This window comes from Mesorhizobium sp. KACC 23794 (assembly GCF_052180275.1).
Lineage (GTDB): Bacteria > Pseudomonadota > Alphaproteobacteria > Rhizobiales > Rhizobiaceae > Kumtagia.
Genome location: NZ_CP197465.1, coordinates 4,128,294 through 4,185,964, shown reverse-complemented (window position 1 = coordinate 4,185,964; position 57,671 = coordinate 4,128,294). Strand labels below are relative to the sequence as shown.

The 57,671-nt window shown below is 62.3% G+C and carries 43 protein-coding genes and 1 pseudogene (2 of these 44 cut by a window edge); 26 read left to right on the top strand and 18 right to left on the bottom strand.

The genetic code is table 11. From position 1 onward, the window contains the following. From ACSBOB_RS20595 to ACSBOB_RS20575, 5 genes are all read right to left on the bottom strand, one after another. Window positions 1-1,265, bottom strand: the 5' portion of a protein-coding gene (locus ACSBOB_RS20595) for an aerobic carbon-monoxide dehydrogenase large subunit (protein WP_442577946.1). The gene continues 1,156 nt to the left of window position 1, outside the view; the window shows 1,265 of its 2,421 coding nt (coding positions 1-1,265); its start codon is at window positions 1,263-1,265; its stop codon lies off the left edge, out of view. Next, window positions 1,262-1,774, bottom strand: coding sequence for a (2Fe-2S)-binding protein (locus ACSBOB_RS20590; protein WP_442577945.1), 513 nt, complete (start codon window positions 1,772-1,774; stop codon window positions 1,262-1,264). Before ACSBOB_RS20590 ends, ACSBOB_RS20595 begins: the two co-directional genes overlap by 4 nt. 14 nt (window positions 1,775-1,788) lie before the next feature. Then, entirely contained in the window at window positions 1,789-2,664 is an 876-nt protein-coding gene (locus ACSBOB_RS20585) for an FAD binding domain-containing protein (RefSeq protein ID WP_442577944.1), read from the bottom strand. Between the two features lie 181 nt (window positions 2,665-2,845). Then, on the bottom strand, window positions 2,846-4,081 hold the full coding sequence (locus tag ACSBOB_RS20580; protein ID WP_442583781.1) for an MHYT domain-containing protein: 1,236 nt from the start codon (window positions 4,079-4,081) through the stop codon (window positions 2,846-2,848). A gap of 276 nt (window positions 4,082-4,357) precedes the next feature. Beyond that, window positions 4,358-13,234 (bottom strand): hypothetical protein, encoded by an 8,877-nt coding sequence (locus tag ACSBOB_RS20575; protein ID WP_442577943.1) that lies wholly within the window; start codon window positions 13,232-13,234, stop codon window positions 4,358-4,360. A 782-nt stretch (window positions 13,235-14,016) separates the two neighbouring features. On the opposite strand from ACSBOB_RS20575, the gene ACSBOB_RS20570 reads away from it, so the two are divergent. Continuing rightward, window positions 14,017-14,763, top strand: a complete 747-nt coding sequence (locus ACSBOB_RS20570; protein WP_442577942.1) for a class I SAM-dependent methyltransferase — start codon at window positions 14,017-14,019, stop codon at window positions 14,761-14,763. A 35-nt stretch (window positions 14,764-14,798) separates the two neighbouring features. Here ACSBOB_RS20570 and rfbD read toward each other — a convergent pair whose 3' ends face one another. The 3 genes from rfbD to rfbC are packed head-to-tail and all read right to left on the bottom strand — an operon-like array spanning window position 14,799 to window position 17,307. After that, entirely contained in the window at window positions 14,799-15,683 is an 885-nt protein-coding gene (rfbD, locus tag ACSBOB_RS20565; protein ID WP_442583780.1) for a dTDP-4-dehydrorhamnose reductase, read from the bottom strand. After that, entirely contained in the window at window positions 15,680-16,756 is a 1,077-nt protein-coding gene (gene rfbB, locus ACSBOB_RS20560; RefSeq protein WP_442577941.1) for a dTDP-glucose 4,6-dehydratase, read from the bottom strand. Before rfbB ends, rfbD begins: the two co-directional genes overlap by 4 nt. After that, window positions 16,756-17,307 carry a dTDP-4-dehydrorhamnose 3,5-epimerase gene (gene rfbC / locus ACSBOB_RS20555; RefSeq protein WP_442577940.1) on the bottom strand — a complete coding sequence of 184 codons (552 nt, stop codon included), beginning with the start codon at window positions 17,305-17,307 and terminating at the stop codon, window positions 16,756-16,758. Before rfbC ends, rfbB begins: the two co-directional genes overlap by 1 nt. A gap of 190 nt (window positions 17,308-17,497) precedes the next feature. Between rfbC and rfbA the strand changes: the two genes are divergently transcribed. The 3 genes from rfbA to ACSBOB_RS20540 all read left to right on the top strand — a co-directional run bounded on the left by rfbA (window position 17,498) and on the right by ACSBOB_RS20540 (window position 22,925). Next, window positions 17,498-18,367 (top strand): glucose-1-phosphate thymidylyltransferase RfbA, encoded by an 870-nt coding sequence (gene rfbA, locus ACSBOB_RS20550; RefSeq protein WP_442577939.1) that lies wholly within the window; start codon window positions 17,498-17,500, stop codon window positions 18,365-18,367. A 57-nt stretch (window positions 18,368-18,424) separates the two neighbouring features. Then, a complete protein-coding gene (locus ACSBOB_RS20545) occupies window positions 18,425-21,811 on the top strand; it encodes a glycosyltransferase family 2 protein (protein WP_442577938.1) in 3,387 nt (1,128 codons plus the stop codon). Window positions 21,812-21,941: 130 nt separating this feature from the next. Next, window positions 21,942-22,925 carry a glycosyltransferase family 4 protein gene (locus ACSBOB_RS20540; protein ID WP_442577937.1) on the top strand — a complete coding sequence of 328 codons (984 nt, stop codon included), beginning with the start codon at window positions 21,942-21,944 and terminating at the stop codon, window positions 22,923-22,925. Window positions 22,926-23,251: 326 nt separating this feature from the next. Here the strand turns inward: ACSBOB_RS20540 and ACSBOB_RS20535 are convergent, their stop codons facing one another. The 6 genes and pseudogenes from ACSBOB_RS20535 to ACSBOB_RS20510 all read right to left on the bottom strand — a co-directional run bounded on the left by ACSBOB_RS20535 (window position 23,252) and on the right by ACSBOB_RS20510 (window position 31,507). Then, window positions 23,252-24,943: a capsular polysaccharide export protein, LipB/KpsS family gene (locus ACSBOB_RS20535; RefSeq protein WP_442577936.1), complete on the bottom strand. Its 1,692-nt coding sequence runs from the start codon at window positions 24,941-24,943 to the stop codon at window positions 23,252-23,254. A 424-nt stretch (window positions 24,944-25,367) separates the two neighbouring features. Beyond that, the gene (locus ACSBOB_RS20530; protein ID WP_442577935.1) at window positions 25,368-26,048 is read right to left on the bottom strand and encodes a hypothetical protein; all 681 of its coding nucleotides are present in this window, start codon (window positions 26,046-26,048) and stop codon (window positions 25,368-25,370) included. Continuing rightward, window positions 26,045-26,383: a hypothetical protein gene (locus tag ACSBOB_RS20525; RefSeq protein ID WP_442577934.1), complete on the bottom strand. Its 339-nt coding sequence runs from the start codon at window positions 26,381-26,383 to the stop codon at window positions 26,045-26,047. The genes ACSBOB_RS20530 and ACSBOB_RS20525 overlap by 4 nt, the downstream gene beginning before the upstream one ends. 268 nt (window positions 26,384-26,651) lie before the next feature. Beyond that, window positions 26,652-28,580, bottom strand: a complete 1,929-nt coding sequence (locus tag ACSBOB_RS20520) for a glycosyltransferase (protein ID WP_442577933.1) — start codon at window positions 28,578-28,580, stop codon at window positions 26,652-26,654. A gap of 537 nt (window positions 28,581-29,117) precedes the next feature. Beyond that, window positions 29,118-29,282, bottom strand: a pseudogene (locus ACSBOB_RS20515) (ISAzo13 family transposase); the annotation flags it as partial. A gap of 86 nt (window positions 29,283-29,368) precedes the next feature. Beyond that, window positions 29,369-31,507 carry a calcium-binding protein gene (locus ACSBOB_RS20510; RefSeq protein ID WP_442577932.1) on the bottom strand — a complete coding sequence of 713 codons (2,139 nt, stop codon included), beginning with the start codon at window positions 31,505-31,507 and terminating at the stop codon, window positions 29,369-29,371. Window positions 31,508-32,329: 822 nt separating this feature from the next. Between ACSBOB_RS20510 and ACSBOB_RS20505 the strand changes: the two genes are divergently transcribed. Continuing rightward, a complete protein-coding gene (locus tag ACSBOB_RS20505) occupies window positions 32,330-33,157 on the top strand; it encodes a phytanoyl-CoA dioxygenase family protein (protein WP_442577931.1) in 828 nt (275 codons plus the stop codon). Window positions 33,158-33,294: 137 nt separating this feature from the next. On the opposite strand, the gene ACSBOB_RS20500 is transcribed toward ACSBOB_RS20505, so the two are convergent. Continuing rightward, on the bottom strand, window positions 33,295-34,161 hold the full coding sequence (locus tag ACSBOB_RS20500; RefSeq protein ID WP_442577930.1) for a phytanoyl-CoA dioxygenase family protein: 867 nt from the start codon (window positions 34,159-34,161) through the stop codon (window positions 33,295-33,297). A 95-nt stretch (window positions 34,162-34,256) separates the two neighbouring features. Between ACSBOB_RS20500 and ACSBOB_RS20495 the strand changes: the two genes are divergently transcribed. Genes ACSBOB_RS20495 through ACSBOB_RS20460 form a run of 8 tightly spaced genes read left to right on the top strand, consistent with a single transcriptional unit; the run spans window position 34,257 to window position 43,519 of the window. Further along, the gene (locus ACSBOB_RS20495; RefSeq protein ID WP_442577929.1) at window positions 34,257-35,519 is read left to right on the top strand and encodes a polysaccharide pyruvyl transferase family protein; all 1,263 of its coding nucleotides are present in this window, start codon (window positions 34,257-34,259) and stop codon (window positions 35,517-35,519) included. A 21-nt stretch (window positions 35,520-35,540) separates the two neighbouring features. Then, a complete protein-coding gene (locus ACSBOB_RS20490) occupies window positions 35,541-35,828 on the top strand; it encodes an acyl carrier protein (RefSeq protein WP_442577928.1) in 288 nt (95 codons plus the stop codon). Between the two features lie 8 nt (window positions 35,829-35,836). Further along, window positions 35,837-36,742, top strand: coding sequence for a glycosyltransferase family 2 protein (locus ACSBOB_RS20485; protein ID WP_442577927.1), 906 nt, complete (start codon window positions 35,837-35,839; stop codon window positions 36,740-36,742). Beyond that, a complete protein-coding gene (locus ACSBOB_RS20480) occupies window positions 36,739-38,457 on the top strand; it encodes a fatty acyl-AMP ligase (protein WP_442577926.1) in 1,719 nt (572 codons plus the stop codon). Before ACSBOB_RS20485 ends, ACSBOB_RS20480 begins: the two co-directional genes overlap by 4 nt. Then, complete coding sequence (locus ACSBOB_RS20475) at window positions 38,454-39,752, top strand: polysaccharide pyruvyl transferase family protein (RefSeq protein ID WP_442577925.1); 1,299 nt, start codon at window positions 38,454-38,456, stop codon at window positions 39,750-39,752. Before ACSBOB_RS20480 ends, ACSBOB_RS20475 begins: the two co-directional genes overlap by 4 nt. Then, complete coding sequence (locus ACSBOB_RS20470; protein WP_442577924.1) at window positions 39,749-40,927, top strand: cytochrome P450; 1,179 nt, start codon at window positions 39,749-39,751, stop codon at window positions 40,925-40,927. The genes ACSBOB_RS20475 and ACSBOB_RS20470 overlap by 4 nt, the downstream gene beginning before the upstream one ends. Further along, window positions 40,924-41,826: a glycosyltransferase family 2 protein gene (locus ACSBOB_RS20465; RefSeq protein ID WP_442577923.1), complete on the top strand. Its 903-nt coding sequence runs from the start codon at window positions 40,924-40,926 to the stop codon at window positions 41,824-41,826. Before ACSBOB_RS20470 ends, ACSBOB_RS20465 begins: the two co-directional genes overlap by 4 nt. Window positions 41,827-41,836: 10 nt before the next feature. Beyond that, window positions 41,837-43,519, top strand: a complete 1,683-nt coding sequence (locus ACSBOB_RS20460; protein ID WP_442577922.1) for a tetratricopeptide repeat protein — start codon at window positions 41,837-41,839, stop codon at window positions 43,517-43,519. A gap of 75 nt (window positions 43,520-43,594) precedes the next feature. On the opposite strand, the gene ACSBOB_RS20455 is transcribed toward ACSBOB_RS20460, so the two are convergent. Beyond that, the gene (locus ACSBOB_RS20455; RefSeq protein WP_442577921.1) at window positions 43,595-44,320 is read right to left on the bottom strand and encodes a class I SAM-dependent methyltransferase; all 726 of its coding nucleotides are present in this window, start codon (window positions 44,318-44,320) and stop codon (window positions 43,595-43,597) included. A 164-nt stretch (window positions 44,321-44,484) separates the two neighbouring features. Between ACSBOB_RS20455 and ACSBOB_RS20450 the strand changes: the two genes are divergently transcribed. Both ACSBOB_RS20450 and ACSBOB_RS20445 read left to right on the top strand, forming a co-directional pair. Beyond that, on the top strand, window positions 44,485-45,153 hold the full coding sequence (locus ACSBOB_RS20450; RefSeq protein ID WP_442577920.1) for a class I SAM-dependent methyltransferase: 669 nt from the start codon (window positions 44,485-44,487) through the stop codon (window positions 45,151-45,153). Then, window positions 45,150-46,763 carry a polysaccharide pyruvyl transferase family protein gene (locus tag ACSBOB_RS20445; RefSeq protein ID WP_442577919.1) on the top strand — a complete coding sequence of 538 codons (1,614 nt, stop codon included), beginning with the start codon at window positions 45,150-45,152 and terminating at the stop codon, window positions 46,761-46,763. Before ACSBOB_RS20450 ends, ACSBOB_RS20445 begins: the two co-directional genes overlap by 4 nt. A 92-nt stretch (window positions 46,764-46,855) precedes the next feature. Here ACSBOB_RS20445 and ACSBOB_RS20440 read toward each other — a convergent pair whose 3' ends face one another. Together ACSBOB_RS20440 and ACSBOB_RS20435 are read right to left on the bottom strand one after the other, a co-directional pair. Continuing rightward, entirely contained in the window at window positions 46,856-49,909 is a 3,054-nt protein-coding gene (locus tag ACSBOB_RS20440) for a glycosyltransferase (protein WP_442577918.1), read from the bottom strand. Beyond that, the gene (locus ACSBOB_RS20435; protein ID WP_442577917.1) at window positions 49,906-50,064 is read right to left on the bottom strand and encodes a hypothetical protein; all 159 of its coding nucleotides are present in this window, start codon (window positions 50,062-50,064) and stop codon (window positions 49,906-49,908) included. The genes ACSBOB_RS20440 and ACSBOB_RS20435 overlap by 4 nt, the downstream gene beginning before the upstream one ends. A 736-nt stretch (window positions 50,065-50,800) precedes the next feature. Between ACSBOB_RS20435 and ACSBOB_RS20430 the strand changes: the two genes are divergently transcribed. The 11 genes from ACSBOB_RS20430 to ACSBOB_RS20380 form a co-directional block, all read left to right on the top strand. After that, window positions 50,801-52,186, top strand: coding sequence for a tyrosine-type recombinase/integrase (locus tag ACSBOB_RS20430; protein WP_442577916.1), 1,386 nt, complete (start codon window positions 50,801-50,803; stop codon window positions 52,184-52,186). Continuing rightward, on the top strand, window positions 52,186-52,701 hold the full coding sequence (locus tag ACSBOB_RS20425; protein ID WP_442577915.1) for a hypothetical protein: 516 nt from the start codon (window positions 52,186-52,188) through the stop codon (window positions 52,699-52,701). Before ACSBOB_RS20430 ends, ACSBOB_RS20425 begins: the two co-directional genes overlap by 1 nt. An 81-nt stretch (window positions 52,702-52,782) precedes the next feature. Further along, the gene (locus ACSBOB_RS20420) at window positions 52,783-53,004 is read left to right on the top strand and encodes a helix-turn-helix transcriptional regulator (protein WP_442577914.1); all 222 of its coding nucleotides are present in this window, start codon (window positions 52,783-52,785) and stop codon (window positions 53,002-53,004) included. Continuing rightward, the gene (locus ACSBOB_RS20415; protein WP_442577913.1) at window positions 53,004-53,246 is read left to right on the top strand and encodes a hypothetical protein; all 243 of its coding nucleotides are present in this window, start codon (window positions 53,004-53,006) and stop codon (window positions 53,244-53,246) included. Before ACSBOB_RS20420 ends, ACSBOB_RS20415 begins: the two co-directional genes overlap by 1 nt. Before the next feature lie 180 nt (window positions 53,247-53,426). Then, the gene (locus ACSBOB_RS20410) at window positions 53,427-53,702 is read left to right on the top strand and encodes a hypothetical protein (RefSeq protein WP_442577912.1); all 276 of its coding nucleotides are present in this window, start codon (window positions 53,427-53,429) and stop codon (window positions 53,700-53,702) included. A 1-nt stretch (window position 53,703) separates the two neighbouring features. Further along, window positions 53,704-54,873, top strand: coding sequence for an AAA family ATPase (locus tag ACSBOB_RS20405; RefSeq protein ID WP_442577911.1), 1,170 nt, complete (start codon window positions 53,704-53,706; stop codon window positions 54,871-54,873). A 312-nt stretch (window positions 54,874-55,185) separates the two neighbouring features. Further along, window positions 55,186-55,692, top strand: coding sequence for a hypothetical protein (locus tag ACSBOB_RS20400; RefSeq protein ID WP_442577910.1), 507 nt, complete (start codon window positions 55,186-55,188; stop codon window positions 55,690-55,692). Continuing rightward, window positions 55,689-56,093 carry a hypothetical protein gene (locus ACSBOB_RS20395; protein WP_442577909.1) on the top strand — a complete coding sequence of 135 codons (405 nt, stop codon included), beginning with the start codon at window positions 55,689-55,691 and terminating at the stop codon, window positions 56,091-56,093. Before ACSBOB_RS20400 ends, ACSBOB_RS20395 begins: the two co-directional genes overlap by 4 nt. Next, window positions 56,071-56,676, top strand: a complete 606-nt coding sequence (locus ACSBOB_RS20390) for a hypothetical protein (protein ID WP_442577908.1) — start codon at window positions 56,071-56,073, stop codon at window positions 56,674-56,676. Before ACSBOB_RS20395 ends, ACSBOB_RS20390 begins: the two co-directional genes overlap by 23 nt. After that, window positions 56,666-57,133: a hypothetical protein gene (locus ACSBOB_RS20385; RefSeq protein ID WP_442577907.1), complete on the top strand. Its 468-nt coding sequence runs from the start codon at window positions 56,666-56,668 to the stop codon at window positions 57,131-57,133. The genes ACSBOB_RS20390 and ACSBOB_RS20385 overlap by 11 nt, the downstream gene beginning before the upstream one ends. Then, on the top strand, window positions 57,130-57,671 hold the 5' portion of the coding sequence (locus ACSBOB_RS20380) for a hypothetical protein (protein WP_442577906.1). It continues 178 nt past the right edge of the window; the window shows 542 of its 720 coding nt (coding positions 1-542); it begins with the start codon at window positions 57,130-57,132; the stop codon falls past the right edge of the window. Before ACSBOB_RS20385 ends, ACSBOB_RS20380 begins: the two co-directional genes overlap by 4 nt.

Below are 57,671 nucleotides of genomic sequence, written 5' to 3'. Positions count from 1 at the left end.
GGCTTGATGAAATTCCTAAGCCGCAGTTCGGCCGGGTCCATGCCGAGCTTCTGCGCCAGGATGTCCATGGCGCGCTCGATGCAGTAGGCGGCTTCCGTTACCCGGAACGAACAGCGGTAGGCGACGCCGCCCGGCGCCTTGTTGGTGTAGATACCGTCGACGGCGAGGTGCGCGACCGGGAAGTCGTAGGAACCCGTCACGATGTTGAAGAAGCCGGCCGGCCATTTCGACGGGTCGGCGCAGGCGTCGAAAGCGCCATGGTCGGCTAGCACATGCACGCGCAGGCCGGTGACCTTGCCCTCCTTCGTCGCGGCAATTTCCGTCGTCATGTGGTAGTCGCGGGCGAAGGAAGTGGCGGTGAGGTTCTCGATGCGGTCCTCGACCCACTTGACCGGCTTGCCGGTGACGATGGAAGCCACCGCCGCGCAGATGTAACCGGGATAGGCGCCGACCTTGTTGCCGAAGCCGCCGCCGATGTCCGGCGCGATGACGTGGATCTTGTGCTCGGGGATCTTCGCGATAAGCGCCACCACGGTGCGGATGACGTGCGGGGCCTGGAAGGTGCCGTAGATGGTGAGTTCGCCCTTCACCTTGTCGAAGGAGCAGAGGCACTGGCAGGTTTCAAGTGGCGACGGGTGGGTGCGGTGATAGGAGATCATCTCCTTGATCGTCACCTCCGCCTTGCGGAAGGCGGCATCCGTCAGGTCCTTGTCGCCGACCGTCCATTCGAAAATGTGGTTGTGGTGCCGCCTCGGCCCGTGCGCGCCGACCGTCTTGCCCGCCAGATCCTCCCGCAGCACCGGCGCATCCGGATCGAGCGCGTGGAACGGGTCGATCAGCGGCGGCAGCGGCTCGTATTCGACCTCGACGGCGTTGATGCCGTCGTCCGCGGCATAGCGGTCGGTGGCGACGACGAAAGCGACTTCCTGGTTCTGGAACAACACTTTTCCGTCGGCCAGCACCATCTGCACGTCGCCGGCAAGCGTTGGCATCCAGGCGAGGTTGACGGTCTTCAGGGTCTCGGCGGTGATGACGGCCAGCACACCCGGCACTTTCAGCGCCTTCTCGGTATTGATCGAGACGACACGCGCATGGGCATGCGGCGAGCGCACGAAATCGCCGTGCAGCATGCCGGGCAGCTTCACGTCGTCGACATAGGTGCCGCGCCCCTGGGTAAAGCGGATGTCCTCGACGCGCTTGCGCTTGCAGCCCATGCCTTCGAGTTTTGCCTCGCGCTGTTCGCGCGTAACGGTCATGTCGTTCATTCCGCGGCCTCCTTGAATTCCGTGCCGTTGATCGTGGCGGCTGCGTACTGGATCGCCCTGACGATGTTCTGGTAGCCGGTGCAGCGGCAGAGATTGCCGGCGATGCCGAAGCGGATCTCCTCCTCGGTCGGGTTCGGGTTCTCCTTGAGGAGCCGGTGGGCGCGCACGATCATGCCGGGCGTGCAGAAGCCGCATTGCAGGCCGTGCATCTGCCGAAAACCTTCCTGCAGCGCGGAAAGCGTGCCGTCGGCATTGGCGATGCCCTCGACCGTGGTGATCTCCGAGCCGTCGGCCTGTATGGCGAAGACAGTGCAACTCTTCACCGACATGCCGTCGAGATCGATGGTGCAGGCGCCGCAATGCGTCGTCTCGCAGCCGATATGGGTGCCGGTGAGTTGGAGGTTCTCGCGGATGAAATGCACCAGCAAGGTGCGTGGCTCGACGAGTCCGTCGACCTCGACGCCGTTCACCTTCATGCTGACCTGGGTCTTCTTTGCCTGGGTTGCCATATGGTCTCCTCCCCTCAGGCGGCCAGCGACGCGGCGCGTTGGAGCGCCCGCATCACCATGATCCCGCCGACATGCTTTCGATATTCGACCGGGCCCCTGCCATCGCCGGCCGGCTCCATGATCGCGCGGGCGGCGTCCGCAGCCTTTTGCAGCGTTGCCGCGTCGAGGCTGGTGCCGATCACCGTAGCGGCCGCGTCCTCGGCCAGCAGTGGCGTCTCCGACAGGTTGGTGAGCCCGATGGAGCAGGTCGCGACCCGGCCGCCGGACATGGTGAGCACGACGGCCGCGGCGGCGGTGGCATAGTCGCCGATCTTGCGCTTCAGTTTCTCGTAGGCGTAGCCGTGCCCGGCGGGAGGTACGGGGACCGACACTTCGGTGAGGATCTCGCCCGGTTCGAGCGCGGTGAAATAGGCGCCCTGGTAGAAGTCGCGTGCCGCCACCGTGCGGCTGCCGTCCGGGCCCTCCAGGCGGTAATCGGCCCCGAGCGTCAGCATCAGCGCCGGCATGTCGTTGCCGGGATCGCCATTGGCGACGTTGCCGCCGAGCGTGCCCCGGTAGCGCACCTGCGGGTCGGCGATCAGCAGCGCCGTCTCCTGGAGGATCGGCAAGGAGGATGCAATCACTTCGGAGGCGAGGAGGTCGTGCTGGGTCGCCATGGCGCCGATGACGACGCGGTCGCCTCCGGTGCCTGCGTCACGGCCGATGCTCTTCAGTCCGCCGATGCCGTGCAGGTCGACGAGATGGTCGGGCGTGGCGAGCCTGAGCTTCATCATCGGGATGAGGCTGTGGCCGCCGGCAAGCGGCCGCGCCTCGTCGCCGAGATCGGCGAGCAGCTTGATCGCATCGGCGACGGACGCCGGCCGGTGATAGGTGAAAGGTCCCGGTATCATGTTTCCTCCGCTTGTCCCTCTCGGTGCCGATATCGGCTGCGAGGCCGATGGGGGACATTTGCCGGAGAGGGTGTTCCGGGCGGATGGAGGGCGCAAGACAGGCAGCGCGGCGGCGTCACGAAGAGCCGGAAACTGCACCAGTTGCGGGGTTTCCTGCACGAATTGCGACAGGCGCAGTGACCTATCTGGCGAGCGCCTGGGATTGCGGGCCACGGCGATGGAGACCGAGGCGCGCCTTGAGTTCGGCGATCCTGGCGCGGCTCACCGGAACCAGATGCGGTGCCGGCCCGTCCAGTTCGACCACCGCGCCGTCGCCCTCCTTGCGGATCAGCGCGACGTGCGGGATCGAGACGATGTGGCTGCGATGGACCCGCACGAAGATCGCCGGATCAAGCTGTGCCTCCGCCTGCGAGATCGACCACGGGCACATGCGCTCGCGGCTGCCATCATGGATCAGTGTGTAATGCGCGTCGGCCTTCACGCTGCGTATGTCGGCGGCATCGACGAACTGTGTTCCGTCGGCCACCTCGATCGGCAGCCGGGCGGCGATCACCTGTTTCGGCTGGCCGAGGCCGCCCAGCGGCAAAGGCCACCGGTCTTCCGGGACGGCCGGTTCCGCGCGCGCAGGGGAGACGGCGCGCCCTCCATCGATGCCGTCGCCGAAAGCGCTGCCCGGAGCCAGGTCGACGCTTTGCAGCGCGGCGCGCGGGCGTGGCTCGGGGACCAGGAACAGCAGGAACCCGGCGACGATGAAGAAACAAAGGAGGGCGACGATGAGCGCAAGCCCCTGGGCGGATGCCACAAAGCCGGCGGCCATGTGCCCGTGGCCTTCGCCTGCCACGAACCGCATGCCGGCCATCGCGGTATAGTGCATGCCCGAGACGGCGATGCCGAATGCGGCGGCGCTCAGCGCCAGCCGCGTCCCGCCTTGCCGCGCCAGGAAAACGCGCAGGCCGCCATAGCCGGCGCCGACCGCGATCAGCACGGCGAGCACGATCATCGGAAAATTGTGCTCGATGTGGAAATTCCCGGAAAGGCCGTGGACGCCCACATAGTGCATGGAAACGATGCCGGCGCCGAGCAGCAGGGCTGAGGCGGCGATGCGAATGCCGGAGGGCTCGCCGATCGAGACGAAGAACAGCGACACGCCCACCACCAGGGCGCAGATCAGGAATGAGACGACCGTGGGCAGCACCAGATAGACGGCGTCGGGCGGGATCGGCGCGGCCAGCATGCCGACGAAATGCATGGTCCAGATGCCGATCGCCAGAAAACACGCGGCGCCGGCAAGCAGCATGCGCCGGCTCTCGCCGGGCGCACCACGCAGCCGGGCCGCAAGCCCGAAACCTGTATACCCTCCCAGGCTCGCGATCACCACCGAAAGCGCAACCAGGTAGGGATTGTGCCCTACGAACATGCCGGTACCTGCGCGCGAGACATCCACCTGTCCGCGCGCCTTCTCCCTGACACGAGTTTACAGCCGAGGACCCCATTTGCAATGCATAAGCCGGCGGAGCGGGGGACTTATCCGGGGATTGAGCGATCCCGTTCCGGCACTTTTCCACGCCCGCCAACCTGCCGGTCCGGTGCGCTGGGATACGCACCGCCCGACGTTCGCCGTTGCGTTCGGGGGAACCGGAGCATGCAATCGGCCGATTGCTCGCTACGATTCACGGCATATCGGCAGCCTCGCTCAGGCCACGAGGAAATCGGCGTTGGTCAGGGCGAGGCCGACAGCCACCGTGGCGAAATGGATGCCGGACGCGCCACCTTCGCCGTCCGCGTCGTAGAAGACTTTTCCCGTATCTGTCTCGTAGACGATGCGATCTGAGGAAGCCTGCGCCAGACCAGTCGTGTTCGCCCTGAACGCCGCTGCCGCAAGCGTTCCCGTGTTCAACACGGCAAACACAGACTGGGAGAGCAGGAAACGGTCGTCGACGACGTTGAAGTCGGTAATCGTGTCGACGTTCGCGGCGCCGAGCGTGGAGGTGAAGGCAAACGTGTCCTTGCCGCCCAGGCCCTGCAGCGTGTCGTTGCCTCCCTTGCCGTCGATGATATTGGCGCCTGCATTGCCCACGATCTGCTGAGCGACGTCGTTGCCGGTCAGATCGATCCCCGAGGTGCCGGTCGAACCGTTGGTGGTGAACAGTTCGATGAACACGCCGCTGCCCAGAGCGTAGTCGACGGCGGTCATCACGCGGTCGGCCGTGCCTTGCGACGCGCTTTCGACGATCACGTCCAGCGCGTTGTAGACACGATAGGTGTCGTTGCCGCCGAGACCGATAAGGGTGTCGGTGCCGCCGACGCCGCCGTCATGCAGGACGTTGTCGCCGGCATTGCCGATGATCTGCTGTGCGAAGGTGTTGCCGGTCAGGTTGATTGCCGAGGTGCCCGCGTTGGACGTCGTGCGTAGGGTTTCAATCTCCGCACCGGCAGCAAGCACGTAGCTGACGTTTGTCGTCACGAGGTCGGCCGCACCCTGGCCGGCCGCCTCCACGACGATGTCGTCGGCGCTGTCGACGACATATATGTCGTCGCCTTCGAGCCCTTGCAGCGTATCGAGCCCGCCGCCGCCCTTGAGCAGGTTTGCGCCGGCGCTGCCGACGATGAGCTGGTTGATGAGGTTGCCGGTGAGGTTGACCGAAGAGAAGTCGCCGCTGTCCGTGACCTTGAGCGTCTCGACCTCAGCCGCCGCCGCGAGGCTGTAGGTGACCGAGGCCAGCACGATGTCCGCGCCTTCGCCGCCTGCCTCGACCACCACGTCATTGGCGCTGTCGACATAGTAGGTGTCGTTGCCGCCAAGTCCCTGCAGAACGTCAAGACCGCCGCCGCCATCGATGACGTTGGCCCCCGCATTGCCGATGATGGTCTGCGCGAAGCCGTTCCCGGTCAGGCCGATCGCCGTCGTGAGCGCGCTGTTCGTGGCCTTGAGCGTTTCGACCTGCGCGGCTGCGTCGAGCGTGTAGTTTACGCTCGTCATCACCACGTCCGCCGTGCCTTGTCCGGCTTCCTCCACCACGATGTCGTCGGCGCTGTCGACGACATAGGTATCGTTGCCGCCGAGACCTTGCAGCGTATCCGTACCGCCGCCGCCATTGATCACGTTGGCGCCGGCGTTGCCTGTGATTGTCTGGGCAAAGCCGTTTCCGGTGAGATTCAGTGCCCCCGTGCCCGCACTGGAGGTCGTGGAAAGGTTTTCCACCTGCGCAGCCGCGCCAAGGACATAGCTGACATTGGTTTTAACGGCATCCGCCGTGCCTTGTCCGCTTCCCTCCACGACGATGTCGTCGGCGCTGTCGACGATATAGGTGTCGTTGCCGCCGAGGCCCTGGAGCGTGTCCAGTCCGCCACCGCCGTTGATCAGGTTGGCGCCGGCATTGCCGACGATCGTCTGGGCAAAGGAGTTTCCGGTCAGATCGATCGCCGTGGTGCCGCCATTCGATGTCGTGCGAAGGGTCTCCACCTGCGCCGACGCGCCGATCGCGTAGCTGACGCTGGTGGTGACGACGTCCGCCGTGCCTTGGCCGGTTCCTTCCACGACGATGTCGTCGGCGCTGTCGACGACATAGGTGTCGTCGCCGCCCAGCCCTTGCATTGTATCGAGGCCGCCGCCGCCCTTTATGAGATTGGCTCCGGCATTGCCGATGATGGTCTGGGCAAACTTGTTTCCCGTCAGATTGATCGCCGTGGTGCCGGCATTCGATGACGTGCGAAGCGTCTCCACCTGCGCAGCCGCGCCGAGCGCGTAGGTCACGCTTGTGGAAACAATGTCTGCCGTGCCCTGTCCGGTTCCTTCCACCACGATGTCGTCGGCGCTGTCGACGACATAGGTGTCGTTGCCTCCCAACCCCTGCATGGTGTCGAGACCGCCGCCGCCCTTGATGACATTGTTGCCGGCATTGCCGGTGATGGTCTGCGAGAACGCATTCCCGGTCAAATCCATCGCCGCGGTGCCGTCGGCAGCCGCTGCCTCAAGGAATTCGATCTCGCTTCCGGATGCGAGCGTGTAGCTGGCCTTGGCCAACACCGTGTCGGAACCGGCGCCAGTTCCCTCGGTGACCACGTCGCCGGCAACGTCGACAACGTAGATGTCGTCACCCAAGCCGCCCGCCAACTTGTCCGAGCCAGTACCCCCGTCGAGGCGATTGGCGTTGTCATCGCCCGTCAGCGTGTCGCCGGCAGAGCCTCCGATAAGGTTTTCGATTTCCCTCAGCGTATCCTCGGCAACGCCGCCGACCACGGCGAAAGCGTCCGCGGACCCTTTGAGGACAACCACGACGGCGTCCGTCTTGTCGGAATAGTCGGCGGTATCGACCCCGGTCCCGCCGTCGAGCGTATCCTTTCCCGCTCCGCCCGCCAGCAGGTCGTTGCCGCCCCGGCCGAACAGGACGTCCGCGCCGCCAAGCCCGCGCAGGGCGTTGTCGCCGTCGTCGCCGGCGAGATTGTCGGCGCCGACGCTCGATCCAGTAAGGTTTTCGACGCTCGAGAATGTATCGGACAGAGCTTCGCCGGTCGCCACCAGCGATCCGTCGAGCGAGACGTCCACGCCGGCCGACGCGGAATAGTCCGCGGTGTCACTGCCATTGCCGCCGTCCAGGTCGTCTCCCAGCGTGCCGCCGCTCAAGACGTCGTCGCCGTCGCCGCCGAATAGCTGATCGACACCGGTGCCGCCGCTGAGGATGTCGTCATTGGCGCCGCCGGACAGCGTGTCGTTGTCGGCGCCGCCATTCAGCGTGTCCTTGCCGGCCCCGCCGTAAAGCGTATCGCTGCCGGCGTCGCCGTTGAGCGTGTTGATGGCCGTGGGATCGTCGAAATCGCTGTGGAAAGGATCGTCCGCATAAAGCGTATCGGCGTCGTTGCCGCCGCTCAACGTATCGTCGCCCGAGCCACCGTAGAGCTGGTCGAAGCCGTTGCTGCCGCTCAGCGTGTCGTTGCCGCTCTCGCCATAGACAACGTCGTCGCCGCTGCTGCCGGTCATCGAGTCGTTGCCGATGCCGCCATACATTTCGTCATTGCCGCCGGCCCCCGACAAGCTGTCGTTGCCGCCGACGCCGAACATCCAGTCGTTGCCAGCCGTGCCGGGCAGGGTGGTTGAGTTATCGTTCGCCGAGGTGCCGACCAGCGCCCGGAACGTCCCGCTGGCGAAGTCGCTTGCGGTCAGATTGACCGCGCCGCTCAGTTCAAGGACGAAGTCGCTGCCGGTCAGCACGCCGTTGTCGTCGGTGTCGGCGACGAGGACCGTCTTCCTGGCGCCGCCGCCGAGATCGACCTGTCCCCACCAGACCTGGGTGAAGCCTGGTCCGACCTTGCTGTATTCGGCCAGCGCGGCGCCATCGCTGAAGGTGAAGCCGGTCGGCAACTGGCCGCGGAACACCAGCGGCCTGTTGCCCTGCCCGAAGGTGCCGTTGACGAAGCCGCTGCCGGAGATGTCGGTGTAGAGCGCGATCCTGTCGCCGTCGGCCTGGTGGAAATCGGTGATAGTGTCCGGCGCGGCCAGCGAGGAATCTCCGGCCCAGAAGCCGAACGTGTCGGCGTAGACGCCGTCGCCGCCGGTCAGCGTGTCCTTGCCCAGATGGCCGATCAGCAGGTCGGCGCCCGTGCCGCCATCCAGGACATCGTTGCCGTCGGCGAGGTATGCGGAAGAGCCGCCGGCCAGCGTGTCTTCGCCCGCACCTCCCTTGACGATGTCGTTGCCGTCACCTCCAACGAGATAGTCGTTGCCGTCGTCGCCGGACAGAGTGTCGGCGTTTCCGCCGCCGGAGAGGGTATCGTTGTCGGCGCCGCCATTCAGCGTATCCTTGCCCGCCGCGCCGACGAGTTGGTCGTCGCCGGCGTCGCCGTTCAGCGTGTTGATTGTGCTGGCTGCTTCCGCTTCCGCATCGAAAGGATCGCCGGCATAAAGGGTGTCGGCGTCGTTGCCGCCGTTCAACGTGTCGCTGCCCGAGCCGCCGTAGAGCTGGTCGGTGCCGTTGCTGCCGCTCAGCGTGTCGTTGCCGCTTTCGCCATAGACCACGTCGTCGCCGCTGCTGCCGGTCATCGAGTCGTTGCCGATGCCGCCATACATCTCGTCATTGCCGCCGGCGCCCGACATGCTGTCATTGCCGCCGACGCCGAACATCCAGTCGTTGCCGGCCGTGCCGGGTAGGGTGCTTGAGGTATCGTTGGCCGATGTGCCGACCAGTGCCTTGAACGTGTTGGTCGCGAAATCGCCCTTGGTGAGGTTGACCGCGCCGGTCAGTTCAAGGACGAAGTCGCTGCCGGTCAGCACGCCGTTGTCGTCCGTGTCGGCGACGAGCACCGTCTTCCTGGCGCCGCCGCCGAGATCGACCTGTCCCCACCAGACTTGCGTGAAACCCGGACCGACCTTGCTGTAATCGGTCAGCGCGGCGCCATTGGTGAAGGTGAAGCCGGTCGGCAACTGGCCTCGGAAGACCAGCGGCCTGTGTCCCTGTCCGAAGGTGCCGTTGATGAAGCCGCTGCCGGAGATGTCGGTGTAGAGCGCGATCTTGTCGCCGTCGGCCTGGTGGAAGTCGGTAATGGTGTCCGGCGCGGCGAGCGAGGAGTCTCCGGCCCAGAAGCCGAACGTGTCGGCGTAGACTCCCGCGCCGCCGGTCAGCGTGTCCTTGCCCAGATGGCCGATCAGCAGGTCGGCGCCCGTGCCGCCGTCGATGATGTCATTGCCGTCGTCCAGGTAGGCGCCGGAGCCGCCCACGATCGTATCGTCGTCGGCGCCGCCATTCAGTGTGTCGTTGCCATTGTCGCCCTGGAGAAAATCGACCCCCTTGCCGCCGTCGAGAACGTCGTCGTTGTTCTTGCCATAGAGATAATCGTCATCGTCGCCGCCATTCAGCGTGTCCACGCCTTCGGCGCCGACGAGCTGGTCGTTGCCCGCATCGCCGTTCAGCGTGTTGGTGGCGCTGGCCGCGTCCGTGCCGCCGGCCCCGTCGGAATAGAGCGTATCGGCGTCGCCGCCGCCGCTCAGCGTGTCGTTGCCCGCCCCGCCATAGAGCTGATCGAAGCCTGCGCCGCCGTTCAGCACATCGTTGTGCGCTTCGCCGAAGAGGGCGTCGTCGTCCTCGTTGCCGTTCAGCGTGTCGTTGTTGTTTCCGCCATGCAGTACATCGTCGCCGGCAAGCCCGGACAGAGTGTCGTTGCCGGCGAGGCCATAGACGACGTCATCGCCGGCGCCGGTCGGCAGGGTGGCGGAGGGCGCGGTATCGGCGGTCGGCGTGCCGACCAGCACCTTGAACTGCCCATCGGCAAAGTCGCCGGCCTTCAGGGCGACCGCGCCGGTCAGCTCGACGACGAAGTCGTTGCCGGACAACACGCCGTCATCATCCGTGTCGGCTATGACGACTGTCTTCGTCGCCAGTCCGACCGTGACCTGTCCCCACCAGACCTGGACGAACCCCGACTCCAGATCGCTGTATCCCGGCAGTGCAAAGCCGTCCTTGTAGAAGTCGCCGGTCAGTTGTGTGCCGTGGAAGACGAGCGGCTTGGATGCGAAGGTGCCGTCGATGATGCCGCTGGACGACACGTCGGCGAACAACGCGAGCTTGTCGGCGTCGGCCTGATGGAAGTCGGTTATGGTGTCCGGCGCGGCGAACGAAGAATCGCTGGCCCAGAAGCCGAACGTATCGGCGTAGACGCCCGCGCCGCCGGTCAGTGTGTCCTTGCCGAAGTGGCCGATCAGCAGGTCGGCGCCCGCACCGCCGTTGATGATGTCGTTGCCGTCGGCGAGGTAATAGGCGGAGCCGCCGGAGAGCGTATCGTCGCCGTCGCCGCCGTTCAGCGTGTCGTTGCCGTCGTCGCCCTGGAGCAGGTCCTTGCCGGCATCGCCATTGAGAATGTCGTCATTGAGGCCGCCATAGAGATAATCGTCGTCGCCGCCGCCGTTCAGCGTGTCCTTGCCAAGCGCGCCATAGAGCTGATCGTTGCCTGCGTCGCCATTCAGCGTGTTGGTGGCGCTGGCCACATCCGTGCCGCCGGCCCCGTCGGCATAGAGCGTATCGTCGCTGTCCCCGCCGCTCAGCGTATCGTTGCCCGACCCGCCGTAAAGCTGGTCGAAGCCGCTCCCGCCGTCCAGAGTATCGTTGTTCGCTTCGCCAAAAAGGATGTCGTTGTCGTCGTTGCCGTTCAGCGTGTCGTTGTTGTTGCCGCCATGCAACTCGTCGTTGCCCGCAAGCCCCGACAGATTATCGTTGCCGCCCACGCCATAGACGATGTCGTCGCCGGTACCGGTCGGCAGGACCGTCGAGGGCGCCGTGTCGACGCCGGGCGTGCCGACCAGGACGGCGAACTGGCCGCTCACGAAATCGCTGGCGGTCAGGTTGATCGCGCCGTCGAGCTCGATGACGAAGTCGCCGCCCGACAGTTCGGAATCGTCGTTCGTGTCGACGATGACGACCGTCTTGGTAGCGCCGCCTCCAGCATCGACATGTCCCCACCAGACTTGCGCGAATCCGGAACCCAGGTCGCTGTATCCCGGGAAGGCGAGACCATCGGCGTAGCTGAAGCCCGCCGGCAGTTTCTGCGCATGGAAGGCCAGGGGCTTGTTTTCAGGCCCGAAGCGACCGTTGGCGATACCGCTGGAGTTGACGTCGGTGAACAGCGCGATCTTGTCGCCATCGGTCTGGTGGAAATCCTTGATCACGTCCGGGGCGGCGAACGAAGAATCGCCAGCCCAGAAGCCGAACGTGTCGGCAGAGGCGCCGGCGCCGCCGGTCAGGATATCTTTGCCGGCCAGGCCTATCAGGAGGTCCGAGCCTTCGCCGCCGTCCAGTTCGTCGTCGCCGTCCGGCGTATAGTAAGCACTTCCGCCGAAGAGCGTATCGTTGCCCGTTCCGCCATTGAGCGTGTCGTGGCCATCGTCTCCGTAAAGGGTGTCATTGTCGGCGTCGCCGTTCAGAATGTCGTCGTTGCCGCCGCCATACAGGGCATCGTCGTTGGCGCCGCCGTTGAGGGTGTCCTTGCCCGCCGCCCCGCTCAGCTGATCGTTGCCGGCGTCGCCATTCAGCGTGTTGGTTGCGCCGATGTCGTCGGCGTCGACATGGTTGTAATCGTCGGCGTAGAGACTGTCGTCATTGTCGCCGCCGTTCAGAATATCGTTGCCGGAGCCGCCTAGGACCTGATCGGCGCCGACGCCTCCGTTCAGCGTGTCGTTGCCGGCTTCGCCGAAAAGCGTGTCGTTGTCGCCTTCGCCGTTCAGCGTGTCGTCGTCGGCTCCGCCGTGCAGCGTGTCGTTGCCGCCCGCCCCGAACAGCGTGTCGTTGCCGCCCAGCGAGTAGCCGATATTGTCGAGATTGTTGAAGGTGTAGGTGTCGTTCTTGTCGTCGTAGCCGCGCCAGGCCGGGAAATTGTCGACGAAGTCGGCCTGCGACAGCGTGCTGATTCCGGTCAGGTAGATCAGGATGTCGCCTTCGCTGAACTGCCCGTCGTCGTTGGCATCCACCCAGACTTCGACCCGCGCCTGGCCGGAGTTGTATTGCCAGAGGACGTCGGCGAAGCCGTCGCCGATCCAGTTCTCGTTCATCTGGACGCCGTCGGCGCCGAGCGTGGTGAAGGTGAAGCTGTAGTGGTGCGGATCGTTCAGGTCCGCCGGGTTGTCGTTGAAGGCCAGCGGCAAGAGGGCGGCGAAAGACGGCAGATCGATCACGTCGCCGCCTGCGACGCCGGCGCCCTCGAAATTCTTGATCGTGTCGATGGTACCGGCTTCGGCCGGCGAGGAGTCGCTTCTGGGCAGAGCGAGGTTGAAGGTGAAGCGGTCGTCGCCGCCCTGTCCGTCAAGCGTGTCGCCGTCCAGGCCGCCGGAGATCACGTCATTGCCGCCGCCGCCGTTGATCGTATCCTGTCCGTCCCCGCCGGAAAGGGTGTCCGCGCCAGAGCCGCCGGAAATAAAGTCTTTTCCGGCTCCGCCGGTCACATTCACCGTTCCGCCAGTCACGGCGGCGGCATCCAGCGTCAGGCTGTCGATTTCGGAGAGCTGTGCCGCATTGACCGTCAGCAACGCGCCGGCGGCGCTGGCCACCGTGTTGTTATGCAGCGTGAATGAGGCCTTGGTTCCCTGCTGGACCTCGATCGCCTCGATACCGGTAACCGTATTGGCGTTGAACACGACGGGACCGGCATAGACGCCCGACACGATCAGCGTATCGATCTCGGCTGCGCCCGGCACGGACTGGGATCCGCCGGCGACCTGATCCGCAGCATTCAACGCCGCTCCCGCATATATCGTATCAGCGCCGGCGCCGGCGGTTACGATGTCGTCGCCGCCCTTTCGAAGGTCGAAATAATCCTCCAGCGCGGTCCCCGTCAGCGTGTCGGCGGCGGCGGAATCCAGGCGGACCACGCTTCCGTTGTCGAAGTCGAAGGAGGCGTTCGTCAGGGTCGCGAAATCGACGCCTACCAGGCGAACGAAATTTCCGTCGTTGAAGACGAGCAGGTCGAGCCCGTCCACGACAAAGCGAAGGCTGGCAGCCCTGTAGCCGCTGCTGAAGTGCAGGACGTCATTGTTAGCCGGCACAAAGCTGATGGCGCCGCCAATGTTCGCGGCAAAGTCATAGACTGCCATTCCCCAAGCCCTTACCCAGAACGACCGTTCCCCGGATTTTTTTACGACGATTTCCCTTCGGGATCAATGACGATCACCTTCAATTCATATAAATTGGCTAGAGAAACATATTTCAGTATACATATTTGTGGGTCGAGTTTTATTTGAAAGTATTTTTTTGTTTTACAATATCCCTATTCGAAACCTGTTGCGCCGTTTGTCCGCAAAGATCCCATGGCTTGACCTTGGTGTCGATGTGTTGGTCGCGGAGGTGGACGTCGCGGGGTTTCGGTCCCTCTGGCGGGAAGCGATGCAGGATCGAGATCGGGACTGCCCGGACCGAATCCGTCGCCGCAACCGTGCGGCAAGGGGAGCGCCGTATCTGAGTTGCCGAAACTGGCGAGTCCGGCCGATCGGTCCTACGCATGGCGCGACGGCGGCCTGCCTCGGACGATCAACAACGGACTGGCGATGACCGCGCCAGGCGGGGGGCCGCCCGAGTGCCGGCGTTATCGGGAGCAAGAGCATCAAAACCACCGAAAGCAGCGGTATCAACGGCTTTGACGCTCTGGCTGTCGATCAGATCGCTTGAATAGCGCGGCCCCGTACGTTCATAGTGGCGCCGAAGGGGCGGCCCAGGTCATCGTGTCATCCATCGAATCTTCGCAAATCCGAAGGAATCACATCCTGCTGAAATCACTCAACCCTTTTCGGGTCAGGCTCTCAGGCGGCTCTCGCTGCGCGGTACCGCAAAGCAAGAGTCGTGACCGTTCGGATGAATTCGCAGTGCATGGAGAAAAGAGTTGAGTACCTCACTTGTCACGGAAGAATACGAGGGCAACTGCAATATATGCGGAACACACAATCGCTTCAAAAGAGAAAACCCCAGGACGCGTGAAACCTTCCTGTGCACCATGTGCCGCGGCTCGCTCCGTTACAGAGCTCAGGCTGATGCCATCCTAAGAGAATACGCGGGAGACGACGTATCGACGATCGGCACCCTTATCCAGTCGGAACCTTTCAAGCCCCTCGCCTTGTATGAGCCCGGCATAGTAGGGCCTTTTAGAAGATTCTTTCGCAGTATGCCTCAATACAAGCAATCATTCTACTGGGACGACGTGGCGGAAGGCGCCATGAGGGATGGGATGGTTTGTCAGAATCTTGAAAAGCTTACTTATGACGACCAGTCGTTCGATCTTATCGTTTCATCCGACGTTTTCGAGCATATTCGCAGACCGTTTCAGGCCTTCGCCGAGGTAAGAAGGGTCTTGAAGCAGGGCGGACGCCACATATTTTCAATTCCCGCGAACGACGGCCTCCGGTACGATACGGTTTCGCGCGTCGACACAAGCTCGGATGATGATGTTCTCCTGCTGCCTGCTGTGTATCATGGCAACGGCACCGCCGGCGGACGGTCTTTGGTTTACACCGATTTCGGCTCTGATGTCGTAGACAAGCTCGGTGACATTGGGCTTTCGACCCAGATTTTCTACTATAGTCCGGCGCCTGGTTTTCCAAGGCAACTGACATTTGTTTCGCGTCGAGATTGATTGATCTTTCGACCTGCAAAAAAGTGGCGTTTTTTTCAAAGGCCCTTGGAGAGAATCTCGCGGACCAGAATCGGCAGCCGTTCACGCCAGGACGCGGGTTTAAGCCCATAGTCCCGCTCGATCCGCGCTGTGGAGAGTACCGAATTGGCCGGCCGGCGCGCCGGCGTCGGATAGTCCGCGGACCCAATCGCCTCGAGTTTTGGGACGGGATAACCAGCCTCCCGGCACGCAGCAAAGATGGCGGCTGCGAAATCGTGCCAAGTGCATGGACCGTCATTGGTGAAGTGGAAGACGCCAGTCGGAGCATGCCGGTCCGCAATCATGCGCATCGCGATCACCGACAGCGCCTCAGCCAAGTCGACAGCGAGCGTCGGAGAGCCGTGCTGATCCTGCACCACCCTGACGACGTCGCGCTCAAAACCGAGGCGAAGCATCGTCCGAACGAAATTCGAGCGTCGTGCGCTCACGACCCAACTCGTACGCACAACCGCCGAGCGCGGATTGCCGAGGCTAACGGCCCACTCGCCCGCGGCTTTGCTCGCACCGTAGACACCGAGCGGATTGAGCGGCGCGTCGACTTCGTAGGCACTAATCGCCTTTCCATCGAACACGTAGTCGGTCGAGATGTGGATGAGCGGGATGCCAGCCAAGCACGTCGCTTGGGCGAGTGCCGCGGGAATGAGCGCATTTGCCGCGAAGGCCGCCGCGACGTCCTTCTCCGCCTTGTCAACCGCGGTATAGGCAGCGGCATTGATGACTGCCGAAACCGCGTGGTCCGCAATCAGCCTGCCGACCGCAACCGCATCGCACAAGTCGAGCTTTCCACGGGCGGGCGCGACGATTGCGACGTCTTCGGGCCAGCGCATCGTGACAAGTTCATGCCCGACCTGCCCGGCACTGCCAGTGATAAGGATGGTCACCCCAGTCCTTGCCTCGCGAGCGCGCTGCGTTCCTCGTTTGCGATCAAGGGTGCCCACCAATCCCGGTTCGCAAGATACCAGCGCACGGTCTTGGTCAGTCCGCTTTCGAAAGTCTCTTGAGGCCGCCAGCCGAGTTCCCGCCTGATCTTCGAAGCGTCTATCGCATAGCGCTGGTCATGGCCGGGCCGGTCCGCGACGAAGCGGATCAAATCCTTGCGGGCAAAACCCAAAGGCGGCGCATAGGCGTCCAGCAATTGGCAAATCGTTTCGACGACCGCGAGGTTGGTTCGCTCGCTGTCGCCGCCAATGTTATAGGTTTCGCCGGGCTCGCCACGCTCCAGCACAAGGCCGAGAGCGCGTGCGTGATCCTCGACAAACAGCCAGTCCCTGACGTTTGCGCCGTCGCCATAGACTGGCAATTCCTGCCCCGTCAGCCCGCGCAGGATCATCAGCGGAATGAGCTTCTCCGGAAAATGATAGGGACCATAGTTGTTCGAGCAGTTGGTAACGATCGTCGGCAGCCCATAGGTCTCGTGCCATGCCCGGACGAGGTGGTCCGACGCGGCTTTCGATGCGGAGTAGGGGGAGTTTGGTCGATAGGAGGACTTCTCATCAAAGCGACCCTCGGGACCAAGCGATCCAAAAACTTCATCTGTCGAGATATGGTGAAGCCGGAATGTCTCGCGCTGGGAGGACGGCAAGCCGCGCCAATGGCGCAGCGCCTCCTGCAACAGGGTATATGTGCCCACGACATTGGTTTCGATGAAGGCGCCGGGACCGTCGATCGAGCGGTCCACGTGGCTCTCCGCCGCGAGGTTCATGACGGCCGTTGGCCTGTGACGCTCGAAGACGCTGCGCAATGCCTCGCCGTCGCGGATATCGACCCGCTCGAACGCATATCGGACGTGCTCGGTCGCCCCGGGAAGCGAGGTTAGATTCGCGGCATAAGTCAGGGCGTCCACGTTGACGACACGCGCCACGGAGTCAGCCAGCAGATGTCGGATAACTGCCGTCCCGATGAAGCCCGCGCCACCTGCGACCAGGATTGTTGCGTTGGAGAGGCTGGGAGACATCAAAACAAGTCCTTTGCTGCCGTCAGCGTCGGCGCCGCCAAGTCCCTTGCGGAAAGCGTTGTATCTTCGGGCCGGCACGGCCAGTTGATGCCCAGATCCGGGTCCCCCCAGAAGATCTCTCGATCGTATTCCGGTGCGTAAGGTTTCGACACCTTGTATTGGATGATGGTGTCGGCCTCGAGCGTGCAGTAGCCGTGTGCGAAGCCGACAGGGACGAATAGCTGGTTGCCACGCTCGGCGCTCAGCACGATCGAGACATGGCGCCCAAAAGTTGGCGAATCACGTCTGATGTCGACGGCCACGTCGAAAACCGAGCCGGCGACAACGCTGACAAGTTTCGCCTGTGCCATCGGCTCAAGCTGAAAGTGAAGGCCACGCACAGTGCCTGCTTTTTGAGAGCGCGCCTGGTTTTCCTGCACGAACTCCGCAGGGACGCCGGCCGCCTCGAAAGCGGACCGCTTGAAGGTCTCGGCGAAATAGCCACGGGAGTCGCCAAGCCGCATAGGCAGGACCTCGACGACGCCTTGGATAGCCTGCTGAAAGAACTCCATTTCCCCCGCCCGATGCGTTCTCATATGCGCTGGCAAAATCACATTTCCTGCCGCCAAAAGTCCAGTAGCCGAGATATGACGCATCTTGCCATGGGAATTTGGACAGCCGAATCGCTTGGAGATTCGAGCGACACCCTGTATGCGAACCTGGAAGACGGCCCAAACGCCACCGCCATGTCGAGGACGCGAATTGAGGGGAATCATACTGGCGGGAGGGAGTGGCACGCGCCTGTACCCGGTCACCAAAGCGACATCGAAGCAACTCCTGCCGGTCTTCGACAAGCCGATGATCTACTATCCGTTCAGCATTCTGATGCTGGCCGGCATTCGCGACATCCTCGTAATCTCGACGCCCCACGATCTCCCGCAATTCGAACGTTTGCTGGGCGATGGCGGGCAACTCGGCCTCCAGATCAGCTACGCAGTTCAGCCCGAGCCGGGCGGCTTGGCGCAGGCTTATCTGATCGGTGCTTCCTTCGTAAGGGGCGAGCCCTCTGCCCTCATCCTTGGCGACAACATCTTCTACGGTCACGGTTTGGTCGACCTTCTCGCCAAGGCGAGCGGCCGTCAGCGCGGGGCGACCATCTTTGGATATCAGGTGAGAGATCCGCAACATTACGGGGTCGTCGAGTTCAATGCCGAGGACCGAGCGATCTCGATAGAAGAGAAACCAGCCGTTCCGCGGTCGGAATGGGCGGTGACCGGCCTCTATTTCTATGATGGCGACGCGCCCGAAATGGCGGCCAGGCTCAAGCCTTCGGCGCGTGGCGAGCTTGAGATCACCGACCTCAACCGGGCTTATCTCGAGCGGGGCGATCTTCAAGTCGAGAAATTTGGCCGCGGCTTCGCCTGGCTCGATACCGGCACCATGGACAGTCTGCTGGAGGCCGCAACCTTCGTCAGGGCTCTCGAGCGGCGACAGCGCTTGCGAATCGCGTGCCTGGAAGAGATTGCCTTTCGCAACGGCTGGATAGCTCGTGAGGACCTATACGCCCTCGGGTCGAAGTATGGAAACAGTGAGTATGGCGCCTATTTGTCCCAGATTGCATCAGCAGAGTAGTCCATCAAAGGTCGAGCCAAAGGCAAGACCAGGATCAGTTTCCGGGGGCTATCGCCGATGACAACCGTCCAATACGGAGACCTTAACAAGAAGGTGACGAGCCAGTTGCGCGGTTGGGCATTGGATCCGAGCGCACCTCTGAAACGTGTGTCTATCGATATATCAATCGACGATCACAATCTTGCTCCAATTCTTGCGAAGGAGTTCCGACCAACGATGGTTGGTCGTCGCGGGAATGACGGATATTGTGGCTATTCGGCCATTCCGCCAGTTTCGTTTTTTGATGGGCAGGAGCATCGCGTCAGAATATCGATTTCTGGTACGAGCAATACTATCTATTCTGGATCTTTCAAGTTCGACAATTTGCGTGTCGGTGAGAGCGAAGCGAATTTTTTTGGGGCGGTCACCCAAATTAATGCGGACGGTGTCCGCGGATGGGTGGTTGACAACGACAAGCGCGGCAAACCGGTAGTCGTGTCGGTGCATATCGACGGAGCGCTTCGTTTTGAAGTTGCTGCCGCCGATTCTTTCAAGCGCGGTCCGGCCGAGGCAGCCAAGCATGGCTTTGGTTTCGAGTTTCCCAGTGATTTATACGATGACCGTGAGCATACGGTGGCGGTGTTTGCGTCCGGTGTGAACGTTGTCCCCTGTTTGGTTCCCGCTATTATCACACTCGCATCGGCTGATCGGCCGCGCATCGAAATTGAGGTAAAGGGCTGGCGCGACGGCAGTCTGCTTTTCACCGGGTACGAGACAACCAGACCCGACGGCCCTGCGCCGTCGATCATGCTGGTGGCGGGTGACAAAACCATCCATCCGGATGTTCGCAGCAACAATGAAACCGGGGAACCTGGACAGCACGACTATTACTTCGACCTTTCTCCCATCCCGCCGTCATCTTTGGTTTCGTCCGGCGCACGTATAATCATGGCGAAATCAGGCGAGTTTCTCAAAGAGGTATCCTCGGCTCTTTTGTCTCAGAGCGCCCGGCTTGAGATCGGAAGAAATGACCGCGGTGAAGTGAACGCGTCACTCTCTTTGGCTTACGCGCCACAAGAGCGGGAAACGTTTTTTGTTTATGTCGACAGCGTCTTGCAATGCTCGGTGAGCACTGCGCAGGCGCAAGTCGGCGGCAGGTTGCCGGTTCCGTTATCCCATATCGTTGAGGACCGGAGGCGGCCGGTCGAGCTTGAAGTCCGCTATTCTGACGAGTCGACCCAAATCACCGGCTCGCCTCGGCGACTTAATCTGCTTCGGGGTGAAGATCTGGTCAGGAACGGCAGTCTGGGAAATTGGACTGGAACCGCGCCTGACGACTGGAATGTCCATCTGGATGCCGGGGCTACGCTTTTTAAATCGCGCGCCCCTGGATTTGATTTTGCGCGAGTGGAAAACAGGAAGGCTGAGCCGGCCTCCTTTCGCTTTGCCCAGGAGCTCATAGTCGACCCGGATGAGAACGTACTTGCCGTCGTTTTGAAGGGACGTTCCTCCGAAGCCGGGGGCGCCGGCCTTCGGGTCGCACTGGTGGGCGTCGACGCGACCGTTGAGGAGACCCAATTCAAGCACATTCCGCTCTATGCCACCTGGTCGGTGCAGGCCATGCGTATCCGACTGCCTCGCGCTGCGGATATCCATCGGGTGACGTTGATCATCGAGGCCACTTCGCCGGCCGGCGGCTGGATCGATATAGCTCAGATAGCCGCGGGTGAGCCCGGATTTACAGCCGGTTCTCGCCATCACCTTGAAGCCGACGGCCGCGAGGAGAACGAGATCAACGCAGTGACAAACGGCGACTTCAACAATTGGACGGGTTCATACAGGCGGGCAGCGACATTTCGCGTCTCGGAGCTTGCGGACAACTGGACCTTTCGCTGCAAAGTCGAAAGTCCGTCCTTGAGCGTTGCCCTTTGCCAGGGAAACCTGCGAGACATCACTCTGCCTGAACAAGGCCCCCTCGCTTATGGCGTCGCTGTTTTCGGTGAAATCAAGGAGGGCTTCGCTCGGCTGGAAACCAAGCTGGACAAATATCGGCTCTCGATTTCGAACTCGCTTGGTCTCGGATTTTATACGCAGCGTGCTTCCGCTTTCGGCTTTGAAGATAACGCGCAGGAAGTCAAATACGAGATCGACCACATAGCTGTCGTCGAACGTACCTTCCAGAGCCGGGCCGGGCTGCAGCCCTACGAGGACCGTCGGCTCTTCGTAATCAAACGCCGCGTCGCAGTCACCCGTACGGGGCGGCATGTCGAGTTTATCTTGAAGGCGGAGGATGCCGCCGTCTTATGCCGGCAGGCGCGCCTGAACCTCGATAATCCCGACACGGATTACTATCTTTATTTTGCGTGGACGGGGGATGTGGATGCCACACTATTTTCCGTTCGATTGCGTGCGCACTCCAATCGTCTTGATGCTGATATAACGTCGCACCAATACTACGCTTTTGAAGATCAGAATGTCGCCGCGCAGCTTGATCGCACCGTCGGCCTGATCCCCTGGGCGGATCAAGCACGGATATCCGCGCCTTTATCAAAGTGCCTGCCAGCAAAAAGCCCGGTTAAATGGAGTTGGAGCGAGGACTACTCCGCCGAAACAACCGAAATTGTAATACCGGTCTTCAACGCAATTGATGAGACATTGGACTGCCTTTCGTCAATTGGTCGCGCGACCGGGCGACCTGTATTGGTGACGCTGGTTGACGACGGGTCGACAGCCCTGAATCGCGAGCGTTTGCGTCGCTTCGTTGCCGATGTGCCGTGGATCAGGCTCATCGAGAACGAGCAGAACACAGGTTACACAAACGCTGCGAACAGAGGGATGAGCGCAGCGCAGTCCAAATGGATCGTTCTGCTAAACAGCGACACGATCGTCACCCGGGGTTGGCTCGATGGGTTGCTGGAGGCCGCGTTCGCTCGCCCGGACGCGGCGATGATCGGCCCGCTCTCGAACGCCGCATCGTGGCAATCCATTCCTGATGTCAGAGACGCCAAGGGTGGATGGAGTACGAATCCTCTTCCTTCCGGCATTTCGATCGAGGATATCGCCGACAATGTTCGCCATTCTTCGGAGAAGGCGTTCCCCTATGTCCCGTTGCTGAATGGATTTTGTACCCTCATTCGAAGGGCTGCCCTTGAGCAGGTCGGATACTTGGATGGTCATTCCTTTCCCACGGGATACGGGGAGGAGACAGATTTATGCATAAGGATAGCCAAGGCAGGTCATAAGCTTGTTATCGCCGATCACGTGTATGTATACCATCAGAAGTCGGCAAGTTTCGGTGAAAAGCGCAGAGCCGTTCTAACCAAGCAAGGCAGCAAGGCTCTCGCCAGCAAGCATGCCGATGTCAATCTTGTTGACCTTCAGCAAAGCCTTTCTGAGCTAAGCTCCCTGATAACCGTCAGGAAGGCCCTTCGAAAGATTTATCGAGCGGCGAATACCAACACCTAGATTGAGAGTGGGATCTGTGACGAAAGTACCCTCCGTCCTTTTTGTTCTCCCTGTCAGAGGGGCAAGCGGTGGAGCCAACTCCGTTGTGCAGGAGGCCCTTGGGCTTTCGGAACTCGGGGTGCAATGCGTTGTGGCAGTGGATGCCAAGAACTGGGGCTCATTCATCGACAACTATCCCGAGTTCGGGGGAAAAGCTGTCGTGTTGCGTTCCTATGATTCGCTTAAAGCGCTCGCAGATTTGATGAGAGGTTGCGATGTTGCAATCGCAACGACCAATGGGTCGGTGGCGGAGGTCCAGGCCGCTCTCGAGGCGCTCTCGCCGCAAGAGCGGGCGACCCTGAAGCTCGCTTATTATGTGCAGGATTACGAGCCTCTTTTCTATCATCCGGAGAGCGAGAACTGGCGCATAGCACACGCGTCTTACGGTGCCCTGAAGAACGCAACGCTCTTTGCCAAGACGAAATGGCTTTGCGATATGGTCCAGCTTACCCACGGGGTTAAGGTGAGGAAGGTTCTCCCATCCGTCGACCATGGAATTTATTTTCCCGATTTGTCGATAGAGAGAGACTACATATGTATCGGCGCCATGCTGAGAGTGAGGACCGCAAGGCGCGCTCCGCAAAGGACCGCCAGGATACTTCACATTCTACGTGACACGGTGCCACAGAAGGTCGTGTTGCAGGTGTTTGGTTCCAGCGATGAGGAGATCGAAGCGGCAGGTATTGTAACATCAGATAGAATTGTAAATCGCGGCCGGCTGAAACGCACCGAAGTGCCGGCATTCATGCGGGCGTGTGACCTTTTCCTTGATTTGTCCGATTTTCAGGCCTTTGGCCGAACGGGGCTTGAAGCGATGGCTTCTGGTTGCATTCCCCTTGTTCCCGTTCTTGGGGGGACGGCCGAATACGCTGTGCATGGCAAAAATGCTCTTGTTGTAGATACGCGAAGTGACCGCGACATTCTCGAGTCGGTACAAATGTTTTTGAGCTTGCCAGGCCGCGAGCGGCGAACCATGCAACAGGCAGCATTGGAGACCGCGGCGAATTTTTCGATCCGAAAGGCTGCACTTTCCGAGCTGCGTCTGTTCCAGGAAATGTGCTGGCAGGATTCTTGACCACATTGGTCGCTCGCCACGATGGCGTCGGTGATCGGCGCAATGAAAGCGCTACGGGATCAGCCCCTCAGAGCGATGAGGCCATGGTCGCGGCGAAGCCAGTGGAATTTTACAAAAAGGGGCAGGAGGGCTGTCGGCGCCGATGCCGTTGAAGAAGTCCCGTCTGGCGTTAAGGAAGGTTCGTCGCCATTGTAAGCCATTGTGATCGTGATGTGATCCCGACAGATCGGTGGTCGAGCAATTCATGGAGCCATCAGGGCAACTCGACGTTCCTTGGCTGGTGACGCCACATCCGGCCGGCATACCGTCGAAACTGCGCGTAGCCATCATCGTGGAGACGGCAGACGATTGCGCCCCTGCTTTCGAGCAATGCTCTCCCTGATCTTCTTCTCGATCGCGAGCAACTTGTCATGCTCGGGATGACGCCCCAGAGCTTCCATTACCAGCCGCAACGCCGTGTGGGCATCGCCCTTAATGTGGTGAGCCCGCGCCATGAGCCACATCGGCATTGGATCATCCGGATCGAGAGTGTGCGCGCGCTCGGCGCATTCCAAGGCGGTTTCGGTTAGTTGTGGTGATTTCCCAATGATCCGCCGGGAGTAGTAGGTGAGTGCTTCGCTGGTGGCATTCTGATGAAAGGCAGCAGCGCGAGCGTAGTCAAAACCTTCCTTGTTCAGTTCCATCACGAAATGCATTTTAGCCAGCAACATCAGGTCATCGGATTCGCCCGTATGAGTGGCCAGTGCCCTGGCCCAATTCAGGGCTTCCTCGTGATCTTTAGCCTTGTGGCATAGTGTTATATATTTTCGTATTATTTCAGGATAATTAGTCTTTAAGATTCTTTTTCTGGAGATGCCAAGACGGGCGACCCGGGAGAGCAATAATTCCGCTTGTTCCTGGTCGACGGTTTTGTGTAAAAATTCTTTGCTCGAGAGCAATACGTCGGCGACCTCGGAGATCTGCTTCTCGATGGCAAGGAGCAGCGTCGTCGCATTTCTAAGCCGCGTCGCTTCGTCGGGGGACGCGCCGTGGGAGCCTATCGCAATTTGTGCTTGAAATTCCCTGCAATGCTGTCTGACGATCGATCTCAAACGATCCTGATCCGAGATATTTACGAAAAACTCTGAGAGAAGATATCCGATTCCCCGCGTAACCTCTTGCGATTGCGATGACCGCGCCGCAAGGAATGCATCCTCCAAATCCCGTAGGTCGTCGACTGGCCTGGTGAGATGGCGGTACTCGCTCGCGGCCAGGCTGTAGACGGCGGCGCCATGGATCAACGCCTCGAGTCCAACGCCGGAATTCAGCACCACCACCGAACGCGCGGCGGGTATCAGTTGATGGACGGACGCGTCCGAAATCTGGATGTGCGAATGCCCCGCAGCCCATGTGAGGGCACTTTCGATCAGCTTGGACCTGCAATGCGGATGGCGCTTAAAAACGACCTTGAGCTTGTGCGCTTCGCTCAGGTCAACGAGGCGCCGCATGATGTCGACCTGGGTAAATGACGATAGATTCAAGACTTCGTCGTCATTCACCTGCAAAGGAAAGAAAATAAACTCTGCGCCTTCCGCCTCTTCGATTTTAAGCACTGCGTCCTGCTGAACATATTTCGATTCGTTGCGCTCAAGAAATCTCGTCCGGTAATGATCGATCAGCTGGGTCGATTCTAAAATGCCGTAGTTCCCGGCTCTGCTGCGAACTTCAGAATCGCGCGCGATACTGCTCCATCCGCTGTAGCCATCCTTGTCCAGATACCAGAGTCCCCTGATCGGTCCCGGGCGGATGCAGTAGCTATTCTTTCCGGGTGCTCTGGCATGGTAGACATAGGATATGCCGCCTTCGCTTCCGGCGCTGTATCCGTCATTGATACGAGATCTGTGAGGAGAAACCGCAAAACAATTGTTCGTATGTAATATCGCCTCTGTTATCGACATGTACCCATTTAATATTTCTTGATGCAGGGCGCTGTCTTTATTCCATAGATGACTAGGTATATCCAGATAGAACTCAACCATTAATCCGCGCGTCCCAACCAGCAACCACGGGAGGCAAAGCCTTACGAAGCGAGGGCACGGCTCGCGGTAGGCCGTCCTGCGCTGGATATTTCCTCGGCATATGCTCGCTTCACCTCCGTCAAGTTGCCTGGCCGGCAGCGCAAACAATGGCGCTACCGGGCCCGACAACGGGTCATCTTCATCGCGGATTGAATCTCCGACACCTCGCAGCATCGGACCGTCGCCACATTTCCCCCATGCTACAGCAGACAGGGACGCATGCGCTAGGTTTTCAGGCGACAATCAGAGGTTAGAATGAGTTCGGCCGCTCGCCTGGCGTCGATTGTCTGAAAACTTAGCTGCCTCGTCTCCGCCCTCACAACGAAGCCTGCCGGCAGCAATGGCGATGAGTGTTGCCTGACTGCCGCCGGCCTCGAACAGCGCATTAGGCGGGGCGCTCGTTCGAAAACAGCACATAGAAGCGCCGCGCGCCGTAGCCGGAGCGGAACAGCGGCTCGACGAGTTGAACCTCCCTGAACCCGCAATCGGCGAACAGGCGCAGCATCGAATCTTCGGTGTGCCAGAACGAGGTCGGGTTGCCGATCGAGGCCATCGGATTGTCGTTCTCGGGGAAGAGAACGCCTTCATAGCTGCCCTGCTGCACGATCGCGTGCCAGGGGCGGCTTTCGTGCGGCTCGAGAATCTCGGGCACGTGAACCTGCGTCTCCAGAATGACGGGCGCACCGTAGGTGCAGCGGCTTAGCAGACCCTTCTGAGCCTCGAGTTCAAGATGGTAGAAGAGACCGAGATTGGCGATCACGCCGAACCCGGACGGATCGTAGGTGCGCACATCGCTTTCGACGAAGCGGACCGATCCCATATCGGGGGGCAAGCGGACGTTGCGGCCATCGACTGCGGTCACATCATAGCCGCGCTTTGCGGCGAGCGCGCTGAACTTGCAGTGACCTGCGCCGAGATCGACGAGGGTCTTGGTCTCGGGCTTGAGCGTGTCGAGGATGTCGACGAACGTCCGAAGACGGTGTGCGCCGATATTGTCGTACTTCCGCCCAAGATCGAGGCGGCTCACCACCATCGGGTGGGGCGATGGGGAGCCCTGGGGTATCACGCGGCGCCACCTTCGAGCAGGTCCGCGGCGGCTACGGCTTCGTCTTCATTGTCCCGCGCCATCCCGCCCTCGGCATTGACAAGGTCCCCGACCGCACCAAAATCCGGCGGCCCAGCCGCCAAATCTTGCTGAGGGGAATAGGACCGGCAGAATTGAACGATCAACCCACAGTGGCCCACCTCGCAAGCGACCGAGCCGAGCATAAACATCCATGCGCCGGCTATCCCAAGGAAACTGAATTTCTGCGGGCTCGGCATCGCAAACCGTGCGCTCATGGCGCGCGCTCCATCAGACTCGACCAATGCGACCAGTGATTCGAGCAGCGCATCGCACACGCTGGTCTCGACCCATCGCCGATGTCGGCCAAAGACGCTGTTCCACTTGCTCTGCTCGTCGGGAAGAAGGCGCCGTTGCGCGCCCGTGCGTACGCCATCAACATCATGCCTTCGAAATAGCGTCGATAGTCCTGAGTCGGACGGCAGCCACCCCCTCGTCCAACCGGCAGAAGTGGGCCGACCAGCACCCAGTCCTCCTCAGTCACACCAGCCCGTTCGCCCAAGCTGCCTCCCAATGGCAGCCACGAATCACAATCAGATTCCACAGTCAATTTTTGACCACGGACGCTGGGAACGCACCTACATTCAGTAGCTCGGCCCAAAACCTGGTCGCCTCAGACAGAGAGCATTTGTCTTGGTTTGCAAGGCGGCAAGCCGATGCAATTCTATATGTGCGATCTGGATCGGCAGCAAGCGATCGTAAGGCGCCTAGCCATTCATCTTCGGTGTTGCTCACCAGTAAGCCATTTATTCCGTGGTCAACTATCCCTCGATAGATCGGGTTGTTGGTAAAAATACCGGCGGCTCCCAATGAGCCTGCGTCACAAAATTTAATCCGAGACTTTCCTCTATTATAAGCGTTGTCCAGCAGCGGCGCCACCGTTATATGGCAGGGCCGCCTTCTGGAAAATTCCTTATAGTCTTCCCATGGTAGAGGATCCATTAAATTGATACGGTCAAATCCATGTATCATCTCACGAATTGCCTTATGACCAAATAAATCAAAGTGGATTCCAGGATTTTCTTTACTAAGTCTTTTTATCGCCGGGATAATGAACTCCAGGTCTCGGCAGTGAGTGCTCGACCCATGATACCCTATGCGCAGCGGGCTGCCATCCAAATGATGGTCGAGCGATTCGCTTTCACGTATCGAGGGCGGCTCGAGCAGATACGTCTTTGGCGTATTGAAGCGCTTTAGCAAATACGGCGATGAAACGATCACCAGATCAGAGATATAAAACATGTACTGAAAATCGCAAAAAGTTACGTCAGTCAAACGGCGCCTATATGTTGCGGGAAGATCAGGCGTATCCACAGCCGATGGAATATCATCATCAAACAGATATATGATTTCCACGCGCCCCTTGCACTTAACCAGTTCGTCCATCCAGTTCGCCGAAATGTATCGTACAACAACGACCATGTCCGCATCGCGAAACAGGTCAGCGTCAGGCGGCTGCAGAGTTGTATTTACCACAGCGAGCTCACATTGTTCCGCCAAACACAATTGAGCGAGGGGGGCAAGTACATAGATTTCATCAGTCGGCAACGGACGAGGCCGTAGCAATAATATCCGACGCTTGGTCTGGGGGCGTTTTATTTTCTTGGTGTCCAAAGACGTAACGGCAATTGGCTGATAAAACGCAGATGAAGCGTCTTTGAAGAAAATCCTGGAACTTCTGACGGATGCCTTCCGCTTTTTATCGGCCGCGGTTGGGATGTATGTATCCGGACCTATCTGAATGTCCAATATATCGCCGTCATCTATTTCGATCGAACCGCCATCTCGACCAGAACGAGCATGGCAGCGCCATCCGCCGTCTTCCACGGCCATCTGGATGGGTGCCACATCACGAATCGTATCTCCGGAATTGAGGCTGATGTCGCAGTACTTTTGTGATCGGATCGCCTTTCGGAATAGCTCGAATCCAGGCGATCTCCAGCGCCAAAGAGGCAATCGGCTAAGGGAGCCGTCGTTAGCTAAGATTTCGAATACAAGAAACGATTCTCGGGTTTTAACGTGAGCTTGATGAGTGCGAGAAAAAGGCACTGGTAAAAAGTCTACTGTGTCGTGTGCTGGTCGCCCGTTTATGTATACTTGATAGTCGATTGGGCATGTGACATTGAATTCTATGCAGTTGGTAACGTAACCGTCGCGCTTGGCCACGTCACATTGCAGCAACGGATTTTCGACCCAGAGCGGAACAGCGTTGACGATGCCACAATACACTTGTTCATCGCCGGCCCGAAGCCATGCATGGACAGCCGCATGTGATTCTGACGTGATTGGAACGTCCCATGTGCCGTCGCTCAGGACGTCGCAGCAAGATACCAGCCGGCCGGATGACCAAAGTTCCAGCGTATGTGGACGCAGATGATCAGTCCGAGCAATCCCCTTTAAGCGGTGCCCGCCGGATTCCGCGGGAGCGAGCGCAAAATAGACGCTGGGGCAATGTGATTCGGGACGACCCGGCATGTGATCAGTCTTCCTTGGAATAATGAGGACGCGAAGGCGCGGATACACGTCTTCGCGGAATGGGGGGTGGCGCCGAGGCGGGATAGGGAAGGGGTGCCCGAAGGAACCAAAGTGGGGCGCCGACTGACGTTGTGGGGGGTCTTCGCCGAACGCGGTCGTGTGGCGTACCGCTATCGCTAAGGACGTCGGGGATAAACACAATAGCCACGCCGTTGCCGTTCGACGAAGGCGTTGGCTGGCAAGGATCATCTGCTCGTCGGTCGTGGCGACGCGGTTCGGCGCCGGGGAGCAGACGATCCCCGATCTGAGAGCCGTTGCCGCTGCTCTCGGTGTCACGAATGCCAGCTCTGCGACCTGCTCGATTTTGCGATACATCCCGCTACGCGAATCACCTTGGCTCCCGCCCACGATGTCGTAGCCTGTCGTTTTGGAGCGCAAGTGGATGTGGGGCATTGGACATGCGGGTTCGATTTTGGGTTCTTTCGGCCTTCCTTATCCTGCCGACGGGGTTGTCGTTCAATACGCGCGCCGGCAGCGCCGATCTGAAGTGCTGCGCGCAATCCCCGTCGCCCGCGAGACTGCCATCACGCCGCAATGGCCAGTCGCTAGCGCCTCGGCGGCCGCGAAATACCGCCGAGCCAGCTCGTCCAACAATGGATCAAAGGCTCCAAACCGCAACCGAAGGGCGCTATCGTCGATCACAGACCGGAATCGAGCTGGGCCGATTCGGCAGGGGAATCTCAAACCCGGAAATACCGCATACCGATTCAGTTGTTTATCAACGAGCCTTAGATGACCACAAAATCGGCAGCGGTCAAAGCCAGTCCCGGCGCGAGTGATGCGAATTTAATGGCGGCGCCGCTGCCTGTGCCGTCCGCGTCGTAAAACAACGAACCGGTGTTCGAATTGTAGAGGATGAGGTCGTCGGCGTCCCTTGGCGCCAGGATGGTATCCTTGAACAGGGATGCCGCCAGCACGCCGGTCGAGGTCAGCGACGTGAAAATCGCGTCATCAAGCCGGATGGTGTCGGCGGCAACGTTGAAGTCGATTATCTTATCGATATTGGTGCCGCCGAGCGCTGTCGAAAAGACGAAGAAGTCGATTCCGCTACCGCCGCGCAACGCGTCGGCGCCGCCCTTGCCGTCGATGATGTTAGAGCCGGCATTGCCTATGATCGTTTGCGCGTTCTCGTTTCCGGCGAGGTTGATGTTGGATGTCCCGGTCGAGCCAGATGTGGTCAAAAACTCGACGAATACGCCGGAGTCCAGAGCACAGTCGACGGATGTGACAACGCGATCGGCCGTGCCAGCCGCCGAGCCAGAGACCTCGATAATGGTGTCGAATGAATTGTAGATGCGGTAGGTGTCGTTACCCTTGCCGCCGATCAACGTATCGTTATTGCCAGCGCCCCCGTCATTCAGGACATTGTCGCCCGCGTTACCGATTATGGTCTGGAAAGACGCATTGCCGGTGAGGTTGATTGCCGCCGTGCCACCATTGGCAGTCGTTCTCAGCAACTCGATCTCCATTTTGGCGCCCAGCGCATAACTTATGCTGGCAATCGCACTATCGTTGCCTTCACCGCCTGACTCGATGATAAGATCCTTGGCGTTGTCGACGTAATAGACATCGTCGCCGATGCCCCCGACCAGCGTATCGGCACCACCCCGGCCATTGAGAACGTCGTTTCCCTCGCCGCCCGTCAGGGTATCCTTGGCCCCCATTCCATACAGCGTATCGTCGCCCCCGAGCCCGTTGATGAACGTGGCATCCAGCCGGCCGACGATCGTGTCATTCCCTTCGTCCCCGGAGATTGAGCGGTCGCGAGGGTCAAGGATCACGAAAGCCGCATCGTGAGTGTTGGTGGAATCCCCGGTCTCCGTATCATAAACAACGATCAGGCGCCCGTCCGGCATGACGGTGATGTCGGAAAGGGTCTGGTCTCCCGGATTGTCGATCCTGAACTGATCGCCGACGCGGTTCCCGGAGGCATCGAACATCTGGACTGCGACGTCGGAATCCGGGCTCGCGTCGATCTCGGTTCCGGCATTGCTCGTCCAGGCCATGACGAAGCCGCCGTCCGACGTCCCGACCACCTTCGGGTCGAGGCCACCAGCATCGGCCACGGAGCGGAGCACCGTGATATCGGAGCCATCCGACCCGATGACCTTGAAGTACAGTTTCTGGTCGTAGTCATCGTCCCAGGCCACGACCGCATTGCCGTTGGCGAGTGAGGTGACGGTCGGCGAACTGGGGCTGCTCGTCTCGCCGATGACGCGCTGAGCCGCTACCTCCAGGCCGTTCTCGTCGAAAACGGAAATCTGGATTGTGGTCACGCCCGTCGAAACGACGGTGTTCTCGAAAGCGACAGCAATGTTGCCGTTGGAAAGCACGGAGACGCTGGGATTGCGCTGCCAATCTGTCGATACACCGTGAGCGTCCATTACCACGCGTGGGAGGACGCCAGTGGGATCTTCGATTGATAGTCCAACATCATAGTCGCCAGCACCCTCATGATGAAAGGTGGTGAAAACGGAGACGATGCGCGTTGAACTGGATGGCGCGAAATGTCCGGCAATCTCATCATCGGAACTTGCTCTGACCGGCAAATCCGTCGTGACTCCGGTCGGGGTCAATACCACTCCAAACACATCATTGTCATTTGGGGCATACTCCAACACATAGGCCAGGTAGATATTGCCGTCCGGAGCCGAAGTAAGCCGCGGGTCGGACATGTACTCGACAGGCCACGAAAAATCGTAGAGCACATCTCCGCCGAAGGAATTGCCGAGCGCGTCATAAAATTGGCTGCTGAGATCGCCATAATAGTTACCGGCTACCGCAAACCTGCCATCGGAAAAGGAGGCCACGGTGGAGCCTGCGGCGACAATCGTCTCCGCCTTCCAGAGTGTAGGTGTGCCCGGCATTTCTCTATCCCCGCCAAGAAAATTTCGTTGATTCTTAGAATTTGTTGACTAACGTCAGCACAAGTGACCCGATAGTTGTCTGCATTCCGCCCGCCAAAGGTCCGGCTGCGACCAAAACTCTTTGCGTCAAGGTAGAAAATCCGGGCGACCCTGAAAACAGTCGCGAGTGGAAAAGCTTGGAATTCTTTGTCTTTTCCATGGAAATTCCAGGCTTTTCCAATCGGCCATTGTGTCGCTGGGGCAATAGGAAAGTAGCGGCGCCGCGAAATTCCGGGGCGCAGCCTTCGAAGGCGGCTTAGCCTCGCCCTTCTTCCTCTCTTCTGTGTGCGAATGGGGAGCGGCGCCTGCGTCGCGTTGATCTGCACGGCTTCAGCCAAGCCTGCGTAATGTGGAAGCAAGGGACATTCTGCTGGCAGGCATAAGCTCTCCCGCTCCAAGCGCAATCTCGCGGGCGACTAAGGTCGCAACTGCGCGGCCTGACGCAAAAGTTTGCCAAGCCATCGATTCAACCTATCCAGGCCGATCTGAGCGCTCGCCGTCGCGGTCGCGAATCGGCTTCCTTCATCGCCATTGTCGAAAGCCCGTCGCCCACGGTTCACGAGCGCCGTCGCGCCGGCACTTTTCCTGGGCATGAACCGTGTTTTCGACGATCGGAACTTGCTGGAAGGGAGATGAGCGTTGACTTGCACGTGCTTTCGCCCAAAAAAGCTGTGCTGCGGTTTTGTCGGACCAGAACAATCTGAAAGGCGCTGAAGGCTTGGACGGGACGAGATCCCGTTCCAACCGCTCGCGTCGAGCGCTTGAATTCGAGATGATGTGTTGATGAATATCGACCCTTCGCTGACCGCTAGATACCTGCGCGACGGCGCGGTGTTCCCGATCCGCGTGCTGACGGCAGAGGAAGCGGCCGACCGGCTCCATCGCATCGAGGAGATGGAGCAGAAGCGGGCAGGGCGGTTGCCCCCGGTGCTCAACTTCAAGCCGCATCTGCTCGTGCCGTGGCTTTGGGATCTCGTCACCGATCCGCGGGTCGTTGCACCGGTCGCCGGCGTACTGGGTCCTGACGTGCTGTGCTGGGCCTCAAGCTTCTTCGACAAGCGTCCGGGCGAGCCGAGCGAGGTTCCCTGGCACCAGGACGCAACCTATTGGGGATTGTCGGCTCCTCATGCGCTGACGGCATGGATCGCCTTCACGCCTTCGACGCGGACGAATGGAGGGCTGCAGGTGCTCTACGGCAGCCACACCCGGCTGCATGAGCACGGTCCATCCGCTTCCGAAAACAATCTGCTGGCGGGCGGCGAGGAAATCCGTGTCGATGTTAATGAGGACGACACGGTTCATGTGGATCTGGCCCCTGGCGAGATGTCGCTCCATCATCTGCTGATGATTCACGGTTCGAAGCCGAACACATCCGGCACGCGCCGCCTTGGTTTCGCCGTCCGCTACATAGCGGGCGACCTGACCCAGATCGGATCGATGAGAGGATCGGCAACCCTGGTCAGCGGGCGGGATCACGGAACCTTCGATCTGGAGCACGCGCCTGCGAGCGAGTTCGCGCCGGAGGCAGTTCGCCGCCATAGCCAAAGTCTTCGGAGTTGGATGAGCATCGTTTATCCGGCCGTGAAACGGAGCCACGATGCGCAAGCCTGATGGCATTCCCCAAAAAGCCTGTCTTGGTTTTCGCGAGAACGCGATGCGGCCGCGCGGAGCAACGAGATCGGACCGAATATGATTTTTGGTCCGGTACGATGGCAGCGGATGTCGCGCCGGCGCATTCGTATGGAGCGCTAGTGAGGAGGATCGAGCTTTTGCCCCGCCGGGAGCGCACGGCTGCTGACTTGAGCAGTTCCTGCCGCATCGCCGAAAATCACGCTCATGGCGCGCCGCAGCACCATGCGATGCCGCTTGATCGCTTCCGGATGGAACTCGCCTTCGGGTTGCTGTTCAAGAACGAAGGTGCCGTGATCGCGGCCCCTCACCAGCGTGGCAGAGTTCTCCAATCCGTCGAGCTGGCGGATGCTGGCCGGTATGTAGCGTATGGCGAAACCGACGCGCGGACCGCTCGACAGGTTCGGCTCCGAGCCGTGGATGATCAGCGGGTGATGGATCGACATCTCGCCGGGCCGCAGCACGATGTCGACAGCTTTTTCCTCGTCGATGTCGGCGGCCACCTGCTCGCGGCGGCCCAGCATGTTGTTCGGGTCATCCGGGTGATCGTGCGCAAGTTGCACGTGATGCGTTCCAGGCACCGCGCGTACGCAGCCATTGCTGCGGTCGCTCGGCGACAGCGCGACCCAGGCTGTCACCGCCTCGGGCGACGACAGTTGCCAATGGGTGGCATCCTGATGCCAGGTAACGTAGCGGCCGTCTCCTCCGTGCTTGGTGATGAAACTCGTGCCCCAGCACAAAATATCAGGTCCGAGCACCTCCTCGACCACATCCAGCACGCGGGCAGCGTGGACCAGATCCCAGAGCCACGGCACGAGCAGATGAGTCTTGGCGTTGAACGCCTTGGGCAGGCGTCCACCTCGTGCGGCCAGCATCGCCTCATAGCTGCTCAGATATTGGGCTGCCTCGTCGGCTTCCAGAACAGGGATCGGGAACACCAGGCCGTCGCGTTCGAACCGGGTTTTGGTCGCCTCGTCAGGTCGCATGCTCTTCTTCATTCCTTTCGCGCCAGCCGCGGCCGCGATCTTTCGACGCCAATCATGCCCGCGTCCGCGCCGGCCAGCAACAGGGTGCAGCTATCATGACCCGGTCGGGCGAGCGCCGCGTGCTGATCACCGGCATGTTCGATATGCAGAACTACGGCGACCTGCTGTTTCCGCTCGTCGCGCGGCAACGCCTCGCCCCGCACGGCATCGAGATCGTGCCCGTCGCGCCGACCGGCCGGTCGCCGGGCCTGGCCGATGCGATCGCCCCCATCCCGGCCGCGAGGATGCTTTCCGGCGAGGAGAATTTCGACGCCGTGCTCATCGGCGGGGGTTATCTCATCCACAATCACCCGATGACCTTTCTCACCGAATACATCAACGACGAGGTCAGCGACTGGGCATCCTCCGCGCTCTGGCTGGGAGCGACGCTCTCCGCCGCCCTGGCTGATGTGCCTGTGCTCTGGAACGCGCCCGGCGTGCCGCATCTTCTAGGCCGGGGCGTGCATCCCTTGACGACGTCGGCCTTGCGGGCCGCCAGCTATTTTTCGCTGCGCGATCGTGGCGCCGCCGAACTGCTTTCCCCGCCGCTGGACCTGCCGCTTGCCATCGTTCCCGATACCATCGCCGGGATAGGTGCCCTGTGGTCGAGGCAGCAGCTTGAGGCCGCTTATCGGGGTTTCCTTGAGCGCAAGGGCGCGGACCGGACGGCGCGCTACATGACGCTTCATCTGCGTGACCGGTCGGTCGCCGGCCTCGACATGGCGGTTTTGGCGGCGAAGATCGACGCATTTGCGCAATCGCACGGCCTGACCCCGCTCCTCGTCGCCGTCGGCCGCAATCACGACGACCCGAGGACCGCGAACCGGCTGGCTGAGCATCTGAAGCAGCCTCATGTCCTGCTGGATGACCCGCTGAGCCTGTGCGAGATGACGGCGGTTTTCGCGCATTCGGCGCTTTATATCGGTGCGTCGCTGCACGGATACGTGGCCTGCGTGGCGCACCAGGTTCCATCCGTCCTCGTGGCGCGGCCCGCCTATCGCAAGTTCGCCGGCTTTCTCGAACATACCGGGCGCTCGGAAGACATGGCGCGCGACTGGGATGCCGCCCTTGAGAAGGCGGCGGCAAAACCTGCTGGAGCCGCGCCGCCGATTTCCGCTGAGGTTCTCGCCCGGCTCGACGAGCATTGGGCGCGTGTCCTTGACGGGGTCAACGAACCCGGCCGCAACGCCGGCGCACGACGCGACTTCCTGCGCGATGTCCTCCGAATGGGACTCGACAACAGGGGGGCGAGTTGGGCACTTGCACCATTCCTCAGCCCGTCGGGATCGAGATCGCTACGGCGCGACGAAACCGCTTGAAACCAATAAGGAGGCAAGCCCTTGGCCACAACATTGCAGGACATCGACGGCGATACTTTGCGCGCCTGGATGATCCAGTACATCACCACGGTGCTCGACCTGCCGGAAGGCAAGCTCGACACCTCGGAAAGTTTTACGACCTACGGCCTCGATTCGGTGGAGGCGGTCGTGATGGCGGGTGTGATGGAGGAGGAGTTCCGCGTGCCGGTCGATCCCATGCTGTTTTTCGAGCATCACACCATCGATGATTTCGTCCAGACCTACGCCAAGCCTTCCGAGCAGTCCCTGGCGGGTGAGAAAACCGGCTGAGCGCCCCTATGCATCCAGACCTGTCGCTGGTTGTCGTCTGCTACGAGATGTCCCGTGAATTGCCGCGGACGCTTCGATCGCTTTCGCCCGCCTACCAGCGCGGGGTCTCGTCCGGGAGTTACGAGGTCATCGTCGTTGACAACGGATCGGCCGAGCCGCCCGACGAGAAGCAGTTCGCGGAGCTTGGCCTGGCGCTGCGCGTCCTGCGCTGCCGCGGTGCTTCGCCCTCGCCCGTCGCGGCGCTCAACGAGGGATTGGCGGCGGCGCGCGGAACGCTTGTCGGCGCCTGGATCGACGGCGCCCGGCTTGCGTCGCCCGGTCTGCTTCATGCCGCGACGCGGGCGGCCTCGCTCCACCCCAGGCCGATCGTTGCGACGACGAACTACCAGCTCGGTTTCCAGCGGCAGCATCTGAGCGCCGCCGAAGGTTATGATCGCACGCGGGAAGACGCGTTGCTCCGCTCGATCGACTGGCCGCGCGACGGCTACCGCCTGTTCGAGGTGGCGACGCCGGAGATGAAAAATCCGCCCTTCGGCCCGATGCTGGAAAGCAACGCCCTGTTCATGCCTAAGAGCCTCTGGGACGAACTCGGCGGCTATGACCCTGCATTCACCGAGCCGGGCGGGGGCATGGTCAATCCAGATACGCTGGCGCGCGCCTGCGCGCTGCCGGAAACCCAACTTATCCGCCTGATGGGCGAGGCGACATTCCACCAGACTCACGGCGGGATGACGACGAGCAGCCCGGAACTGGCGCTGCGGACCTTGAACGAAGGCAGCCGCTTCTACCTGCGGCTTCGCGGTCAGCCGCTCAAGCCGGTCCGCAACCTCGGATGGGTTTTCGACGCGTCGAAGGGTGCGATCCTGGAAGACCACGAGCATCGCCAGGCCCTCGCCGGAAAAGGCGGCCGATGACCGAAGCGCCAGTCCATTCCCTGCTTTCGATGCTGCGCGGCCACGCGCGGCGCGACGGCGCGCGCCCCGCTTTGCGGTTCCTCGGCCGAGGCGAGGAAGTGAACGACGAAGCCGACTACCGCGCGCTTCATCAGACCGCGGCAATCGTGGCCGGCAACCTTGCAGCAGCCGGCCTGACCACCGGCCCTGTGCTGCTCGCTTTGCCTCAGGGGCTCGATTTCGTCCGCTGCTTCTTCGGTTGCATGTATGCTGGCGCCATCGCGATCCCGACGCCGGCACTGACCGACCCGCGCGCTGCGCAGCGTATCGCCGGCATCGTCGAGGCCGCCCGCCCCGCCGCCGTCATCGCGCCGGCGGAAGCTTTTGAAAGCCGTGGCTGGGCAAGCCTGCGCGAGCGTCATCCCGAGGTGGCGTTCCTGTCCGCGGGCGACCTTCTGCGTGGCAATGCCGCCGAGGATCTTCGCGAACCCTCGCCCGGCGACGTGGCCTTCCTTCAATTCACCTCCGGCTCCACGAGCCGGCCGAAGGGCGTCGCGATCACGCATCGCAACATCATGGCCAACCTGGCCATGATCAAGGCCGCCTTCGGACAGGTTGCAAGCGACAGCACGGTCAGTTGGCTGCCGCTGCATCACGATATGGGCCTGATCGGTTGCGTGCTGGAACCGCTCTATCTCGGTGCGCAGGCGATCCTCATGTCGCCGATCGCCTTTCTCCAGCGCCCGGCGCGCTGGCTGAAGGCGATGGCGCGCTTCGGAGCGACGACGGCAGGCGCGCCGAACTTCGCCTATGAATACTGCTCGCGCGCGATCGCGGACGACCAGATTCCGGAGGTCGACCTGTCGAGTTGGCGGCTTGCGTTTTGCGGCTCAGAGCCCATCCGTGCCGCGACGCTGGCCGGCTTCGCGCAGCGCTTCCGCTCCCACGGTTTTAACGAAAAGGCTTTCTATCCCTGCTACGGCCTTGCCGAGGCGACGCTTTTCGTCACCGGCGGCCGTCCCGGTATGGGCGTGCGCGAGCGAAAAATTGCGCGAAACGACAGCGCTCCCGTGTCCGTGGTTTCCTGCGGGACGCCGAGCCACGGCGCCTCGGTCCTGCTGCTCCAGCCGGACGCCGGCCAGCCGGTGCCGCCGGGCGAGATCGGCGAGATCGCGGTGAGCGGCGACCAGGTCAGCCCCGGCTTCTGGGATCCGGAGCGCGGCGGCGTCGTGCTGGACCTGGACCGTACGGTCGCTCTCGCCGGCCGCTCCTACCTGCGGACGGGCGACCTCGGGGCAGTCGTGGATGGGGAGCTTCACGTTGTCGGGCGGCTGAAGAACATGGCCATCATTCGCGGTGCGAACATCTATGCCGAGGATGTGGAACTGACGGTCAGGGACCTGCCCGAAGCCGCGGGGCTCGGCGGCGTCGTGGCATTGCCGGTCGCGGCCGACCCCACGGTCACCGAAGGCCTGGCGATCGTGTGCGAGGCCGGCCGCACAGGTGCATCCGGCGACCCCGAGCCGCTCCTCCAGCGGCTGGCCGGCGCCGTCGCGGACGCGCACGGCTTCCTGCCGCTCGACCTCGTCCTCGTGCCTGCGGGCGGCATCGAGCGCACGCTCAGCGGCAAGCTCCAGCGCGCCCGCACGGCGGAACGCCTTGCGAATGGTGAACTCGACGTTTTGGCCCGCTTCACGCCGCGCCGGCCGGTGTCTTCGCCGCGGGAAAACGCATGACGTCTTCCGGCTCCGATACAAGGCCGCGGCGCACCGCGCTGATCTCGGGCACGTTCGACGTGGGCAATTTCGGCGACTTGCTGTTTCCGATCGTCGCCGCCCATCGCCTGCGTCCGTTCGGATGGGATGTCCTGGCCGCATCTCCGACCGACGGAGCATCGGGCCTGCGGGATGCGGCGCCAAGCATCGCTCTCGCATCCGCGATCGGTGGCGGCAGCCCGATCGATGCCGTGCTGATCGGCGGCGGCGAGATCGCCCACGCCTTCCCGGCCGACTTCGTCACCGAATATGTCGAAGCCGGGCAGGCGAACCAGGCCTATGCAGCCCTCTGGTTCGGCGCCACGTTCCTGGCATCCCTTGCCGACGTTCCGATCGCCTGGAACGCTCCGGGCGCGCCTGCACCGTTTTCCGCGTCCTTGCGGGCGGCCGCGCTCGATCCGGCGCTGGCGGCGGCCGACTACGTGTCGGTTCGCGACGAAGCGAGCCTTCGCTTTCTCCAGCCGGAAGGCGGTTCGGCCCTCCAGGTCCCCGATACGGTCGCCGATCTTGGCAACGTCTGGCCGGCAACCTCGCTGACCGCGGACATTCGCGCGCTGCGCCAGAGAAAGGACATCGCCACCGACGACGCGCTGTTCGCGGTGCAGGCCAGGCCCGGTGGGCTCGGCAATGTCTCGCCCGAGGCATTGTCAGGCATGATAACCGACTTCGCCCAGCCGCGTGGGCTGACCCCGCTGCTCTTGTCGCTGGGTCCATCCCTCGGCGACTTCGAGGTGCTGCGCCAGCTTTCCCGCGCCATGCCGATCCGCCACGTCTTGCTCGACGATCCGGCGGGCCTGCGCGAGATGGCGGCGGCCATCGCGGGAGCGCGTCTCTATGTCGGCAACTCCATGCACGGCTATGTTGCGGCGGCCTGCTACGCCACGCCCGGCGTGATCGTGGCGCGGCCGGCCTTTCACAAGTTCGTTGGCTTCGCCCATCAGATCGACGCCGCCGCCGACGTCGCGCGGAACTGGCCGGACGCCCTGGAGCGTGCCGCCCTGCGCATAAATACCCGGCCAAACCTCGGCAGTTCGGTCGCGTCCGCCCTCGATCGCCACTGGGAGCAGGTCGTCAAGGCGATCGACGATCCGGAACCCGGGCGGGCCAAACGGGCCGCGTTCCTGCGGCGAGCCATCACAAACAGTTTGGGCCGCAACGGCTTTGACGCGTTGCTCGCGCCGCTTGTCAACGATCGCGTCGACAGGCGGTGGCGGACGCAGACCGCAGGCAAAGCGGCCGCGGGGATGGGCGCATGAACGCCTTCGTCACAGGCGGCGCGCCAGCACCCCAGCGCACCTGGATTGTGCCCCGGCACGCGCCGCTCACCCCGGCCCCGGGCGGCGGCTCGTGGTTCGTCACGCGGTATGCCGACGCCATGTCGCTCCTGCGCAACCCGCTTGTCGGGCCGACCGAGCCGTGGACCGCGATCGCGCGGGTCGGGCAGCGCGCCGGCCGCGACTTTTCCGGGCTGGCGAATTTGCTTCAAGGCATGCTGTTCAGCCCTAACGATCCCGACCACCCGGGCCTCAGGACACTCGTGCGAAAGGCGCTCGCCCAATCGGGTCCGGCCTTCGCCCCGGACGTCGTGTCGGCGGTCGTACGCGACCGGCTCGCCGCTGCGCGCCGGGCTGGCCAGGTCGAGGCGATGGAGGACATCTGCCGCGCCATTCCCACCGCAGTCATGTCCAATGCGCTCGGTATTTCGCCGGACACGGTCCAGGCGATCCGCCGGGCATCGCAATCGATTTTTCCGATTTACGCGCGTGCGTTGCCGCTCACGGTGCTGGCCCGGCTGGAGGCCGACGCGGTCGCGGCGGAAAATGCGATCCTGGACGAGTTGGCCAAAGCCGAAGGCGGGCTGGCGGCGCTGGTGGAACTCAACGAGGCAGGCTTCGGCTTCTCAACGCGCACCCTGGCACGATACGTGTTCTTTCTGGTGCTGGCGGGCGTGGAAACGCTGACCGGCCTGTTCGGCAACATGATCCTCCTGCTGCATCTCAACCCCGACGCACGCGCGGCCGTTGCCGCTGACCGTGAACTGATCGCCCCTTTCGTCGAGGAAGCTGTACGCTATGCCGGCCCTATGCGGCAGGCCGCGCCGCGCCTCGCAATGGCGGATACGATGGTGGGCGACCATCCCGTCAAGAAAGGCGACATGCTGCTGGTCGACCTCGAGCAGGCGCATCACGACCCCGCCGCCTTTGAGCACCCGGAACGGTTCGACATCAACCGCGAAGGGCCGCCGAACATAGCCTTCGGCGTTGGCGCACATGCTTGTCTCGGTGCCGCCCTCGGCCGTCTCGAAGCCAGGATTTTTCTCGACGCCATGCTGGACCACGCGCCGATGGTGCTGGTGAAGCCGGACCTGGAATGGGAACGGCACGTCTCCTTCCGCCGCTTGCAGCGGCTTGACGTGGCGTTCGAGGCATGAACGAAAGCGCCGATGGAGGGCTCGCGGTCAGCCTCGTGCTCATCTGCTTTCAGATGCAGCGCGAACTGCCGCGAACGCTCGTCTCGCTGTCGCCGCCCTATCAGCGCGGCATCGCACCAGCGGACTATGAGGTCATCATCGTCGATAACGGATCGGTTCCTCCCGTCGATCCGGCGACGTTGGCCGGGCAGGGGCCTGATGTCATCGTCGAAACCGTGGGAAACCCCACAGTCTCCCCTGCGCCGGCGATAAATTTAGGACTGCGGCTTGCCCGCGCGCCTCTGATCGGACTTTGGGTCGACGCCGCGCGTATGGCTTCGCCCGGCCTGGTACACGCCTGCGTCGAGGCGGCGCGTCTCCATCCCCGGCCGGTGATCGCGACCTTCAACTATCATCTGGGCGGCAGGCTCCAGTATTTCAGCGCCGCCGAAGAGCATACGCGGGAAGCTGAGGACGCGCTGCTGGCCTCGATCGGCTGGCCGGAGGAAAACGGCGAGCGCCTGTTCGAAATCTCCACACTCGACGCCAAAGGCGGAGTGACCGGACCCATGATCGAAAGCTGCGCGCTGTTCATGCCGCGCGCGCTTTGGGACGAGTTGGGCGGAGCGGACGAAGCTTTCGTCAGCCCGGGTGGGGGCGCGGTCAACCCCGACATCTTCATTCGCGCCTGTGAACTGCCGGACGTCCAATTGATCCGGATTCTCGGGCAAGGTACGTTTCATCAGGTGCATGGCGGGGTGTCGACGAGCGGCGGCGCCGGCCTGATGGAAGCCGGCAAGGCGATGAGCCGCGAATATTTCCGCATCAGGGGCCGGCCTTTTTCGGCGGTCCGCACAGTCGGCTGGCTCTACGACCCAGCCAGCAAAACCGTCCAGAAATCGGCATCGGCGACGATATGAGATTACCCGCTTGACCAGTCCTGCTTCAGATGAAACCAGCGCCCTCGTCGAACTGGTCCGCGGCCCGATCACGCCCGACATCGAGCGACGGCTGAACGATGCGATGGTGCAGCGCCCGCGTGACATCAGGCTGAAATTCGCGCTGGGCGACCTGCTGGCGAAGACCGGCCGCTCCGACCAGGCGTTGGCGATGTTGCGTGCACTGAAGGAGACGCATCCGAGCAACCCCTGGGTGGCGCTGCGCATCGTCCGGCTGCTTCTCGGCAAGGGCGAAACAGAGGAGGCCGCCGAAACGTTCGTCGCCGGCGTCTGGAATTCGACGCTTTCGGAGGCGGACACTTCCGGGGCGCTCTCCGACATCGCATCGGCGTTGCGCGGCTACTCCGCTCGGCGGTCTTTTCTGACGAGCCTTCTGACCGGAAGCACCTCCGACCGATTCGTGCTGGTCAAGCTCGGATCACTCGCCTTTCGGGAGGGCGACCGTGCCGAGGCAACGCGCTTGTTCGACGCCGCCGCGGCGCTGGGGCCGCTCCCTGCCGAGGCGGGGCCCTTGCACCTGGAACTGCTGATGGTGTCCGGCCGCGCCAACGACGCGCTCGCAGCCGCGCTCGATATCCTGCGCGTGCGTCCGGATCGCCTGGACGTGGCCCGGCGGGCAATCCTCGCCGCGCGGCTCAGCCGGCGAACCGATGTGCTTGTCCCGTTGCTGCGAGACGCGCTCGATCGCTGGCCGAACGACTGGCTCCTCGTTTTCCGGTACAACCGAGCCCTTTGCCCGTTCGATCTCGACCACGCCCTGTTCCTGAAACTCGGCGAGCATGCGGAGGCCCTTGCCGCGGACGACCGATGGATGTTCCAGTTCGCGCTGGCCTGCATGCGGCACGAAGACACCGGCCGGGCTCTGGCGATCCTGCGCCGGCTCAAGCCGGAAAGCCCTGTGGCACACATGTCTGGCCCGCTGCTCGCGGCGATGGACTCGCGGCCAGACGAAGCCTGGCGCAATCCGCGCGATGTTTCCAACGATCCGGCCGAAGACGTGCAGCTTCGCCGCGTCCCCGATGCGCGCGCGACGCTGATCGTGCTCGCGGGCGTGCAGGGCGGCCTCGGCTACCTCCCGTATTCGCATGCCGACGTTCTTCTGAGTTCCCTGCAGGCGAATGTCATCTACCTCAAGGACCGGCGCGAACTCGCATTCACGGGTGGTGTCGCGAGCCTCGGACCGGACGAGGCGGCGACGGTCGCGGCGCTGAAAGACATGCTTGCGCAACTCGGCGGCGTTCCGGCGATTACGCTCGGCGCATCGCTCGGCGGCGCGAGCGCTGTCCGGCTCGGCTCCCTTCTGGGCGCCAAGGCCGCCTTGTCCTTTGCCGGGCCTCTGCAATGGAGCGCGGCGGGAACTGGCGACGACGACAGCGAAGTCAGCCGCTCCAGATTGCGCAACGCCATGTACTCGGCCTTTACCAACGTGGACACGAGCCTTGTCGACATGATCGCCGCGTCCCCGGCGACCGAAGTCCACCACTTCTACGGCGAAGGCCATCAGATAGACGCCCAGGTTGTGGAGACGCTGCGCGACCTGCCCAATTTCCGGCGCCATGGCGTGAGCGGCTGCGATCACCATTACGTCATGTCGCATATGATCGCGACGGGTGCGTTCGACCTGTTTCTGCGGCAAGTGATCGAAGACCGATAGTCGGAGCGCGCTCGGAATACGGCGGCCGCTTTGGTGGGCTGCGCTTCGCCGCAAATGCTCACATCGTCAGTTCAATCAGCCGTCCAGGACAAACCAGCGCCTCGGCCCGAAAGCCGAAAAATACTGAGGTTCCACCACGGTGACGCGCGAGAAGCCGGCATCCGCGAAGAAGCGCAGGATGCTATTCTCGTCGAACCAGAAGCTGAACGCGTCGCCGTGCGACGAGTAGACCTGGCCCTGCTCCCGGCAGAAGGCTCCCGAATAGCCTCCTTCGACGGTCGCCGGCTGGAAGCGGTCAACCTCGGTCTCGGGAATCCGGGAGGCGTCATAGATTTCGGTGTCGATCACCATCGCGCGCCCCGCGCAGCGCGCGAGCAGATTCCGCTGATCCGCGAAGGGCAGGTGATAGAGCACTCCGATACAGGCGATGACGTCGAAGCCCGACAGGTCGTCGACTTCGCGCAAATCCTTTTGGATGAAAACGAACTCGTCATCCTTGAAGACGGCGCCAGATCCAGCAGAACCTCGGCCGGCTTCGATGTCGGCGGCCGTCCACGGCATCCTCGCATCGACGGCGGTCACTGAAAAGCCGTGGCGGTTCGCGATCCGCGCGAACAGGCAGGGTCCCGCGCCAAGATCGAGAAGGCGCTTTCCCCCAGCCTGCGGCCAGGTCTCGGAGAGTAGCCAGCGGAATGTCCTCAATCGCAGCGGGAGTTGGCCCAACGCTGGAAGTGAGATGCGCGGGTCCGGCTCGTTCATGCGAAACGGCGCTTGCAGATGGGTCAATGCGAATTCGATCATGCCAACTCAGCTACGGAGCATCGGCGCCGCGCGCAAGATGTCGACGCGAGCGAACACGTCGAAAGGATCGTGAACGAACGCCGCTTCCCGTTGGGTTGACAGTCGCTCTAACGCTGCCTTAGTCGATTGAAAAGATTCACGGCGATCAGGCGGGTTGGAAGATCATGTTAGAGAAGCTTACCGATCCGGCCAATTTCCACATTTCCAAGCCGAACGAGCACGCCCTCAATCTGCTGACGCAGGTTCTGGCGCAGAATCCCGAGCCGGTGCTGTGCGAAGTCGGCATCGGCATCGGCGCCACCACCTCGGCGATCTGCCGCCTGCTCGACAATCGCGGCGAGTTCCACCTTTTCGATTATTCGAGCCGGCTGGATGATTTGAAACCCGACCTCGACGGGCTCGGCTTCAGGAATGTCGTTTATCACGGCAACACTCGCCGCAAGCTCGACAGCTACAATTGGGCGCTGGCGAAGATGCTGCAGGCCCGCCGTGCCGCCGGTGGGCCGGCGCCGGTCTTCGATTTCGTCTTCCTCGACGGTGGCCACGCCTTTCACCACGACGCGCCCGCCGCGATGCTGCTGAAGGAACTGCTCAAGCCCGGCGGCATCATCCTCTTCGACGACTACGACTGGTCGTTCGCCGTCTCGCCTACCCTGAGGCCTTCCGTCTACCCCGGCATTCTCGAGCTCTACACAGAAGACCAGATCGAGACCGCGCATGTCCAGTTGATCTGCGATCTCTTCATGGATCATGACGAGGACTACACAAAGCTCGACATCGGCTACGGCAGGCGCGAGCACCGCCGCGCTTATCGCAAACGCGCCGCGGCATGAGCCGTCCGCCACCGGACGGCGTCGCCCTTTTCGGAACGTTTGATGTTGCGAACTACGGCGATCTGCTGTTTCCCCATGTCGCGGCGCATCTGCTTGGCACGTCGCCCGACGACCTGCGCTGCTATTCGCCGCGTGGCGGCGCGCCGGACTGGGAGGACGTCGTGCAGGCTCGCGCCGTCACGGCTTTTGGCCGGGATCCGCCGCCGGCTCTGTGCCTGATCGGCGGCGGCAACATCGTTCACGCGAACCCGACCCCGCTGGCCGATTACGCCGGCGCTTTCCCGGACCCCCGCTTCACCTATGCCTCGCTGTGGCTTGGCGCCTCCATCCTCGCCGCGCGCTCCGGCGCTGCTCTCGCCTGGAACGCGCCGGGCGTGCCCTCCCCACTGGAAGGGGCGTGGGTTCGCCGGCTACGGGACCTGGCGCTCGACGCTGCCGATCATCTCTGCGTCCGCGACGAAGCGAGCCGCGTCTATCTCGGCGGCAGCACGTTCGACATCGATGTCCTGCCCGATACGGTGCTGAAGCTCGGCGCGGTGTGGCCGGCGGCCACGCTGCAGGATCACGCGCGGGCCGCATTCGAAAGCCGCGGCATGGCTGTGCCGGAGCGTTGGATCGTCTTTCATCTCAACGACCGCTATATCGGTTCCGGCCTGCCCGCCGCCTGCGCGGTCGCGGGACGCATCGCAGCCTCCCTCGGCGCCGTCCCGGTGCTGGTGGCCATCGGCCCTTGCCACCGCGACGACACCCTGGCGCGCGAGGCATCCTCCCTGTTCGAGGGCGACGTGCTGGTGGTGGATCGGCCGCGCGGGTTGAAGGAGATCGCCGGCCTCATCGCCCACGCACGGGCCTATGTCGGTTCCTCCATGCACGGGCTGATCACCGCGCTCGCCTACCGCCGGCCCGGCATCGCCATCGCTCGCACCCGCATGGTGAAATTTCTCGGCCTGCTCGAGCAGCTCGGCGAACCGGATCGCCTGCAGGAAAGCTGGGAGGACGCCGAGCGCACGGCCGCGACGTTGCTCCAGCCCCTTGCGGCGCCACTCCTGGACAGGCTCGCCGCCGCCGACAAACTGATCGACGGCCATGGCGCCCGACTTCGCCGGCTGCTGACCTCTCCTCCCAGTCCTTCCGCCGCCAAAGGCCGCGCCACGCTGCGCGAAGCCGTTTCCTCTGCCAACGCCTCATTCGGGGAGTGGTCCAGCTTGGATCAGGCGATGGCGGAAGACCGTGCGGCGGCCGACGATCCGGATCGCGTGGCGCAAGCGATCGCAGCGGCTTTGCGCGGTCCTGCCGAAGCTGCCCTGGGCCGCCGCATCGCCGACGCCCTGGCGCGCTGGCCGAACAGCCTTCGGCTTGCCTTGCTCGAAGCCGAATGGCTGGAGCGCTCGGGCGACGCGGCATCCGCCCATGCCCGCCTCACCGCCTTGCAAACCCAACATCCGAACAACCCTTGGCCCGTGGTCAGGCTGGTGCGATTGCTGGCCGCGCAAGGCGAGTTCGAAAGCGCGCGCGCTCTGTATGAGGCTCGTCTGCAAACTTTGACGCTGACCCAAGCCTTGCACCGTGAGCTTACCAGCGCTTTTTCGCCGGAGACGCCGCCAGCTTGAGGCTTGTTGTGTAGGAGCCGGCCCCTGTTTTGGCGCGCCGGTCCGCAGTTCCAAGCAAGCCTACGGCCCGCCATAGGCTTTTGGGGCTTCCCTCAAATCTTGAGCGCCTGCTTGCAGAGATCGAGCATATCGGCCACCCGTTTGGGCCAGGATATGGGCCAAAGCTCCTCGGCCGTCCGCGGCTGGTGCGGTCCGGTGAAGGCGCGCCGAGCCACGGCCGAGTCCAGCTTCGAAAGGAAGTCCGCCGGACTGCCGGCGATGTCGATGCGGCCCCGCAGATCGTCCATATTGGCGACGTCGGTCGCCACCACCGGCAAACCCAGCGCCACATAGACATAAAGCTTCAGCGGATTCATCCGCTCGCTGACGGCGTTGTGCAGGTGCGGCATGATGGCCACGTCGAAGCAGCGCATGAACGCCAAGGCCTCCTCATAGACTTTCGGTCCGAGCAGGCGCAGGTTCGGATGGCGCCGCAGGCCCAGAATGTCGGTGGTGCCGTGCGCCGAACCGATCACGACAAAGGTCCAGGATGGCCGCTGGCCAATCAGGTCGTCCAGAAGAGTCACGTCCACGCGCGAGCGAAGGTTGCCGACATAGCCGATGATCGGCCCGTCGATGCCTTCCAGTTCGCGGGGGCGGCGGCCACCGGCAGCATAGAATTCGCAGGCGTTCGGCACGACATGGATTGGCGCGGGACTCAGCGGCGCGAACGCCTCCCCCACCGCTCCGCAATTGGCGAACACGAGATCGGCTTGTGCGAGCGTCTGGCGATAGACCGCTTCCACTTCATTGGCTTGCTCCTGGTCGCGCACCATCACCCGCTGGTCATCGACCAGGTCAACCACGCTGAGGTCAAAACCGAGCCCTTCGGCGATGTCGGCATACATCGGCGCAACCGGCCAGGCCCAGCCGACGACGTTACCGCTGCAATGGCGGGCAATCGTGTCGGCGACATAGCTCTGGTAATCCTCGATCCTCGGCAGGCTGCGCCCGAGATAGCTGACGCCCGGCTCCCGCCCGTAGACGAAGGTCCGCTTCACCAAACCCGGCTTATCGTCGATCTCGAGGAATCGGCGGGCAGTGGCGTCGGCGATCAGCTTGCCGTGGTGGTAGGCGGATTCGGCGCCCGCACGCTCCTCGTTGCGCAGACGGTCCACCCGCACCGGTGCATCGAACTGAACGATCGTGCCGACCTGTTCGCTCTGGCGCAGGTATTTCAGCAACATGTCGTGGCGACGGCCGTAGATACCCGTGTCGTTCTGTTTCCAGAAACAGACAAGATCGATCGGTCGTCTGCGACGCAACGCCGGGGCGGTGATGGCGCCTTTGCGCGCCCATGCGGGAGGATCCTCCGGCAAGGCCGAACCGAACCGGCGATTGATCTCGCGGAAGAGGCGGGTCCACTCGTCGTTCCATGTCACGGGCCGCGACAGCGCCCGGGAAAAGGCGCGCTCGATCCGGGCACAGTTCACGCCGTAACTGAACTCCGCGTCGAAGCCATCGAGGCGGCGTTGCCGGTCGGCCGGGGTATCCCGCCCTTCGGCGATGCCGAGCAGCCAAGCCTGGATGTCATCATCGTCGACAACCGGTGTGACAAGCCCCTGTTGTATCGCGTCCGCGACCGACGGAACCGGCGACATCGCCACCGGAATGCCAAGCGCCAGCGCGTCGGACAGTTTTGCAGGCGTTTGGAATTCCGAGATCGGCGATTCCTTGTCCTGCAGCAGGCAAACCCCGTCTGCCGATTGAAGCAGATCCGACAACTCCGAAAAGGGCAGGTCGGGCAGGAATTTGACCCTGGCCTTCGTGAACGCGGCCAGTTCGCGCGCGAAGCCGCGGTCGTGGATGGTGCCGGCGACGACAAGCAGCAGGCGCGGATCGGCAAGCCTGTCCAGCACAGCGAGCAAACGCGCCAAGCCCTTGTGGCGCCGGGGCGTGCCGGCGAAGAGGACGACACGATCCTCGTCCGTCAACTGCATTTTGGAGCGAACGCGCTGACGACGGACCGGATCGGGGCAGAAAACGGTTTCGTCGCGCGCATGTCGAACGAGGAGACCGCCGAAGCGATCGCCCAGCGTCTTGTTCACGACGGTCCGATCCTCGAATGTCGGTATGAGCCCTTCCGCGATTCCCGTCCAGAACGCGCCGTTCGGCGCGCCGAGATCGGCAGGCACTTCCCCCGCGGCGGCCAGGTCTTCGAGACGGGCCGTCGTGGTTCCTTCAGGAAAGAAGGCGGTTTCGCGGTCGTCGAGGTCAAGCACGACAGGGCAGGCCAAGCGGTGCTTCAGAAGCATCGCCATCAGCATGCCGGGGAATCGATATTTGGACAGGTGGACGATGTCGCAGGTGGCGCCTTCCACGAACGCCTGAACGGCGGGCACGAACTCGCTCATGGGCGCGCCGGGCAGGCTGCGTACCGGCAGGACTGTGTCCCGGAGCGGCGCCCAGATCCCTTGGCCCGGCCTGGTAAAGGCCGAGCCGAGGATTTCGACGCCATGCCGGCGCAAGATCATGTCGGCGAGGGCGTGGGCGCGGCCGAACGGATTGTCGCCGACTTCCCACGTGACGACGGCCGCGCGCAGTTGCGCCGGCGCCGATCCGCCGCTTGGCCAGGGACGCCGCACCGGCACAGCGGCTTTCGCGACGGGCAGCGACGCTACCGACACGACGATCCGCGAGATCGTGAAAGCCGGCGTGCCCGCCCTGAAGCGGAGCGACACGATATGCTCGGCCTCTCGCAGCGGCCAGGAAACCGCTGCCTCCACCCTCAGTTCGTCTACGCCCTCCTCGCGCAGAAGCGTGTCGAACACACGCAGAAGCGGAGCCTGGCGTCCCGCTTTGTTCACCCGGAACACGGCAATCTCCGCCAAGGCCTTTCGCAAGTGCTGACGCTCTTGCGAATATAGCGAACAGGACAACTGCAACGACGCCCCGCTGGCCTCGATCGGAATCGGAAGGCCCGCCTGCAAATGAAGATTCTTCGCTTCCGATGGAACGGAAAGTTCTAGTCCTCGCTGAGAACTGGACAGCACGGCTGAAAATCCGGCATCCTGGGTGATGATGCTCCAGCCGTTTACTGAGAGATTTCCGCCTCCAGAATCGTCAATATCGTTATTTTCGCCGAAAGACGTTGATATTATACTCATATTTTATGGAACTGCTCAGTTACTTTCGTGTCGATAGCAAAAATTACTCGCGCTTCGGCCCGGCTGCCGGGATACAGGATATCTGTGCCCGGAGGAAAAATGCTTCGCAAGGCTGCGGAATCAAAGATTTGCGTTTCGTCGGCGTGAATAGCCATGCGGAACTGACTCTTGAATTTGGGTGAAGGCAGCGCGAATCATTCTCGCCAACGGGTCCTGGTCCATCGGCAGTCGGTTGAGGCTGCTTCAAGCGGGGCTGCCATATCACTTCCCACTCCGGCGATCTGCGTGCAATTGTTATCTGCATTGCAGCTTCCGGGTAAGAGCGCTTTCGGTGTCGTCGACACGAAGGTTGTCCCTCCGAAGCGCGGATGGGAGGTTGTTGTTGCGATACAGCCAATCCCGCTGCGAGAGCCTCGAATGTGCAGACGATGCTCGGGCACTCGACGCCCGAGATAATTTTGGCGCTCTACGTCCACTCGGAAGACGGCCGGTGCGAAGTGACGGCGCAGCTTTTGGGCAACGTCCATGGGTGATTTGGGCCTATCGGATGCCGCGACGATGCCGCAGGCCGGCAGATTTCTGCGCCCTTCTCGCCTTTTCCGATCGAACCCGAAGTGAACGCAACGAACCGAAATGTCGCCAATTCAGTCGTGAAAATAGGGAGTTGGCGCGTTCCGAAATGGTGCCCCCGGCAGGAATCGAACCCGCGACCTTCGGTTTACAAAACCGGTACGATGGCCCCACATAGGCTAACACAACCGAACATCTAACCATCAGGAAAGCCTTTCAAACCCTTGCTTTCCATGCAAGTGTGTGCCTAAGTTAGCAACACAGGGTAACGGCGCATAACGCGCAAATTTGTTACCCTGTTGTTACCCAGAGGGGAAAACCATGGGAAAGGCACTCACAGGCGCGGCGCTTACGAAGATCAAGCCAGACCCCGACAAACGCCAGGAAATCCCCGATGGCGTGCTGGTCGGGCTCTACTTCGTCGTGCAGCCGACCGGCCGGAAGTCATGGGCGGTTCGATATCGCCACAATGGCAAGCCGCGAAAGATGGCGCTCGGCAACTATCTCGCCGGGGATGATCCTGCGAAGGCTGGCGCCGAACTGAAGAAAGTCAGGATCGAGGCTGCTGACATCCTTGGCAGCGTGCGCGGCGGCGCTGATCCAGCATCCGAAAAGCTGACGGCCAAGAGGCTTGTGAAGGACGCCGACGACAGCCGACGCGACCATTTCCGCGTCGTGGTCGAGCGCTACCTCCGGGAGTATGCGGCGAAACGGCGGAACTTCTCCGAAAAGGCGCGGCTGCTCGGCATGCGCCTTAAGGGTGATGAGTGGGAAACCATCGAAGGCAAGCCTGCGGTCTTATGGGCGACGAAGCGCGTGCAGGAGATCACTCGCCGCGATATCCGCGACTATGTCGAGGGGATGGCGGAGACTGCGCCTATCGGCGCCAATCGGGCGTTCGCGGAGTTGCGGAAGTTTTTCAACTGGTGTGTCGGCAAGGACATCCTGGCTGTCTCGCCGATGGCGGGCTTGCAGCCGCCTTCCGAGGAAAACGCCAGCCGCAACCGCGTCCTGATCCGCCGCACCGATGTTCCCGGCTCGACCGACGATGAACTGCGGTGGCTGTGGCAGGCGGCCGACGCATACGACCGAAATGACGAAGGTGAGCACAAGGGCGGTGGCCGCCGGCCAAGCGGACCATTCGGCCCGTTCCTTCAATTTCTGATCCTGACGGGTCAGCGCCGGACGGAAGTTTCCGAAATGACGTGGCGCGAAGTCGACATGGAACAGCGAGTATGGACGATCCCAAAGGAGAGGGCGAAGAACGGGCTTCCGCACGCCGTTCCGCTCTCTGCCGCCGCCATGGCGCTCTTGGAGGCTATGCCCCGCATAAAGGGCAGCAAGAGCTACGTCTTCACCACGGACGGCGAGAGCTCCATCAGCGGGTTTTCCCGGATGAAACAGCGCGTTGATCGGCTGATGAAAGAAGCATCGGATTCTGATGCAGATATCCCACCATGGACGGTTCACGATCTCCGGCGCACCGTCGCTGCCGGCATGCAGCGGCTCGGCGTCCGGTTGGAAGTTACCGAACGGGTTTTGAACCATCTGTCGGGATCCTTCGCCGGCATTGCGGGCGTCTATCAGGTGCATGACTTTCATGAAGAGAAGCGGGCGGCACTGGACGCATGGGCTAGCTTCGTCACCGATCTGGTTGAGGGGAGGGTGCGCAGCAACGTTACCTATCTCCATGCGGAGCGCGCGTGATGGTCGAGTGGCTTGGTTTTGCTGAGGCCTGTGAGATCGTCCAGGTGAAACTTGGCTTGAATGGCGCACGCGCTAAGGCGCTCTTATGGGGAGCCGTCCTTCGTCGTGACTTCAGCATTGGTCATTCTCCAACAGAAGTGCACGATGAGGAACGCCGGCTGTTCCCGTCTACGTCTCGCACCCCGCAAGGCCCGTCTGATGCGGACAGGCAAAGCCTTACCATCATCCATCACCAAAGTTTTTTGGACTGGTTACAGGGGTTCCCCCCAGGCAAGGCTACCGGAGATGAAATTCCCCCGGTGGTTCCTCACCGCCCCAAGGGTACGAGCTACGCTGCCGCAGACGCGCCGCTCGTGCAAGAGATGCACAATCTGATCTCGAGGGGGGAATACCCGTCTGCGCGCTCTGCGGCAATGAGCCTTATCGCCAAGATCAAGGGCGCTGGAACCCCTGATAGCTTGGCTCGCCGCCTCGTCGACCGCTACAAGGAGACCTATGGAGCGAATGGAGAATAACGGAGTCTCCATTCTTCTCAAATGCTTGCTTGAGTAATTACCCGTAACCTCGCGTTATCTTCAGTAACGCGAGGTAATCAAATGAACATCGCCACAGAGCCCCGGCCAGAGCGGGAATATCTCCCTGCTCGCGGCGTGTGGGAACGCTACGGCAAGTCGTCCATGACGCTGCACCGCTGGCTGGCGGATGAGCGCATGAACTTCCCCAAGCCCGTTTATTTTGGTCGTTTCAGGTTCTGGCGGCTTTCTGAACTTGAAACCTGGGAGCGGCAGCAGGTCGCCAAGAGCCGGGAGGCCGCATAATGGCCCGCAACCCGTTCTCTCTCGATACCTATTTCAACATCGATCGCGTCGCCGACGCCATGCTGATGCTTTGGCGCGAGGGTTCGCGTCATCCCCGGCTTGGTCATGAAATACGTGACCTGTTCGCCGGCCTGACACTCGCCGTCTACAACGAGGCGGCGGACCTCGCCTGGTCGAGGCTCACCCCGGAAGAGCGGCGCGAGGCTTCGGAGGAAGCAGGAGGCGCCGATGGGACCTCCTAAAGAAAAAGCCGGCACGGAAAAAATTCCGGCCGGCCTCAAAAGCAGAAAAATCCTACCGGCAACCTACAGCAGCATAGCCTCCCCGGCAATAGACATAGCCGCCATCATTGCCCGCCGGTATCGTCTGCCGCCGGTCCGCGCGCGCCTCATCTGCCACCTGGCAGGGATTGGGGGCGTGGCATGACCATTCACCTCCATCCCGCCACGGTCGAACAGCTTTTCGTCGAGCGTGCCGTCCGCCACGTCACGCGGGCACGCAATCATCTGCTCGCCGGATCGATCGCAATCGACGAAGTCGGCTTCGACTGTGAGGCGCTGAACGACTGCTACGCCGATCTCGCCGGAATCCTCGCCGCATGGGCGGGCCGCAGCCGGCCGCCAGAGGTGGATGCCGTCGCCAACCACATCACCGCCGCCGCCGTCGAGTGGCGCCGCCAGCAGCGACGGAGCTATTAGCATGGCCGCCGACGAGATCGCCGCGCGCATGATCGCCAATGCGGACCGCGACGAGGAAACCTATCGCCACGTCGACTATGAAGGGAAGGAGGCGCACCGGCGTCGAATTCTCGGTATCGAGTCCTTCACGGCGGACACGCTGGCCGGAAAGGAAGTTCCGGCCCGCCAATGGCACGTCGATGGGCTAATCCCCGCGGAGGTGCCATGCACGCTCGGTGCGGATGGCGGGGTCGGCAAGAGCGTCCTAGCGCTCCAACTTTGTGCTGCCACGGTCACGAAGGGCTATTGGGCAGGACGCGCCGTCAAGCAGGGCCGCGCGGTATATCTGTCCGCCGAGGACGACAAGGACGAGATTCACCGGCGCCTGTTCGACATCGCTGCCGGCGCGCAAGTCTCGCTCGCCGATCTGCACGACCTCACGATATTGCCTCTCGCCGGCAAGGATGCGCAGCTCGCAGTCTCCGAAGGCAAAACGAACACGCTGAAGCAGACGAAGCTTTTTGCCGGGGTCGAGGAACTGCTTCACGACCTGAAGCCGTCACTGATGGTCATCGACACACTCGCCGACACGTTCGGCGGGAATGAGATCGATCGGGCACAGGCGCGCCAGTTTGTCGGATTCCTCCGCGGCCTCTGTATCCGCCATAGCGTCACGATCCTGCTCCTGGCTCATCCCAGCCTCGCCGGCATGTCTACCGGCTCCGGTAGCAGCGGATCGACGGCGTGGAGCAATTCAGTCCGCGCGCGCCTCTATCTCGATCGCGTGAAGGGGTCCGACGACGACGAGCCAGATCCTGACTTGCGCGTCCTTCGTGTCGTCAAAAGCAACTATGCCCGGCTCGGCGAAGAAATCCGGCTGCGCTGGCAGGCGGGCACATTCGTCCCGGCAGTAGGGCAGGACAGCGGCACGGTCATGTCGGCACAGAACAAGGCCGAGCGCGTCTTCATGAGCCTGCTCGCCGCCTACAATGCCGATGGCAGGCACGTTGGATATGCGCCGGCCGGCAACTACGCCCCCAAGGTGTTCGCCGCCGATACCCGTTGCGAGGGCGTGACGAAGAAGGCCTTCACTCAGGCGATGAATGCACTGTTCGCCGCCGGCAAGATCAGGATTGAGGAATTTGGCCCGCAGTCCCGCCCGCTCAAACGTCTGGTCGAGGTGCAGTCATGACCCGTCCGGTAATCTTCAAACCCCCTTCAAACCCCCTTCAAACCTATGTTCAAACCACCCTTCAAACCCCCTTCAAACGGGCTTCAAACCCCTTCAAACCCCCTTCACGCACACTCCCCTTATACCCATATGCGCGTTGCGCCCTCCTTTGGGGTCGGACGCACGCGCTCAGAAGGGGCAGATTTGTTTCGTGTCGACACAAAATAGGTACCTCTGCTTTTGCCGCAGGGAGTGCCCGCGCTCTTTCACCGTCTTTTTCTCCAAAGCCCGCCGGTGCCACGATTCGGGTGGTTTTCCCGAGAGCATAGGATAATGAAACCGGTGCTCATCATTCATGCAAGCCTTGAATTACAAGAGTTTCCAGCGTATCATGCGGCGCATCGTGTTAACATGGGTAACGACAGGGTAACGGAAGGCAGGATTTCAAGGGTGAAACAATTGCCGGCAGATAGCGCCACGATACCCGACGAACCGCAGGCCAAAGGCGGCAAGGTGCGCCTCCTGGCCCTTGAAGACATCGACGGGCGGACGCGCGCGGGCCAGTTCGTTCGCGAGACGAAGGAAGCCGTGCTTGCCGATGTTGGCGGGGAGGACGATCTTTCCGTTCTGGAGCGTCTTGCCATCGACAACGTGACGCTGACGGCTGCCATGATTCGCGACGCGGGTGTGCGCTGGCTCAAGGGTGAGCCGATAGATCCCGCTGCCGTCGCCACGCTGGCAAACAGCTTCAACCGCTCTGCCGACAAGATTGGCTGGAAGCGTCGCGCGAAGGACGTGACAACCCTTTCCCGCTTCCTCAACGTGGAGCGCGCGCCATGAACGACGAACTGCGCCACACCTTCGTCACGCGCCTGGAGGAAGTCCGCGCCGCCGCCATGCGCCTCGATCAGCCGCACGTCGCGCTGCAGGCGGACGAGAAGCTCGCGCGCCTCCTCGGTCTCGGCGACGACCTCGGCACGCGCGGGCGGGCCTTTTCCGAAACCACGTCCGGCTACCTGCTGTCTGCGATGGACAATCCGAACACTGCCGCCGGCAAGCGTCCCGACTTCCACCTCGCGCGCGCCCTCGCCTTCGCCATCTCGGAGGCCGTTCACGACGGCACGCCGATTGCCGAGCCAATTGCCCGGCTGGCCGAAGACGCAGGGCTCGCGCGCATCTCTGGCCATATCGGCGAGGAAATCACCTTGGAGGCTACCAATGCAGAACCTGCCGACGCCTGACGCGCCCGCATCGATAGGCGCGCGCCTTGCCGCTGCCACCCAACGCCTTGCCGATCTTCGTCGCGAGCAGGGGGCGGCACTGCTTGACGGGCAGCCGTTCGACCATGGTGGCCTGACAGAAGCCGAGAACGAGATAGCCGCGCTGAATGTAGCTGAGACTGAGTCAGTACGGCGTGAGCGGGAGGTGGCTGCGAAGGCTGTTGATGATGCGCACAGGAAGATGCGGCGCAAAATAGGCAAGCAGGAGCAGAAACGGCTGGCCGCCGTCGAGCGGGCTGAGCGTGCGGCCAACGAACTGGCTTCGGCGCTGAAGGAGGCGCTGGAGACCGGCACCGGTATCGAAGCCAGCGTGCGCGTTCTCGGGCACCGGCCAATTCGTTACCTCGAAGCCAACGATTACGAGCGCCGCCTGTCATGCCGACTGGCCTGGGCCTTCCTGCCGTTGACGGGGCCTAGCCGGGCCTTTGGTCAAATCAGCTTTCCTGACAGTGGCATGTATCGCGTGCCGTGGCGGCAGGCCGAAACGACGCTGGTAGGAGCCGCAATCAACCTCGCAACACAAGGAAACCCCGATGCAGCCTGAAGACGTACTGAGCAAGCCGGAGCCGCTGGCGATCGATCCGGCCCGCGTCACCCTCGATCACGGCGGCTTCGCGCGCCGGCATTACTTCGTCCGGCTTCCTGAAGGTGCGATTGCGGACGATCTGAAGGAACCGGGGCTGTGGCGGAAGGTCCAGCGGGGTGGCAACGCACTCGCAAGACATGATGCGGTCTACCTGGTCGCCTTCGATGAAACGTGGGTGGCGGAGGCCATCGTTGCCGAAGCCGATGCGAAGCAGGCAGTGCTTGCGAAGCCGCGCATAACGCAGTTCCCGGAGCGCTTCGACAAGTTCTTCGAGGACGACATGTACCGCGTGAAGTGGGTCGGCAACGGCTATCGGGTCCAGCGCAAGCATGACGGCCACCTGATGACGGCTGTCACGGCGAACGCCACCTTGGCCGAGCGCGATCTGGTTAACCTCTACGGGCGCCGCGCGTGAGCGGCGAACTCGTACCGGTTTCCGACGCGCCAGGCCTTGGTGGTGGCGCATTGGAGAACCTTCCGGCTGGCGGCGGCCATGTCGTTGCCTCGCGTGGCGATGCTGCCGGCCGGAAGGGAGAAATAGAGCGCGTGATGCGGGAGGACATTTCCCGCTATTACGCCGAGGGACTGGACCGCGAATATCTTGGCTTGCTCCGGGACGAGACGGGGACAAGGCCGGCATTCGACCCGATGGCCGCGGACGAATCCCGGCAGTTGATGTCGGCCACGCCGGTGGGCGCGCGCCTGGTCCATGAATGGGACAACATGGGCGGTTTCCGGCTGCATCTTGGCCGGGTGCAGGAGCGTGTTGGTGGCATCGTCCGCGACCTGGGCGACGATCGCCATCAACGGGCTTTCATGGAGTGGTTCGACCGCAGCCTGCCGGAGGGTGTGAGGTACGCAATCTATGACGAGATCGCCGCCGGCCCGCCGTCGTGGGTGTCGCCGGTTGACGAGGCCGGCTTGAAGAAATTCGGGTCCAATCCGGTCGGCGC

What these genes read in the sequence shown, in the direction of transcription:
- ACSBOB_RS20590 (WP_442577945.1), bottom strand. Translation starts at nt 1,774, where the DNA reads ATGGCAACCCAGGCAAAGAAGACCCAGGTCAGCATGAAGGTGAACGGC.
- ACSBOB_RS20585 (WP_442577944.1), bottom strand. Translation starts at nt 2,664, where the DNA reads ATGATACCGGGACCTTTCACCTATCACCGGCCGGCGTCCGTCGCCGAT.
- ACSBOB_RS20580 (WP_442583781.1), bottom strand. Translation starts at nt 4,081, where the DNA reads ATGTTCGTAGGGCACAATCCCTACCTGGTTGCGCTTTCGGTGGTGATC.
- ACSBOB_RS20575 (WP_442577943.1), bottom strand. Translation starts at nt 13,234, where the DNA reads ATGGCAGTCTATGACTTTGCCGCGAACATTGGCGGCGCCATCAGCTTT.
- rfbB (WP_442577941.1), bottom strand. Translation starts at nt 16,756, where the DNA reads ATGTCTCCCAGCCTCTCCAACGCAACAATCCTGGTCGCAGGTGGCGCG.
- rfbC (WP_442577940.1), bottom strand. Translation starts at nt 17,307, where the DNA reads ATGGAGTTCTTTCAGCAGGCTATCCAAGGCGTCGTCGAGGTCCTGCCT.
- ACSBOB_RS20545 (WP_442577938.1), top strand. Translation starts at nt 18,425, where the DNA reads ATGACAACCGTCCAATACGGAGACCTTAACAAGAAGGTGACGAGCCAG.
- ACSBOB_RS20535 (WP_442577936.1), bottom strand. Translation starts at nt 24,943, where the DNA reads ATGGTTGAGTTCTATCTGGATATACCTAGTCATCTATGGAATAAAGAC.
- ACSBOB_RS20520 (WP_442577933.1), bottom strand. Translation starts at nt 28,580, where the DNA reads ATGCCGGGTCGTCCCGAATCACATTGCCCCAGCGTCTATTTTGCGCTC.
- ACSBOB_RS20510 (WP_442577932.1), bottom strand. Translation starts at nt 31,507, where the DNA reads ATGCCGGGCACACCTACACTCTGGAAGGCGGAGACGATTGTCGCCGCA.
- ACSBOB_RS20505 (WP_442577931.1), top strand. Translation starts at nt 32,330, where the DNA reads ATGAATATCGACCCTTCGCTGACCGCTAGATACCTGCGCGACGGCGCG.
- ACSBOB_RS20500 (WP_442577930.1), bottom strand. Translation starts at nt 34,161, where the DNA reads ATGCGACCTGACGAGGCGACCAAAACCCGGTTCGAACGCGACGGCCTG.
- ACSBOB_RS20495 (WP_442577929.1), top strand. Translation starts at nt 34,257, where the DNA reads ATGACCCGGTCGGGCGAGCGCCGCGTGCTGATCACCGGCATGTTCGAT.
- ACSBOB_RS20485 (WP_442577927.1), top strand. Translation starts at nt 35,837, where the DNA reads ATGCATCCAGACCTGTCGCTGGTTGTCGTCTGCTACGAGATGTCCCGT.
- ACSBOB_RS20480 (WP_442577926.1), top strand. Translation starts at nt 36,739, where the DNA reads ATGACCGAAGCGCCAGTCCATTCCCTGCTTTCGATGCTGCGCGGCCAC.
- ACSBOB_RS20475 (WP_442577925.1), top strand. Translation starts at nt 38,454, where the DNA reads ATGACGTCTTCCGGCTCCGATACAAGGCCGCGGCGCACCGCGCTGATC.
- ACSBOB_RS20470 (WP_442577924.1), top strand. Translation starts at nt 39,749, where the DNA reads ATGAACGCCTTCGTCACAGGCGGCGCGCCAGCACCCCAGCGCACCTGG.
- ACSBOB_RS20465 (WP_442577923.1), top strand. Translation starts at nt 40,924, where the DNA reads ATGAACGAAAGCGCCGATGGAGGGCTCGCGGTCAGCCTCGTGCTCATC.
- ACSBOB_RS20455 (WP_442577921.1), bottom strand. Translation starts at nt 44,320, where the DNA reads ATGATCGAATTCGCATTGACCCATCTGCAAGCGCCGTTTCGCATGAAC.
- ACSBOB_RS20450 (WP_442577920.1), top strand. Translation starts at nt 44,485, where the DNA reads ATGTTAGAGAAGCTTACCGATCCGGCCAATTTCCACATTTCCAAGCCG.
- ACSBOB_RS20445 (WP_442577919.1), top strand. Translation starts at nt 45,150, where the DNA reads ATGAGCCGTCCGCCACCGGACGGCGTCGCCCTTTTCGGAACGTTTGAT.
- ACSBOB_RS20440 (WP_442577918.1), bottom strand. Translation starts at nt 49,909, where the DNA reads ATGAGTATAATATCAACGTCTTTCGGCGAAAATAACGATATTGACGAT.
- ACSBOB_RS20435 (WP_442577917.1), bottom strand. Translation starts at nt 50,064, where the DNA reads ATGGCTATTCACGCCGACGAAACGCAAATCTTTGATTCCGCAGCCTTG.
- ACSBOB_RS20430 (WP_442577916.1), top strand. Translation starts at nt 50,801, where the DNA reads ATGGGAAAGGCACTCACAGGCGCGGCGCTTACGAAGATCAAGCCAGAC.
- ACSBOB_RS20425 (WP_442577915.1), top strand. Translation starts at nt 52,186, where the DNA reads ATGGTCGAGTGGCTTGGTTTTGCTGAGGCCTGTGAGATCGTCCAGGTG.
- ACSBOB_RS20420 (WP_442577914.1), top strand. Translation starts at nt 52,783, where the DNA reads ATGAACATCGCCACAGAGCCCCGGCCAGAGCGGGAATATCTCCCTGCT.
- ACSBOB_RS20415 (WP_442577913.1), top strand. Translation starts at nt 53,004, where the DNA reads ATGGCCCGCAACCCGTTCTCTCTCGATACCTATTTCAACATCGATCGC.
- ACSBOB_RS20410 (WP_442577912.1), top strand. Translation starts at nt 53,427, where the DNA reads ATGACCATTCACCTCCATCCCGCCACGGTCGAACAGCTTTTCGTCGAG.
- ACSBOB_RS20405 (WP_442577911.1), top strand. Translation starts at nt 53,704, where the DNA reads ATGGCCGCCGACGAGATCGCCGCGCGCATGATCGCCAATGCGGACCGC.
- ACSBOB_RS20400 (WP_442577910.1), top strand. Translation starts at nt 55,186, where the DNA reads ATGAAACCGGTGCTCATCATTCATGCAAGCCTTGAATTACAAGAGTTT.
- ACSBOB_RS20395 (WP_442577909.1), top strand. Translation starts at nt 55,689, where the DNA reads ATGAACGACGAACTGCGCCACACCTTCGTCACGCGCCTGGAGGAAGTC.
- ACSBOB_RS20390 (WP_442577908.1), top strand. Translation starts at nt 56,071, where the DNA reads ATGCAGAACCTGCCGACGCCTGACGCGCCCGCATCGATAGGCGCGCGC.
- ACSBOB_RS20385 (WP_442577907.1), top strand. Translation starts at nt 56,666, where the DNA reads ATGCAGCCTGAAGACGTACTGAGCAAGCCGGAGCCGCTGGCGATCGAT.